Below are 56250 nucleotides of genomic sequence, written 5' to 3'. Positions count from 1 at the left end.
CCCCCCCCCCCCCCCCCCCCCCCCCCCCCCCCGGGGGGGGTCGCTTACTGGTGGGCGAGGTAGGCCTCGACCATCAGGACGGTCGGGCCGGCGCGGCGGATGATGTTCAGCCGGGTGGAGGCGCTGGCGACCTCTTCCAGCTGCTCGGTGACGAACCACTGGAGGAAGTTCTGGGCGATGTGGTTCCGCTCGGACTGGGCGAGATCGACGAGGTCGTTGATCTGCTTCGTCGTCGTGATCTCCGAGTCGTAGGCGAGCTGGGCGGCCTCGACGGGGGTGGCGAAGTCGTTGCGGGGCTCCGGGACGGCCGGGAACCGCGGCGACGCGCCGGCGTCGAGCAGGAACTTCACGAACTTCATCGCGTGATCGCGCTCCTCGACGGCCTGCTCCGTGTAGATCTTGGCCAGGCCGAAGAGGTCCTCCTTCTCGAAGTAGGCGGCGATCGCCATGTACTGGTGCGAGTTGCTCAGTTCGTGGCCGATCTGGGCGTTGAACGCGGCCTCGATCTTCTGGCTGATCAGCATGGGGACGGCCCCTCCATCGGGCGTCGTCGGGTCGAATAAGATGTGACGGGCGGCGCGAGACGCGCGAAGGGTCCTTGCGACCGCCGGTCGGCGGCCGGACGTCTCGGCACGGACAACGCATTTTATCCGAACGACCGGATCCCGGCGAGGCCGGTCAGGAATTGGCGTAGATCCGCCCGGCCCGCGTGCCGGTGGCCCACTTGGGGCGGCGGCGGAACCAGAACAGTTCCATCGCGTGGGCGTGGTAGGTCAGGCCCACCATCCGCATCACCACCATCCCGAAATAGAGCGTCATCACCCAGAAGCCCCAGAGGGCCACGGCCTCGATCCACATCCGCGGGACGTGGAAGAGCAGGCCGTAGACGCCCAGCGCGACGGCCGTCGCGGCGACGCCACCGACGACCGTCGGCAGCAGATAAGACCGGCCGACCCGGCGCATGGCGCCGACCACCGTCACCGGGTTCGCCGCCAGGATCGTGTCGTGCATCAGGGCCGCCGCCAGGGCCATCTGGCCGAACCCGACCCCCAGGAGGGCCAGGGCGCCCAGGACGAGCCCCGTCGGCCAGTCGACCGCGCCAAGGTTGTCCCAGTACGCCAGAGCCGGCGGGACGGCGACCCCCGCGCCCATCAGGAGCGCCCAGATCCAGCGGCCGATCCCCTCCGCGACGTCGTCCGGGGCCCACTCGGGCCAGCGCGGGTGGTCGTTCTCCCCCATCGCGCTGGCCACCAGGATGTGGCCCAGGAACAGCAGGACGTAGCCGGCGACCGCCGCGAAGCTCACCAGCATCGGGACGAAGATGGGGACCACCACCAGGCCGAGCGCCCACTCGCTCTTGGTCAGCGGCTGGAGCACGGCGATGAGGTCGTAGACCGGCAGCGACAGCACCCAGAGCATCGGCGGGAACAGGACCAGGAGACCCAGCCCCGGCCCGTCGGTGAGCGGGTACGTCAGGCACTCCACCAGCCCCGGGGGGGTGCGGGGATGACGCCAGCGCTCCAGCGAATAGGCGTCGTCCAGGCTCGACCGACGGACGACCCGGAGTGAGTCGGAAGCGTCGGCGTCATACCAGCGTTTCTGTCGCGACATGCGGCTCGGCTCCGCTGGGACCGCGCGTGCGGGTCGCCCCCGGTTCATCCCGGCCGGGGGCGCGACGCCGACATTTTACGCGACTGGCGCGCCGAAGCCAGCATCCCCGACGACTTTCGGGGAGCGGACGGGGGTCGGCCGGCGCGGTCAGCCCTTCTCGCGGGGGGCCTTCCGGTCGGTCATCTGGTCGAGGATCTCGCGGACCTGGGAGGCCTGCGAGGGGTCGAGCGGGTGCGACTTGAGCAGGTGCAGGACCAGGAGGCCCGGCTCCCCCTCGTACAGCTTGTCGACCAGGCTGTCGACCCGCTTCTGGCGGACCTCCTGCGAGCTGATCGTCGGCCTGTAGACGAACGCCAGCTCGCGGCGGTCGCTCTCGACCAGGCCCTTGGTCTCCAGGCGGTCGAGCAGGGTGGCGACGGTGGCGTAGGACCACTCGCGGCCGGCGGCCTTCAGGGTCTCCAGGGCCTCGCGGACCGTGGCCTGGCCTCGCTGCCAGAGGACCTTCAGGACGTCGAGCTCGGAGTCGGGGATGGTGGGGGGGCGTTTGGCCATCGCGGGTCGTCTCGGTTCCGGGGCGGTCGACGTCGAGCCCGGCCCGGCCGCGCGGGAGGGACGGCCCGACGGTCGAGGCGTCGGGACCGGGCTGACCATGCTCGACCGCGAACGTTAACGGGCCCATCCTAAGACAACTGTCTCAGCAGGTCAAGGGCGTCGAAAAAACCGGCGCGCGGAGTGCTAACACTCGGGGCCGGTCCGTCGTACTAGACTATGAGGCGGGCGGCGCGGTCCCCTTGGTGGGGAGGCCGCCCGGTCGGAATCGACGGGTCCGGATCCGGGCGGGCCGCCCGACGCGGACGCCGAGCAGGAGAACAGCAAGATGAAGCGTTACATGGGTTTGGCCTCTTCGTTCGGGCTGGCGGCGGCGATCGCCCTGGTCGGGTGCAGCGGCGAGCAGGCCGAGCGCGCCGTGGACGCGACCGGCCGGGGGATCTCGACCACCGGCGAGGCCATCGGCGGCGCCGGCGACAAGCTGGAGGCATCCTCCGAGGGGAGCAAGCTTGAGAAGGCCGGCGACGCGGTCGCCCACGGCCTCCAGTCGACCGGCGAGGCCGTCGACAAGCTGGGCGAGAAGGTCAGCGACTCGGCCGAGAAGGTCGGCGACAAGGTCGACGCGGCCGGTGCCAAGATCAAGGACGCCGCCGACGCCACCGTCGAGAAGGTCAAGGACGTCAAGGACGCCACCGTCGACAAGCTCAAGGAGCTGACCGGGAAGGCCGACGACGCGGCCCAGGACGCCGGCGCCAAGGTCGACCAGGCCGCCCAGGACGCCGCCGACAAGGCCGACGCCGCCGTGAAGGAGGGCGCCGAGGAGGTCAAGGAGGGCGCCGAGGCCGTCGAGAAGAAGGCCGACGAGGTCGTCAATCCCTGACCCCGGGCGACGGGGCGCGGCCTCGCGCCCCGATTTCGCTTGAACTCCGAACGGGCTCGGACATACTGATGGTCCGGGCCCGCGTCGGGCCGACACGTCTCGGGGGCGGGGGTCGTCGGCCATGCATCGCGTCCGGACGAAGCCCACGCCCGTCTTGACGTGCCCCGACTGCTCGGGCGAACTCCGGCCCGACCCCCGCCGCCCCGACGGCTCCCGCTACCTCTGCGTCGGATGCCGCGGCGCCTTCCGCGTCGAGCGGGTGGAACCTCCCCCCCCCCCCGACATCGAGCCCGCCGGCGAAGCCCCGGCGACGCCCGGGTTCGCCCCCGCGGGGTCGGTGAAGCTCTACTGGCGCGCCGTGATCCTGGGGATCCTGGAGGCGGCCTACTGGTCGATGACGGTCGCCATGACCGTCGCCATCCTCGCCGCCGGCGGCGGGTTCTGGATCCTGGCCGCGTGGGTCCGCGACGAGATCCGATCCTGGGGCGACGTCGTCGAATACCTCGGCGGCGCGTGGTTCCGCGTCGAGTCCAACAACCCCGACGCCGACCTCGGGCCGGTCCTCTCGCGGGTGGACGCCCCGCTGCTCTTCGACGCCGTCGACGTCGTCTCGCGCCGGCTGGGGGTCGCGCCGCCGGGGCAGGTGCGGCTCTCCTACCTCCCCTGCTGCGGCGTGGTCGCCTGGGGCCGCTCGCGGGCGCTGCTGGTCGGCCTGCCGCTGCTCCGCATCCTGACCCGGGCCGAGATGCGGGCGGTCCTCGCCCACGAGCTGGCCCACCTCGCCCGCGGCGACGCCACCCGCGCCGCCCGCCGGGCCCGGTTCGTCGAGGGGCTCGAACGGGCCGTCGAGCGCCGGGGGGGCCGGCTCCGGGGGCCCCTGGGCGCCTGGGCCCGATACTGCCTGCGGGAGGCCTCCTGGCTGATCCGGCCGGTCGCCTGGGGCCTGGAAGCCCGCGCCGACCGCTCCGCGGCGCTGGTCGCCGGCGGCGGCGCGGCGTGCTCGGCGCTGGTGAAGACCGCCATGGTCCAGCCCCTGTTCCGGGAGGTCCTGGCGTTCTACGACCCCGAAACGGTCGACGACAACCTCTACGCCTTCTTCCGGGCCTTCTGGTTCCGGCTCCCCGAGGAGATCCGGTCGGCGATGCGGCTGAAGGTCCTGGCCGGCGGCGGCCCCACCGACCCCGCCCACCCCCCGCTGGCCGACCGCCTCGCCCTGCTCCAGTCCTACCCCGATCACGTCCGGGGCCCCGGCGACGACCAGCCGGCCAACGCGTTCCTCGGCGACATGGAGATTTTCGAGCAGATGCTCCACCACCGCCTGTTCCCGGCCTGCTCGGCCGTCGAGCCCTCGGTGTTCCACCGCAGCCCCCGCTGAACACGCCATCGCGGGCGTCCTCCGGGCATTGCAATGGAGATCAACGTCCATTGCGCAACACCCGGGAAATCCCGCTTACGGGAGACCCCGGCCGTCAGGCCATGTCGCGGTCGCCCAGGGCGTCCTTGATGTAAAGCTCCTCCACCAGCGTCTGGACGGCGACGGCCAGCGGGGCGGCGACGATCAGCCCGATGGGGCCGAAGAGGACGCCGGCCAGGGCGATCGCGGAGAGGACGACCACCGGCGGCAGCGACGAGGTCCGGTGCTGGACCAGCGGGGTGATGATGTTCCCCTCCACCATCTGGGCCACGGTGTAGGCCGCCACCGTCCCGGCGACCACGGCGGGGCCCATCGTGAGGGCCACGAGGAGCCCCGGGATCGCGCCGATGATGGGCCCGAGGTACGGGATCACGTTCGTCGCGCCGACCACCAGGGCGAGCACGAAATACTGCGGGACGCCCGCCAGTTTCAGGCCGATCCCGGCGAGGATCCCGACGGCGAAGATGCCGACGAGCTGCCCGAGCATCCACCCCTTCAGCCGCTCGCCGACGGTCCCCAGGACCTCGCGAGCCCGGGGCCGGCCCCGGGGGGGGACCAGGCGGACCAGGCCGTCGACGTACATCCCCGGCGTGGCCGCCAGGTACAGCGTGAGGAAGACCACGACGACCACGTCGCCGATCACGCCGAAGGTCGTCGTGAAGAACGACGCCACGGGCGCCGCGGCGGCCCCGGGCCGGTCGGTCACGGCCTCGCGCGCCGCGGGGAGCCATCGCAGGACCTGCCGGCCCCAGGTCCGCCCCCCCAGATACTCGCGGACCCGCTCGACCGACTTGGGGACCTCCTCGGCCAGCTTCCCGAGCTGCTCGTCGGCCACCGCCCCCACGAAGTACACGGAGCCGGCCGCCGCGAGGGTGAGGGCGACCAGCATGACGCCGTAGCCCCAGTTCGGCCCGATGCCGGTCCACCGCCCCAGGGCGTCGGCCACCGTCCGCAGCAGGATCGCCAGCAGGATCGCGGCGAACCCGAGGAGCAGCACCGACGACGCCGCCGCGACGACGTAACCCAGGGCCGCGACCGCGACGGCCACCCCGGCGACGATCCAGACGCGCCTGGTGAACTCGACGCGAGGGAGGGGGGCGGGCGCGAGCGGGGGCGTCGGCGGGGGGGATGCGTCGTTCATGCGACTCGGGCTCGTCGAGGGTGGAGGGACCGCCGGCGATCGCCGCCGATCGGTGGTCGTCCCGACCCCTAGCAAACCCCGCGCCGGCCGCCGTCAAGACGCCGCGGCGGGCGGGCGGATCAGGCCCTCCAGGTAGCGGCCGAACTCGTCTTTCAGCGGGAGTTCCCGATGGACCGCGAGGCGGCGGCGGACCGCTCGCGCCGCGAGGCCGCGGAGGGGGTCGAACCCTTCCTTCTCGAATCGTTCCCAGGCGACGCCGGTGCCTCGGCGCTGCCAGGCGGGGAGGTCGTTGAAGTTGACGCCGCGTCGGAAAAGGAGGTCGTGCTTGAACGCCCTCGACCGGCCGTGGAGGATCCGCGCGGCCTCGCCGGCGGCCAGGCCTTCCTTGCGGAGCGACCAGTAGCACCAGCCGTTGAGGGCGCAGCGGCCGGCGTCGGCCTGACGCCATCGGAAATAGTCGACGACGTCCTCGTCGCGGGCCCCCACCCACGCCCGGGAGTCGAACCAGGCGACCTCGCCGCACGCCGTCGCGAACGCCGCGCTGGCCAGCCCGGCGGAGAGGCTCACGGCCTTCTCGACCTCGCGATCGAACATGTCCCAGTCGCGGGGCAGGAGGACCGAGACCTCGTCGCTCTCGGTGTAGGCGAAGACGCCCTGGAACCGCTCCAGGAGGGCCGTCGCCACGGCGACCATGTGGGCGTGGAACGTGGGGTCGAACGGCTTCCCGAAACGACGTTCGGTGAGCCGGCTGAATCCGTGGCCGTCGACGCGAAGGATGACCCAGGCGGCCGGCGGCAGCCGCTGGCCGTGGTAGCACTCGCCGGCCCGCATCCTCGCCTCGAAGCCCGACGAACCCTTCCGCGCCTTCATCGCGTCCCCTCCCCCGTCCACCCGACCCGCTCCAGGCGGTCGAACCCCTCGGCGAGCGTCGGCCGCCGCATCCGGGCGCTCGTGATCCAGACGGCCTTCTCCGGCACGCGGGCGCGGCCCTCGCGGGCGGCGTTGCGGCGGAGGCACTCGCCGATGGGCGTCCGGACGTCCACGCAGGCGACCGAGGCCCCCAGCGACCGCGCCAGGGCGAGGATCGCCGCGCGGTCCTCGACGGTCGCGTTGGTGTTGTCCACCACGACGGACTTCCCCTCGCGGAGGGCTTCCTCGATGAGTTGCATCTGCCGGCGCTGGGGCCGCCGGTTGTTCCGGAAGAGGTCCTTGCTCACCAGGACGTGCGTCGCCGCGTACCGCTCCCGACACAGCGTGCTATTTCCCGACCCCTGGAGCCCGACGAGGATCACGACTTCCACGGCCCCCCTCCTCGCCCCGCGAACCGGATACGCGCCGGGCCCGCGGGGTTCGGACCGAGGTCGCGGAAAGCGCCGGGGACGGACTCGACGCCCCGCGAGTTGGCTTCGTTCGCGCGCCGCCGTCCCCGCGGCCTTACGCTTAAGACTCTCAAAACACATGCCTTGCGTTCGAACCGACTTGGCTTCGTTCGTCGTTTTCGAAGTGATTTCTCCGCGGTGCCCCGGGGCGTGGCCTTCAACGGGCCTTTCATCCCGCGGGCCTCCCGTCCGCCGCGCCGACTCCACGAGGCCGACGGCCCCGGCCCCGGGCGATCATCCCGACCCTTGTGCTGACTGCTTCCGAGTTGTCAAGGAGCGCCGACATCGAACACGCGCATGATCCGCGGCGGGGTCGTCGGGATTTCAGGAATCTCGATTTTCTCTCGGGACGCCCGTCGCCCGACCGCCGGCGACGGAAGGGCCCGCTTGAAATCCGACTGGACCGGCGGCGGCGATGGGCATAAGATCCCGCGCGGCCCCGACTCGGCCCGAGCGCCCGGGACCGCCATAAGGATCGAGCGACGCACGGAAACCGCGACTATGGATGGGGTGCCAAATGCGTCTTTGCCTGGTCGAAGATCCCGGCGCGGTCGGGCTTGAGCCCCTGACGCTCACCCGGCCGGTTTACGACTTGCGGCTCGGCGGATCGACCCTGGGCGAGAAGATCGCCCGGGCGTTCGGCGTCGGCCCCGGCCCCCGGCGTCGCGGGGCCCTGATCCGGGGGCACCTGGCCGAGGTCCAGCGGCGTCGCGACCCCCGCGTCGTGGTCAATGACCGCGACTGGCTGGCCCGGGGGCCGCTGGTGGTCGCGCGTGGCCGATGGGCGCCCCCCGAGGGGTTCGATCCCCCGGCCGCCGGCCCCTGGGTCGGCCTCTGCGACGGCCGCCCCGCCTGCGCGTGGGTCGGGCCCGACGACGTGCTCGGCCTGGAGTGCAACGGCGTCGACGACTGGTTCGACGCCCTGCTCGCCCGCTACTCCGGCGACGAGGTCGGCGGCGAGTGGATCGACCGCCCGTGGGATCTCGTCGCCGCCAACGGCCGCCACGTCGAGCGCGACTTCGCCCGCGACGGCATGCCCGGCGTCACCAATCGCCACCTCGCCACCCTGGCCCTGGTCGGCCCCTCGGATCGCGTCCGCATCCACGAGACGGCCCGCGTCGACCCCTACGTCGTCTTCGACGTCACGAACGGCCCGATCACCGTCGGCCCCGGCGCCTGGATCCAGCCGTTCACCCGCGTCGAGGGCCCCTCCGTCATCGGCGCGGAGAGCCAGCTGTTCCGGGCCAACATCCGGGGGGCGGTGACGATCGGCCCGAACTGCCGGATCGGCGGCGAGGTGGAGGCGTCCATCGTCCACGGCTTCTCCAACAAGTACCACGAGGGCTTCCTCGGCCACGCCTACGTCGGCGAGTGGGTCAACCTCGGCGCCATCACCTCCAACAGCGACCTCCGCAACGACTACGGCGAGGTCATGGTCCCGCTCCAGGGGGACGCGATCCCCACCGGCATGGCCAAGGTCGGCTGCTACATCGGCGACCATTCCCGCAGCGGGATGGGCTCCATGCTCAACACCGGCACGTCGGTCGGCGTGATGTGCAACCTCCTTCCGGCCGGGATGCTCCTGCCGAAGCACGTGCCGTCGTTCGCCGCCGTCTTGCACGGCCAGGTCGCGCCCGGCCCGGCGATCGACGACCTGTTCGCCACCGCCCGGATCGTGACCGGCCGCCGGGGCCAGGCCTTCGACGAGGCCGACGAGCGGCTGTACCGCGGCCTCTTCGAACAGACCCGGCTCGAGCGCGAACGCGCCTTCCAGCGCCCCGGCCGCCCCCGCCGCGACGCCCGCCCGGCCCCCCAGGCCGGCCTCGGCTGACCGCGGCCCGACGCCAACCCTGACGGCGCGCGCCTTGCACCGGGGAGGCCGGCGGCCCGCCGCGCGGCGGGCGATCACGGGCCCTCGCGCGAGGCGACGGACGATGAGCGACGACCTGGCGAAATACCTGACCGACCACATGGCGGGCTCGGTCGCGGCCCTGGAGCTGCTGGAACGGCTCCGCGCCGCCAACGAAAACGGTCCGATCGCCGCGACGGCCGCCCGGCTGATCGACGAGATCCACGGCGAGCGCGAGGTCCTCGACGGCCTCGCCGAGAAGGCCGGCGCGACGATGACCCTCCCGCGCAAGGCGGCGTCGTGGGTCGCGGAGAAGGCGGTCCAGCTCAAGCTCCTGTACGACGACCCGACCGAGGGCTGCCTGCGGCTGCTGGAGTCGTTCGAGGCCCTGTCCCTGGGCGTCGAGGGGAAGCGCCTGCTGTGGCGGGCGCTCCGGGCCAACTCCGCCCATCGCCCCGAACTCGTCGGCCCCGACTACGACGGACTCATCGCCCTCGCCGAGAGCCAGCGCGAGCGCCTCGAAACCCACCGCCTCGCCGCCGCCGAAGAAGCCCTCGCCTCGCCCCCCGACGGGTCGTGACGGCCTGGCTCCGCGTGCTTTTCGCGACTCCCTCGCCCACTATCTCACTTTGAAGTCTCGTCGTGGGATCGCGGGGAGAGAGCCCCCATGTTCAAGACATCGATCGACGTGGCGGCCGAGCCGGGAGTCCTCTTCGAGTTGTCGCAGGACTATGGGCGGCGGCTGGAGTGGGATCCGTTCCTGAGGGAGGCCCGGCTGCTCGGGGGGCTTCGGGCGCGGGAGTCGGCGTCCGCGCCTGGCGCGCCGCGCGGTTCGGGCCGGGGGTGGAGACGCGTTACGACTCGTACAATCCGCCGGGCGCCCGCGCGGTCGAGATGACCCGCGGCCCGTGGTTCTTGCGGAGCTTCGCCGGGTCGTGGCGGTTCGAGCCGATCGCCCCCGGCCGCTCGCGGGTCGACTTCTCCTACAACCTCGTCGGCCGACCCCGGTTCCTGACGCCGCTGCTCCAGGCCGCCTTCGCCCGCGAATCGCGTCGACGGCTTCTTGCCTTCCGGCGGTTCGCGGAAAGTTGACGCGCTGTTCCCGGGCCTCATCCACGTCGACTCGCGGTAGTCCGAGCGTCCCCCGAACCTCGCCGGGGCCGTCGATGTCCGGCAGGGCGACGACAAGGCCGGCGCGGTCCTCGGCGCCGGGGAGCGGGGCCGACGGCGTCTCGCGACGATCGGCCTCGCGGGGGCTTGCTCGCGTCCCTAAGATGAAGGAATAGCAGGGATCGAGACGTCCGAGGGCGTGGGCGTCGCCGAAGCTCCGGGGGATCCGGGGCCGCCGTTGGGCATGAGAGAAAGAGAATCGGGGAGAAATGGGGACGCTCGCGTCGCGGTCGGAGTCGGTGACGGGGACGGGGATGGGCGCGATTCAGGAGACCCGCCGGCATGAGGCCACCGGAGCCGTCGCGACGGACGCCAGGACGCCAGACCTGCGCGCCTACGTCTACCTCGCGATCATGATCGTGCTGGGGTCGACGACCTCGCCGCTGGCGCAGGTGGCCGTGCGGCAGTTGCCCATCGGGATGGTCCCGCTGCTGCGGTTCGGGATCGCCGGGCTGTTCTTGGTGCCGTTCGTGGGGGGCTTCGCCACGGTCCGCGAGCTGATCCGGCGCGACTGGAAGCGGCTGCTGATGGTGGCCGCTTGCTGCGTGCCGATCAATCAGTTCTTCTTCCTCACCGCCGCGAAGCTGGGGACCAACGCCCACGTCGGGCTGTTCTACGCGACGGTGCCGCTGATCGTCTGGGCGCTGGCCTGGGCGATCGGCCAGGAGGCGCTCGACCTGGGGAGGCTGGGGGGCATCCTCATCAGCATCGCCGGCGTGCTGGTCATCGGCCTGGGGAACGTCCTGGGCGCCGACGCCGCGAGCACCCCGGCGGAGACCCGCGCGGTGCTCATCGCGGACCTCCTGCTGGTCTTCGCCGTCCTCTCCTGGGGCGCCTACGTCACGCTCAGCCGGCCGCTCATCATGCGACACGGGGCCCTGCCGACTCTCGCCGGGACGTTCCTCGTCGGCTGCCTGCTGCAAGTGCCGGTGTCGGCGCTGACCGTCCCGGGCTGGGGGGCGCAGATCCGCGCCGCGACGCCGAGCGCCTGGATCTGCCTGGCCGTGCTGGCGGGGGTGATGACCCCGATCAACCTGACCCTCCAGAACCTGGCGCTGCGGCGGCTGGACGCCAGCGCGGTCGCCACGTTCAGCAACGTGGCGCCGGTGCTGACGGTGGCCTGGGGCGTCTGGCTCTTCGGCGAGGCCCTGACCCCCGCCCTGGTGATCGGCGGCGCGCTGACGCTCCTGGGCGTCTTCTGGACCAGCCGCCCCGCCCCGAGGAAGGCGAAGGCGGCCCCCTGACGACGGCCGACCCGAGCCTACCGGCCCTGTTCGTACGAGCGGCCGGAGATCCGGTCGTTGACGAAGACGCCCGGCTCGAATCGCAGCGTGAAATCGGCGTCGGTCGCGTCGGGGTTGATCCGCCAGTCGCGGAACGTCAGGTCGTATCGCCAGGAGATCGGGAACGAGCGAGCCCCCTCCAGGGCGTCGTCCTTCTTCACGTTCCAGCTCTGGTAGACGCCGCGCGCCGGCAGGTGGATCCCCCGGCCGCGATCGGCCAGGTCGAACGACTCGGTCCGGGTGTACTCGAGCCAGTCGGGGGCCTCGGCGTATCGCAGCAGGGCCGACCGGCGGGCCACGGCGAAGCCCTTGTCGGGCAGGACCAGGTAGCGTTGCTTCCACTCGATGCCGTCGACCAGGTTCGGCCTCGTCTCCAGGACGAGCGCCGTCCCGCCGTCGACCGGCTCGTCGCCGACGATCTTGCCGTCGTATTCCCGGAGCCACCGGGCGACGGTCTTCCCCTGGTAATCGAGCACGAAGTTGCGGGGATCGAGCCGCATGGAGGAGTCGGTCGGCCGGGAGCTAACGAGGCCGTGCGCGAGCTTCTCGCTCCCTTCCATCTGCTTCAGGACGGCGCCGTCGTAGGCGGCCTCGATCCGGATCGGGTGGACCCGCCTGGGGGGCGACCAGTTGACCGTGGCGCCCCGCTCCGAGAACCGGAAGCGGCCCGAGCGGTCGAAGAGCAGCGAGACGCGCGCCTCCAGGTCGGCGTACTCACCCCGCGCGAGGGGCGACTCCATCTTGATCGCGATGTCGGCCTCGACGCGGAAGGCCGCGAGGGCGGCCTCGGCGTCGTCGAGCGCCCGGAGGACCTCGTCGACGGTCGCCGCCGGCGGGGCGGCTTCCGTCGCCCCACGCGCGGCCGTCAGCGCCAACAGCAGCGCGACGGCGAAGGATCGGCCATTCGGGATCATGACGGGCTCCCCCGATCATCCCGGCCCGCCGGGCCGCGGCGCGTCGGCGGACGATCGTGGGCCGAGCGTGCCGCGCCGGGGCGGGGCGCGTCAAGGGGGCGTCGGCGCGGACGGCCTCCCCCCGTCGGGGGAGGGAGGCCGTCCGTCAGTCGCCGGGCTCAGAACCCGGCGGCCTGGATCAGCTTGTTGGCGGCGGCGGGGTCGGCCTTGCACTCCAGCAGGGCGGAGAGGACCAGCGGGGCGACGATGGTGGCGTCGGACTCGATGACGAACATCGGGGTGTCCTCCGTCAGCTTGTCCCAGGTGATCTTCTCGTTCGGGGTCGCGCCGGAGTACGAGCCGTAGGAGGTGGTCGAGTCGGAGATCTGGCAGAAGTAGGCCCAGGGCTTGGCCTCCTGCTCCAGGTCGTACTTGATCGAGGGGACGACGCAGATCGGGAAGTCGCCGGCGATGCCGCCGCCGATCTGGAAGAAGCCGACGCCCGCGCCCTCGGCCAGCTCCTGGTAGCGGTCGTAGAAGTCGGTCATGTACTCGATGCCCGACTTGGCGATCGACGCCGAGCACTCGCCCAGCTTGACGTGCGAGGCGAAGATGTTGCCGAACGTCGAGTCCTCGTGCCCCGGCACGACGATCGGCAGGTTGGCCCTGGCCGCGGCGAGGAGCCAGCACTCCTCCGGGTCCCCCTCGTACTGCTCCGGGTCGACGGCCTGCACGATGTCGTAGAAGTACTCGTGCCAGAACCTGCGCGCGCCGGTCTCGTCGGCCTTCTTCCACATGGGGACGACGATCTTCTCGACGACGCGGAAGGCCTCGTCCTCGGGGATGCTGGTGTCGGTCACCCGGCGCATCCGGTCGTTGAGGATCCTGGTGTCGTCGGCCTTGGAGAAGTAGCGGTAGTCGGGGAAGTCCTTGTATTCCTTGTGGGCGACCAGGCGGAAGAGGGACTCCTCCAGGTTGGCGCCCGTCACCGACATGCCGTGGATCAGCCCGGCGCGGATGGCCGGAGCCAGGGTGATGCCCAGCTGCGCCGACGACATGGCGCCGGCGACCGCCCAGAACATCTTGCCGCCGGCCTCGACGTGCCGCCAGTAGGCGAGCGTGGCGTCGCGGGTGGCGCGGGCGTTGAAGTTCTTGTAGTTCTTGAGGATGAATTCCAGCGTCGTCATCGGTCGTTCTCGACTGGTGAGGGCGTTCCCGGACGTGCCGCGCCGGGGCGGATGACCGGCGGGGCGCGCCCCCGGTCGATGGGTCCAACTCAACACAAGGCCGGGCCGCGGACGCGTCCGCTAGTGCGGCGACACGAGCTTGAGGCCCACGATCCCCGCCACGATCAGGCCCGCGCAGGCGAGCCGGCGGATGTCGGCCGACTCGCCGAGGGCGGCCACGCCGACCACCACGGCGCCGACGGCGCCGATCCCGGTCCAGACCGCGTAGGCCGTCCCCAGGGGGAGCGACCGCATGGCGACCGCCAGCAGGTACACGCTGACGAACATGAAGGCGCCGAAGCCGACGGTGGGCCAGGGACGGGAGAACCCGTTCGAGGCCTTCAGGCAGAACGCCCAGCCGACTTCGAAAAGGCCGGCGACCAGGAGGACGAGCCAGGCCATAGCATCCTCTCCGATGCGAGAGAGCTACGGGGTCGTCCCCGTCTGCTTGGTCCGCGCGCGAGACATCCCCGCGACGGCGCGGGGTCGTCCCCGCGACCGATGATTATCGGGATAATCGCTCGATCCTGTCAAGATTCGCCTCGCCGGCCGACTGGCGTTGGGCTTGCCCGAATCTCTCCGCCGCCCACTTGTGTCGGCGCGGCGCGACTGCGTAGTATGCACGCCGGCCCGACGGTATTACGAATTCCGACAAAGTAACACCCGACGGTTCTTGACCGGTCGCGCCACATTTCACCCCGGGAAACACGACCATGCCGAGGCGAAGGGGCGGTTTCACGCTGATCGAGCTATTGGTGGTGATCGCGATCATCGCGGTCCTCATCGCGCTGCTGCTCCCCGCGGTCCAGGCGGCGCGGGAGGCGGCGCGGCGGTCGCAGTGCACGAACAACCTGAAGCAGGTGATGCTCGCGGTGATGAACTATGAGTCGGCGCACGGATGCTTCCCGACGGGGAAGGCCTCCTGGCCGAACTCCCTCGATCCGACCATCCCCAACGACCACATGGGATGGAGCGCCGGCGCGTTCGTCCAGCCGTTCATGGAAGGTTCGCCCGTGTTCAACGCGCTGAACTTCAACCTCGGCATCCTCGGCGGGCCGTCGCAGGGGTACACGTACTGGCCCGAGAACATGACCTGCTACACGACGAGCATCGGCTCGCTGCTGTGCCCCAGCGACGGCGCGCCGGAAGCGGTCCCGGGGCCCGGCTCGCGGCCGTTCAAGGCGACCAACTACCTGGCGATCAGCGGCGCGGGCGAGACGGTGGGCGGCGTCCGGGGGAACGGCGTGGGGGCGACGGGGGTCTTCTTCATCAACTCGTTCACCCGCCTGTCGGCCATCGTCGACGGGACGTCGAACACCGTGGGCTTCTCCGAGGGCCTCCGCGGGCCGGGCAGCGCGGGCGCTTACGAGGTGGCCGCCGGCACGTCCGACGACTACAAGCGGTTCCTGAACAACGCCGGCATGGGGTCGGGCTCCGGCGGCGACTGCAACGCCCCGATCGCTCAGAGCGCGATCAAGTTGGGGGCCTGGTTCGCCGGGAACTTCGAGGACGGGACGATGGGCAACGCCGCCCTGGCGCCCAACCCCAGGGTGATGGACTGCACGTTCCACAGCCCGGCCGCGGCGTGGAAGTCCGCCCGGAGCAACCACGCCGGCGGCGTGAACGTGGCGTTCGCCGACGGGCACGTCGGGTTCGTCAAGGACTCCATCGCCCTGATGACCTGGCACGCCCTCGCCACCCGCGCGGGCGGCGAGGTGATCTCGGCCGACGCCCAGTGAACGCGAGGAGCCGCGACATGGCCGGACGACGCGGTCGATTCGCCCCGCTTCGCGCCCTGGCGATCGCCCCGGCGCTCCTCCTGATCGGCTGCGGCGGCCCGTCGGCGGCGACGCCCGGCGGGCCGAACGTCGCCGCGCTGCCGAACCTGATCCGGGAGCTTAAGCTGAAGGACTCCAGGGCCCGGATCAACGCGGCCAGGGCGATCGGCGGCATGGGGCCCGAGGCGCGCGAGGCGGTCCCCGACCTGATCGCCGCGCTGAAGGATCGGGACCCGGGCGCGCGAGCCTCGGCCGCCTACGCGCTGGGGCGGATCGGCCCGGACGCCAGGGCCGCCCTCCCCCAGCTGGAAAGCCTGTCGAAGCAGGCCGCGACGAGGGAGGTGGCGACGGAGGCGATCCGGCGAATCGGCGGCTGAGGACGCGAGACGACTGGCGTTGCCCGGCGCGTGGAAATCGGGTGTGATGCGGGTGGACTCCGCCGGGCCGAGGGAACGGGCCGGGAGAGCGTCCATGGAGGGACCGCCCGTGTCGCTCGCCACGACGGATTTCGCCGGGCCGCGCCGATCGCCCTGGCGCGAGGCGCTTCTGATCGGCCTGCTCGCCCTGACGCTCAACCTGGTCGGCAACGCCCGGACGAGCCTCTGGGACCGCGACGAGCCCCGCTACGCCGGCGCCACCCGCGAGATGCGCGAGAGCGGCGACTGGGTCCGCCCCACGTTCAACGCCGAGCCCCGCTATCACAAGCCGGTCCTAATCTACTGGCTGATGCTGGCCGGCACCGCGATCGGCGGCGACAACCCCTTCGGCGCGCGGCTGGTCTCGGCCGTGATGGGGGTCGGCACGGTCCTGCTCACCTGGGGCTGGACCCGCCGCGCGATCGGCCCCAGGGCCGGGACGCTGGCCGGGCTGGTCCTGGCGACGATGCCGCTGATGATGGCCGAGTCCAAGCTCGGCACGACCGACGCGACGCTGACGTTCTTCTACGTCGGCTGCCAGATCGCGATCTGGGAGCTGGCGACGCGGCCCTCGCTCCGCGCGGCGATGGCGTTCTGGGGGCTGATGGGCCTGGCCGTGCTGACCAAGTCGCCGGCGGCGCCCGCGCTGATGGTCGCGTCGATCGGCGTGGGCTGGCTCTGCGGCGGGCCGAACCCGCTGACCCTGCTGAAACGGCTGCGATGGGCGTGGGGCCTGCCGCTGTTCCTGGCGATCGTCGTGCCGTGGAACGTCGCGATCCTGGTCCGCTCGGGCGGCGAGTACTTCAACGTGGCGGTGGGGTATCACATCGTCCAGCGGGCGACGCAGAAGCTGGAGGAGCACGGCGGGTTCCCCGGCTATTACGTCGCGGTGGGGATGGCGACCCTCCTCCCCTGGGCGGCCCTGTTCCCCGCCGCGCTGGCCTCGGCGTGGCGACGACGCCGCGAGACGGCCGCGGCCGGGTTCCTGATCGGCTGGGCGATCGGCCCGCTGATCTTCCTGGAATGCGTCCGCACGAAGCTGATCCACTACTACCTGCCGGCCGTCCCGGCGCTGGCGATCCTGACGGCCTGGTTGATCGACCGCCTCCTGGAATCGTCGGCCGAGGTCCGGATGCCTCGCCTGCTGGGGTTCGCGAGGCGGACGCTGCGAGGGGGCGCGGCGGTGGCGACGGTCGGGCTGGGCGCGGCCGTCTTCTGGCTCCCCCCCCCGATGCGGCTCCCGACGGCGACGCTCGCGGCGACCATCGGGATCGGCGGGCTGATGACCCTGCGCGCGGCGTCGACGGGGCGGCCTCGCCGGGCGGTCGCGTCGATGGTCGGGTTCACCGCGGCGATGGAGTTGGTCCTGGCCGGCTGGGTCGTCCCGACGGCCGAGCCGTATCGGTCGTCGTCGGTCGTCGGCGCGCGGCTGGCGGCGCTGGAGGGGGAGGTCGGCGCCACCCCCGCGCTCTGCACGTTCCGGCCGCCGGGCGTGGTGTACTCGCTGGGCCACCCCGCCCCGATCCTGCGCGATCGCGACGAGTTCATCGAGCAGGCCGACCGCCTGGGCCCCCTGCTGCTGCCCCTGACCCCCTACGAGCTGGAGCGGCTGCGCGACGACCCCGAGTTGGCCGTCGAGGTCCACGAGACCGTCGCGGGCCTGAGCATCGAGAAGTTCCGCGAGGAGGTCCTGCACCTCTCCACCGTCTCCCTCCGCCCCGCCGACGCCCCCCCGGCCGTCGCCCGGCCCGAAGGCGACGCGCGGACGAGGTGAGCCGGATAGGGCGGCCCCTTCTTACAGCGGCCCCCGTCGTTAGGCTTCCCGGACGTTGAAATGTGGCTACAATAGTAGCAGCGACCGAGAGCGGGCCGGCACTAGCTGACCCCAGGCCTAACGGCCCTCGGCCGCTCTTTCTATTTCCCTTCCCCACGCCACGCCTTGAGCCACTCCATCGCGTCCCAGAACTCCTCCGACCATCCCTCCAAAATCAACGGCTCCAGCAACTCCACGCCCACCCGGTCGATCTCCTTGAGCCCCAAGCCGAGTTTGCGGGCTTCGGCCAGCTTCCGGGCGTGCAGGGCGCACATGTCGCAGAGCTGGAGGATTCGGCTCTTGGCCGAATCGATGAAAAACCCCTTCTCCACGACGTTGGAGAGACGCAGGTGGCCGTCGGCGAGCCGCAGTTGGCGGATCAGCTTCTCCACATCCTTGACGATCTCCTTGTTCTCGTCCGAGATGAAGACGCCCAATTCCCCCTTCGCCTTGAGGTACTCGTTGACGGCGACCGCGATACGGTGGAACGCGACGATGTGGGGGTTGACGACCAAGGCTCCGGCGCCGAAAGTCTCGCCCAGCCACTTCTGATACTGCTTCTTGACCGTGACGCGGGCGATGAAGCGGAGCGGATGCGCCTGAGCAATGGAGAGCCATGCGTCGCGAAAGGCGACGCGTCGCGCGACGTCCACGCCTCGGAAGGCGTTCCGATTGCCGCGGAGGTCGCTCGAATGTACCTCGACCCCGTCCCGCGCCAGTTCGGGGAAGTGCTCCATGAGGGCCGCTTCGAGATCTGCCTCCAAAGCCTGCCAGCAAGACTCGGGGACCACGAGGGCCCCGAGCGCGAAGACGGGCTGCTCCGGGTCGTTGAGGTTGGTCCCCGAGTTGCCCGACTCGTCGAAATAGATCAGGTTCATGCGATCGTCCCAGGCCCGCGTGAGGGGGGCCGCCGATCCGCGGGCGTCCGCCTCCCGCGGGGATCTTACCAACTATGCATCCGTGCGCCTCACTTGTCCGGCCGTCGCCGTGGCGATAGCCTGGCCGCTCCTGAAATCGCGAGGAGGTCCGAGGATGGCGAGGCGGTCGGGCGCGCTGGTGGTGCACGTGACGAGCCACGGCTACGGGCACATGAACCGGGCGGTGGCGGTGGTGAACGAGGTGCCGGGGGACGTGCCGGTGATCATCCGGTCGTCGCCCGACCTGTTCCCGAACTGGCGCGAGCGGCTGACCCGGCCGGCGGAGCTGGACGCGCACGTCTCGGACGCGGGCGCGGTCAACCCGGCCGGCGGCAGCGGGACGACCGACGCGGCGGCGACGCTCGAACGGGCGATCCGGGTCCATCGCGAGGCCGCGACGCGCGTGGACGACGACGCGCGATGGCTCCGCGACGCCGGCGCCGCCGCGCTCCTGAGCGACGGCCCGCCGCTGCCGCTGGAGGCCGCCGCCCGCGCGGGGGTGCCGGGCTGGCTGCTCGCCAACTTCACCTGGCATGACATCTACGCCCCCTACGCCCGCCACGCCGGCCCCGAGGCGAAACGGCTGGTCGCCGAGTACAGGGCCGCCTACCGCCGCGCCGTCGGGACCTTCCGCGCCGAGCCCGCCCTGACGATGCCGTGGCTGCCGAACCAGGTAAACGTCGGCCTGGTCGCCAACCCCGGCCGCGACCGCTCCTCGGAGCTGCGGGCGCTCCTGGGGCTGGGGCGCGCGGAGAAGATCGTCTATTTCTACGTCGGTCGATACGGCCAGGATGACCTGGACTGGGGCCGGCTGGCGACGTTCGCCGATCGGGGCGTCCACTTCGTCGGCTACCACGCCGCGCCGGTGGGCGAGTTGCCGAACCTCCAACTGGTCTCGGCGGCGGAATGGTCGGGGGGGGACCTAATCGCGTCGGCCGACGCCGTGGTGGCGAAGGCGGGCTACGGGACGATGAGCGAGTCGATGGCCCACGGGCGGCCGATCCTCTACCCGCCCCGGTCCGGCTTCGCCGAGCATCGCGCGCTCGACCGCGCCGCGAGGGCCTGGGGGGGCGGCGTCCCGCTCTCCTCGCGCGACTTCGCCGCCATGCGGATCGGCCCGGCGCTGGACCGCGCCTTCGCCCTCGGCCGCCTACGCCCCCCCTACCCCGCCGACGGCGCCGCGCGGGTCGCAAACTCACTCGCCGAGACGTGCCGCGCCCCGCGTTGAGGCGGGCCGGGCTACGGGACGGCCGCGATGGCCTGGCGGCAGAGGTCGAGTCGGTCGACGACGCGCCGCCGGGCTTCGAGGTACGCCTCCCGATCGGGCCGCCGCGCGAGCAGGCGGTCGATCCCCCGGGCGGCGTCCTCGTAAGGCGCGACCGCCTCCGCGTGACGGCCTTGCTCCAGCAGGAAGCCCCCCAGCCCCAGCATGGCGTCGACGTACGCCTCGTCGGCGGTCCAGGAGATGCCGGGCAAGGCCTGGACGCGCTCGGCCGTGGCGCGGGCCCCTCGGAAGAGGCGCTCCTTCTCGGCGGGGTCCGTCGCCGCGACCGCCGCCGATTTCCGCGCGGCGCAGAGGGTGTTCAGCTTCACGAGGTCGGCCCCGGGGCCGGCGAGGGCGACGCTCCGCTCGGCCAGGCGGAGCGCCTCGTCGATCTCGCGGCGCGGGTCGGCGGGCCGGCCCAGATTCAGGAGCAGCGGCTCGCGGGCGAGCAGGTGGCGGGCCTCGGCCTCCAGGCGCGCGGGCTCGTCCGGGAACCGATCGACGAGGCCGCGGATGACCCGCAGCGCCTCGTCGGATGCGACGATGCCGGCGTCGGGCCGGCCGAGCTTGCCCAGGCATTCGGCCCGCAGGATGTGGACGCGGAACAGGTCGAACTCCGTCCAGGCCCGGGCCGCGGGGTCGTCGATCCGCGGCGGGAGGGGGCCGAGGAGGTCCATGGCGCGGTCGAGCAGCCGCAGGGACTCGGCCTCCTCGCCCCTGGCCAGGAACACCGTGGCGAGATGGCGATGCATCACGGCGACCTGGCGGTCCACCGCGGGGTCGGCGTCCAGGAGCCCCCGGTCGCGCGCGGCCTCGAAGGACCGCGAAAGCTCCTCGTGGAACGGCCGGACGGCCGGCTCGTCGGCGGCCAGATCCTCCACGAGCCGGGTCGACGCCGCCCAGAGCGACCGCGTCATGCCCCGCAGCGCGTCGCGATCATGGCGGAGCTGGCGGTTCCAGGCGGCCTGGAACCCGATCATGAGGACGAGGGCGGCGGCGAGGCTCGCCCCCCAGGCGAGCAGCGGGCGGAGACGCGGCGAGGCCCACCGCGCCAGCCGCTCGGCGGCGCCCGGCGGGCGGATGCCGAGCGGCTCGCCCGCGAGGTATCGCCGGAGCTGCTCGGCCATCTCGCCGGCGTCCTTGAAGCGGTCGCGGGGGTCGCGGGCCAGCGCCCTCGCCGCGATCGTCTCCAGGTCGCGAGGGGCCGACGGGGAGACCCGCCGCAGGGCGGGGGCGTCCTCGCGCACGGGCCGAGCGTGGGCCGTGACCGGCCCGTCGGCCTCGAACGGCGGGCGGCCGGCCAGCAGCCGGAAGAGGATCACGCCGAGCGAGTAGACGTCCACGCCCGGGTCGTCGCGGCCGGGGCCGCCGGTGATCCGCTCGGGGGCCATGTAGGCCGGGGTGCCCATCAGCAGCCCCGTGGCCGTCTGGGTGGCCGCCCAGTCGTCGGCCGTCGCCGCCGCGACGATCTTCGCCAGGCCGAAGTCCGTCAACCGGGGCCGCCCGTCCCTTCCCACCAGGATGTTCGAGGGCTTCAGGTCGCGATGCACCACGCCCCGGCGGTGCGCGAACGCCAGCGTCTCGGCCACGGAATGCACCAGCCGCGCGCGCTCCTCGACCGTCGCGTCGCGGGCCCGGCAATGCTCGTTCAGGTGCTCCCCGGCCACGTATTCCATCACCAGGTAGGGCGAGCCGTCGGCGTCGTCGCCGCCGTCCAGGAGCCGGACGATCCCCGGATGGACCAGCGCGGCGAGGCACCGGCGCTCGGCGTGGAACCGCGACATCAGGTAGCCGGGCAGGCCCGGGCGCATCACCTTGAGGGCCACGTCCGCCCGGTCCCCCTCGCCCCGCCGCGCGAGGTAGACGACCCCCATCCCTCCCCGGCCCAGGACGCGATCGACCCGGTACGGCCCCACCCACGCCCCGGGAGGCAGGGCGGCGACCGCGCGCGGGGCGTGCTCCGCGAGCCAGCCCTCGGTCCGCGCCGCGTCCCCCGCGGCCAGCAGCCTCTCCAGCTCCGCCCCGGCTTCCGGATCCTCCCGGAGGATCCGATCCAGCCGCGCGCGCAGCTCCTCCTCGCCCAGCTGGATCAGCTCCACCAGGCGCGACAGCCGACCCGTCGAGAGATCGGGATCCGTCGGATCCGGGACCATCGTCGTCCCCCTCTTCCGGCGGCCGCGCGTCGCGCGCCCTGCCCTCGGCCCGGCGATCGCCGCCCGGCCACGCACGCGGCCATCATACCGACGGGCGAATCCTCAAATCCAGGGATGTTATCGGTGTCCCGGCGAGGCCGACGACCCCGACCGGGGCCTTCGACCTCCCCCGTCGCGGCATGGTGGGATCGGCGCCGCCGGGAGGGTATCCTGAGGGTCGTCGTGACGATCGCGGAAATTAGGACGAGGGCGGGGCGAAGCCATGGGTTTGCGATGGGGCCTCCTGGGCTGCGCGAGGATCTGCCGGCGGGGGCTGATCCCGGGGATTCGGGCGTCGGAGTCGGGGGAGGTCGCGGCGATCGCCAGCCGGGACGTCGCCACCGCGCGGGCGTGGGCCGACGAGTTCGGCATCGCGACGGCTCGCGGGTCGTACGAGGCGCTCGTGGCGGACCCGGGCGTCGACGCCGTGTACATCCCGCTGCCGAACGAGCTGCACAAGCCCTGGGCGCTGAAGGCGGCCGACGCCGGCAAGCACGTCCTCTGCGAGAAGCCGCTGGCTCTCGACGTGGACGAGGCCCGCGCGATGGCCGCCCACTGCCGCGACCGCGGCGTGCTGCTGATGGAAGCCTTCATGTGGCGGCACCAGCCGCGGACGCTGGAGGTCAAGCGGATGGTCGACGCCGGCGCGATCGGCCGGCTCGGGCTGGTCCGCGCGTCGTTCTCGTTCCCGATCGACCCCGCCGACTGGCGGCTCGACCCGGCGCGGGGCGGCGGGCCGCTGTGGGACGTGGGCTGCTACGGCGTGAACGCCGCGCGGCTGTTCGCGGGGGCCGAGCCCGACCGGGTGGAGGCCGTCGGCCGGTTCGCCCCCAACGGCGTCGACCTGGGCGTCGCCGCGTCGCTGCGGTTCCCGAACGGCGTGCTGGCGACCGTCGACTGCGCCTTCGACCAGCCGTTCGTCTGCCGATATGAACTCGTCGGCACGACGGGATCCATCGTCGTCCCGGACGCCTTCCTCCCCCCCGCCTCCGGGCCGATCGCGACCCTGCGGACGATGGAGGTCGCCTCCGACGCCGGCGAGGGCGTCGACCGTTACGAGACCCTGACCTTCGACGCCGTCGACCAGTACGCCGCGATGGTCGACTCCTTCGCCCGCTCGGTCGCCGCCGGCTCGCTCGAAGCGCCCGCCGAGGACGGCGTCGCCCAGATGGACGTCCTCAACCGCATCCTCCGAGCCGCGCGGGGAGAGTGACGGCGCGAGGCATGGCAACGATCTTCCCCCCTCGCGGGGGAAGACAGACCGCGGAGCGGTCCGATGAGGGGGATGACGAGCACGCGCGCCATCGGGATTCGGAAGCTCGCCCGACCGGCCTTCGCGAATCCCGGCGGCCTTCTCGCTTGGCCTCCCCCTCACCCGGCACTTCGGGCCACCTTCCCCCGTCAGGGGGAAGGACGTAAGGATGGTTCGTCCCGATCCCGAGGAGACGCCTCATTCGGCCGTCACCGGAACATCTGGCCGCGGCCGGGGGGCTCGAAGGCGTCGGCGTAGTGCTCGACGGTCGGCGGGCCGTGGTCGTCGGGCCAGAGGACGGCGACGACGTCGAAGCGGCATCGGTGGTCGAGCAGGCGGTGGCGCTTGAGGAAGTGGAGCGCGGCGAGCGTCAGCCGGCGCTGCTTCTCGGTCGTGACGGCCTCGGCCGGGTCGCCGCGACGCCGGGCCTTGACCTCGACGAAGACGACGACGCCGCCGTCGCGGGCGATGACGTCGACCTCGCCGTGCTTCGTCCGGTAGTTGCGCCGGAGGATGCGCATCCCGCGCCGCTTCAGCAGCGCGACGGCCGCGCGCTCGCCCCGGTCGCCCAGGAGTCGGCCGAGCAGGGCTCGCAACACGGGGTTCATGGCGACGGGCTCACCTCACCTCACGCCCAGGCTGGACTCGATGTCGCGGGCCTGGTCGCTGAGGCCTCCCTTGAGGCGGTTGTTCTTGAAGAACGGGGCGTTCGAGGGGCGGCCGTCCGAGGTGACGGCCTCGATCCGGTCGGAGCCGTCCCCGTCGGCGGGCTCGACCGCCTCGTCGATCGGCGGCGGAGGCTCGCGCCGGGTGGAGGGCCTCAGCGTGTCGCAGCCGCCGGCCGCCAGCCCGGCGCAGAGCGCCAGCGCGCACGCCGGGCCGAAGATGGTTCGCCGCATGGCCGTTTCATCCTTGATATGCGAAGTGCGGTTCGGGCCCCGACGCCGGTCGTTCGCCGACGGGGCCTCGGTCCTTGATCGGGCGATCGCCCGCGCGGGGAGCCCCCGCGGAGATGCGGCGACACGATGCCACGGGCCGGCCGATCCGTCCAGGCCAGATCGGCGGGATTTCGAAAAGCGAAGGGGCGGCCGGATCCGCCGGACGCCCCCCCATCCCTTTGTACGATCGCGATCCGATGCGGCCGGCCGGGCTCAGTCGTCGATGCCGAGGCGGTAGAGCAGCTCGTCGAACTGGTCGCGGTGCTCGTCGTCGGTCGAGTGGAGGTGCTCGGCCTCGGAGATGAACTTGAGGGTGTCGTCGCGCCTCAGGCCGTAGCCCTTGAGGATCTCCTCGAAGGGGTCGAGGTCGTGGGCGTAGACGAACAGGAGCTTGTGCTCGTCGAACTGGACCTCCATCGGCCCGCCGGGGTTGAGGGCGGCCAGGCCGGTGCAGCCGTCGTTCATCAGGAGCGACTCGTAGTCGTAGAGCGTGCTCTTGAGGATGACGGTGTCCATGTGCTCGCGGTAGAGGTCGGAGTGCGAGCCGGGCTCGGAGTCGTGGCTGGACTCCATCACCACGTCGACGACCTCGCCGAGCGGGTCGAGCAGGTCCATGAAGACGTCGAACAGCCGGTCGGCCGAGACGCTGGCGGCCAGGACCGGCATGGTGTTGCCGCTCTCCGGGTCGCAGTAGACGTCGCGGCGGTAGCCCTCGCGGGGGACCACGTCCAGCTCGATCGACGGCCGGACCGCGTCGGTCAGCGAGAAGCTCCCGTAGCGGCCGACGCGGAGGTGGGCGTCGAGTTGCTCCTGGCTCAGGTCGTCGAAGCTGGTGCGCGGCATCCGCGTGGGGTTGTTGCGGAGCACACGCTCGAGGAAGCGTTGAATGAAGCTCATTGGAAAGGATCCCCCTCCTAAACTGTCACATACAAAGGGATTGTTTCGCTGATCGTCCTCGGCTGCCGCGTCAAGCGGTCTCGGGGCCAGCCCGAGTCGAACCCTCCCAGGAATCCGCTTGACACCGCGCCCAAGGGAGCCGAAACCCACCCCGGGGACGGTCGCCTTTCCGTTGGCAACGCCTCACTCGCCGCTCGTCACGACTATACCACGCGAGCCGCCCGCTTTACCCATGTCGTTGATTCCACGGAAGTCCATCCAAGGTTGCGATCGAATCACGCCGACGAAGCGCCACATCCTCCCTGATCGTACCTGGAACCCCGAACTTTTCGGCGGACGACCCCCTGTTGCATTTCGGATGCCAGACGTTCCCGCCGGGCCCCGCAAGTCTCGTTGCGGCACCGGCCCGCGAAAACTTGAGTCGACTTCCGGAAAAATATGGACCCTGTCGCGGACAAGTCAACCGTACAAGGAACCGGCCTCCATTTTGTAATCCTTGCCAGGCCCCCGGCAAGCCCGAGGCCGAGAAGCCACGTCCGTCCATGCGGGATCCAACGGCCGACCCGGGGCGACGTGACCGCGCGTCGCGTCATTGCGTCGCGGCGGCGCGGCGTGGCGACGCGGCGTGGCGCCGTGATAGACTGTCGGCTCGGCCGATCGGGGCCGTCGGGGCGGGGTGACGAGAGGGGGGGAGGCGGCATGAGCCTGGACCGGATCGACGCTTATCTCGAATCGCACGCGCGGGACTTCGAGGAGCAGCTCAAGGATCTCCTGCGGATCCCCAGCGTCTCCGCGCAGCCCGACCACGATGCCGACACCCGCCGCGCCGCCCAGTTCATCCATGACGACCTCGCCGCGATGGGCCTGAAGGCCGAGATCATCCAGACCAAGCGCCATCCGATCGTCTACGCCGAACGCCTGGCCGCGCCCGGCAAGCCGACGGTGCTCATCTATGGACATTACGACGTCCAGCCGCCGGAACCACTCGAACCCTGGAATTCTCCCCCGTTCGAGCCCACCGTCCGCGACGGCAACATCTACGCCCGCGGCGCGACCGACGACAAGGGCCAGATGTTCACCCACGTCAAGGCCGTCGAGGCCTGGCTGAAGACGGTCGGCGACCCGCCGGTGAACGTCAAGTTCCTGATCGAGGGCGAGGAGGAGATCGGCGGCGCCAACCTGGAGGAGTACGTCGCGGCCAACCCCGAGAAACTCGCCTGCGACTACGCCGTCATCTCCGACACCAGCCAGTTCGCCCCCGGCAAGCCGGCGATCACCTACGGCCTGAAGGGCCTCGCCTACTTCGAGATCAACATCCAGGGCGCGAATCGCGACCTGCACTCCGGAACCTACGGCGGCGCGGTCGCCAACCCGCTGAACGCCCTGGCCGCCATCCTGGACTCGCTCAAGGGCCCGGACGGCCGCGTCCGGGTTGAAGGCTTCTACGACTCCGTCCGCCCGCTGGAGGGCTGGGAGCGCAAGGCGTTCGCCGACCTCCCCTTCTCCGAGGAGGAGTTCCGGGCCGACCTGGGCGTGGCCGAGACCTTCGGCGAGGAAGGCTATACGACGCTCGAGCGCAAGGGCGCCCGGCCGACCTGCGACGTCCACGGCGTCTGGGGTGGCTACTCGGGCCCCGGCCCCAAGACGGTCCTGCCCTGCAAGGCGGGCGCGAAGTTCAGCTTCCGGCTGGTCCCCGACCAGGACCCGGCGGAAATCGAGCGGCTGGTCCGGGCCCACGTCCAGGCGCATACCCCGCCGGGGGTGACGGTGGAGTTCATCGCCCACCAGGGCTCCCCCGCCGTGCTGGTGGACGTGGACAGCCCCGGCTTCCGCGCGGCGGTCAAGGCGATCGAGGCCAGCTTCGGCGTCCCCCCGCTGTTCGTCCGCGAGGGGGGCTCCATCCCGGTCGTCGGCCTGCTCAAGAAGCACCTGAAGGTGGACACCCTCCTGCTGGGCTGGGGCCAGAACGACGACAACCTGCACGGCCCCAACGAGAAGTTCTCCCTGGCCGACTTCCACCGCGGCACCAAGGCGAGCGCCCACCTGCTCGACGAGCTGTCGCGGGCCACCTGACCCCAGGCATCCATCCGGATCGACGAATCATCGGACGACCAGGCCCGCGCCGCGGCGGCCGCGGCGCGTGGGGAGTCCCCCGGTCGGACACGCCGGCCGGGGCGCGATCGAGGAATCCCGTCATGCTCGACCTCAAGTACATCATCGCCAACATCGACGCCGTCCGCGACAACTGCCGCAACCGCGCCGTCCCCGCCGACGTCCTGGAAGACCTGGACCGGATCGTCGACCTGGAGGCCGACCGCAGGCGCGTCCTGGGGACCGTCGAGGATGTCCGCCGTCGCCAGAACGAGGTCGCCCAGTCGACCGGCAAGGAGAAGGACCCCGCGCGCCGGGCCGAGCTGATCGAGGCCGGCAAGCGGCTGAAGTCCGACGTCGCCGAGCACGAGGAGCAGCTCCGGCACCTCGACGACGAGATCAAGCAGCGCCTCCGCCAGATCCCCAACCTCACGCACCCCGACGCCCCCGTCGGCCGGACCGAGGCCGACAGCAAGGAGCTGCGGAAGGTGGGCACGCCCCGGACGTTCGACTTCCCGGTCAAGGACCACGTCGCGCTCGGGAAGGATCTCGACCTGATCGACTTCGAGACCGGGGCGAAGGTCGCCGGCTCGGGCTTCTACTTCCTCAAGAACGACGCCGTGCTGCTGGACCTGGCGCTCCAGCAGTTCGCGCTGCGGAAGCTGATCGGCCGGGGCTTCGTCCCGATCACCACGCCGGACCTCGCCCGCAACAGCATATTGGAGGGGATCGGCTTCACCCCCCGCGGCGAGGAGACCCAGGTCTACTCGGTGGAGGACACCGACCTGAGCCTCGTCGGCACCGCCGAGATCACCCTGGGGGGCATGCTGGCCGACGAGTTGCTGGACGAAGCCGCGCTGCCGATCCGGTTCGTCGGCCTCTCGCACTGCTTCCGCACCGAGGCCGGCGCGGCGGGCCGGGCGAGCCGGGGGTTGTATCGCGTCCACCAGTTCACCAAGGTCGAGATGTTCGCCTTCTCCACGCCCGAGCAGTCGGGCGCGATCCACCAGGAGATGCTGGAGATCGAGGAGGAGATCTTCGGCGAGCTGGGCATCCCGTACCTCGTGCTGGACATCGCCACCGGCGACCTGGGCGGCCCGGCCTACCGCAAATTCGACCTGGAGGCCTGGATGCCCGGCCGCGGCGAATCGGGCGAGTACGGCGAGGTCACCAGCACGTCCGACTGCACCGACTACCAGGCGCGCCGGCTCAACATCCGCTACCGCCCGACGGGCCAGAAGGGGACGCGGTTCGTCCACACCCTCAACGGCACCGCCGTCGCGGTCAGCCGGGCCATCATCGCCGTGATGGAGAACTACCAGCGCGCCGACGGCAAGATCGACGTCCCGGAGGTGCTCAGGCCATACATCGGCAAGGACGTGATCGGGTGAGCCGAGACGCGGAGCCGGCGATGGACGGGCGACCGGACGCGGGGCGTGGATTCGCCTGGTATGTGAAGCCCTTCCTCGCCGTCGGTTGCATCCTTGTTTTCCTGACGACCCCGATCTGGCTGCCGCTCGTCCCCCTGATCGCCAGGCTCCAGGCGGCCGGGGAGAGGCGATTCCTCCAACGCATGAAGGCCCGCGGTCGTTTCAAGACATGGGAGGAACTACGGCCGGCGCTGGAGGCGGGCGAGGGGACCTTGATCATCGAGCAGGGCTATAAGCTCCCGGTCCGCGTCTGGTGGACGGCGGACGACCTGCTTTCGTCGGCCCCCTGCCCGCCCCCGAGCGACGACGAGATCCAAGCCCTCGTCGTCGTGCCGCGACCTCACGAGTTCGTCGCCTGGTGCCATCGTCGGTATACCGCCGAGGAGGCGGGGACGGCGATGCTCACGCTCCCCGCGGACATGCCCGACGGATACATCCTCGCTCCGGACTTCCGCGAACGATTCCCCGGCCTGACGACAATCGACACCGTCCACGACCTCGCCCGCCGCGAGCGCGCCGACTGAAGACACCACCCGCCCCCGGCCGCCTCGGACGCCGCGAGGGCCGAGAGCCCCGCGACGGACCCACCCCGGAGGAAGGCCGATGATGCGAAACCCGCTGCTGGTGCCCGACCTCCGCGAGCTGATCCAGGGGGGGGAGGAGGATGTGCTCCGGGAGTTCCTGGAGGACCAGCACCCCGGGCGCGTGGCCGAGTTCATCGAGGATCTCCCCGACGGCGACGGCGACGCCGTCTTCCGCGTGCTGGCGCCCCGCGAGCGCGCCGAGGTCCTCAGCTACTTCGGCGCCGACGAGCAGAGCCGGCTCGTCGAGGCGATGCCCCCCAAGGAGGCCGCCGAGCTGCTCCGCGTGATGTCGCACGACGACCGCGCCGACCTGGTCAACCGGCTCGACGAGGACTTCGTCGACGAGGTGCTGCCGAACCTCGCCCAGGCCGAGCGCGAGGACATCGCCCGCCTGGCCGCGTATGAGCCCGGCACCGCCGGCGCGGTGATGACGACCGACTACGTCACCCTGCCGGCCCACATCACCGTCCGCGACGCGCTGGAGCGCCTCCGCCACGAGGCGCCCGACCGCGAGACCATCTATTATTGCTACGTCGTCGACCACAACCGGCGGCTCATCGGCTTCATCTCCCTGAAGACCCTGATCCTCGCCCGCCGCTCGGCGGTGATCGAGGAGATCATGCAGCTCGACGTGATCCAGGCGAAGGTGGACGACGACCAGGAGGAGGTCGCCCGGACGATCGACAAGTACGACCTCATCGCCCTGCCGATCGTCGACGCCGACTCCAAGCTCGTCGGCATCGTCACCCACGACGACGCCCTGGACATCCTCCGCCGCGAGCAGACCGAGGACATCCTCAAGTTCGGCGGCGTCTCCCCGGACCCGGAGGCCGACGACCTCCCCTACTGGCAGAGCCCGGTCGTCTCGGTGGTCCGCCGCCGGATCAAGTGGCTGATGCTGCTGTTCCTGGCCGAGAACCTCACCACGCCGGTCAACGAGCACTTCCAGTGGACCCTGGACGAGGGCCAGGCCCCCGCCCTGTTCTTCTTCATGGCCCTGCTGACCGGCACCGGCGGCAACGCCGGCAGCCAGACCGTCGGCACCGTGATCCGCGGCATGGCGCTGGGCGAGATCAAGCTGTCGCACACGCTCCGGGTCGTCCTGCGCGAGTGGCTCACCGGCACGTGCCTGGGGATCCTGCTGGGCACCGCCGGCTTCTTCTACATCCACTACTGGCGCGGCCAGCCGTGGGACGTCAGCGCCGTGGTCGGGCTGTCGCTGTTCGGCGTCTGCATGTGGTCGAACGTCATCGGCGCGGTCGTCCCGCTGGTCGCCCGCCGCGTCGGCATCGACCCCGCCGTCGTCTCCGCGCCGTTCATCAGCACCCTCGTCGACGCCACCGGGCTGATCATCTACTTCACGATCGCCATCAACGTCCTGGGGCTGGCGAAGTAGCCGCCCCGTCGGCGTCCTCCCCCACTTCGCCCGGAGGCGATTTGGCCGGGACGAGCGATCGGAGGGCGCGGACGTAGCGGGAGTCGGCGTCGGAGCGGTCGGCGGCCTCGGCCAGGCCCGCGACGGCGCCGTGGTGGATCAGCTCGGCCTGCCGGCGAAGCGCGGCGATCATCTCGGGGTTCCGGGCGCGGCGGCCGACCGATGCGATGCACTCCAGGAGCCGCAGGCTCACGGCCGCGTCCTCCCTGGTGGCCTGGCGGATCTGGTTGAACGCCGCGTCGACGATCCCGGCCGCCGTGGACCGGTCGGCGATCAGGCGCAGCCTCCCCTCCCCGTCGTGGCGGTACGGCGAGGGCATCCGCCGCGCCGCCAGCCGGCAGAGCCCGGCGCCGATGCGGTCGATGCAGTTGATGACCGTGAACGGGTCGTTGGGCGCGGCCCGCAGGGCGACCTCGACGAGCTGGTCGATGGCGAACTCGACGTCCTGCGTCGGGCTCCGCCGCGCGCCCAGGTAGAACGCGGCGCGGATCGCGTCGGCGTCGCCGTCGCGCAGGCGCCCGGGGGGCCAGGCCAGGGCCAGCTCGCCCCCCTCGAAGACGAACTTCCCGGGCCGCGAGGGGATGGAGATGATCAGGTCCCGCTCGACGGCCAACGCCATCAGCCCGTCGAGGTCGACGGCCTGGAGGTAGTCGCTGGAGCGGGACGCCACCGGCTCGGCCTCGCGGTCGAACGCCTCGGGGACGTCGCGCCCGCCGTCGCGCGGATCCTCCGCCTCGTCGCCCGTCCCCTCGGGATACAGGCGGTCGATCGCCCGGTCCAGCTCGCGGCTCACCGACGAGATGATGTTCTCGGCCTGGATCGAGGCCGCCGCGTGGTGGATGAAGAAGATGAAGACGCCCAGGCTCGCCAGCGCCAGGCCGAGGCCCACCGTGACCGACGTGTTCGGGACGAACCGCTCCCCCTCCGCGCCGTTGACCGTCCGCAGGATCAGCAGGCAGTAGGTGAACGTCGCCAGGAAGGTCCCGAGCGCCGCCTGGCTGCCGCGGTCGCGCATGAAGTTCCGCAGCAGCCGCGGGCCGAACTGCGACGAGGCGAGCTGCAACGCCACGATCATGATCGAGAACGTGACGCTCGTGATCCCCATCATCGACCCGACCACCGCCGCGAGGACCGCCCGCGAGCCCTCCGGCCCCTGCGCGAACGTCCATCCCATGGCCGCCAGCGGGCTATAATCGGGGGTCGCCCGGTCCAACCGCAGGGTGAACAGCGACAGCGCCATCGCCCCGGCGACCATGACGGTCGGCAGGAACCAGAAGCTCCCGCGCAAACTCTCCCACCGGCTCACGAACCAGAGCTTCATCAGGCGCCCCCCGGGAGGCCGTCCGTCGGACGGTCGGAGAAGACCGTCCGTTTCGAGGATCTTACCATGAAAATCGTCATCCACCCGCCCGTCGACGCCGACCGCCTGGCCCTCTTCCGCGCCGCCGCGCCGGGGGCCGAGATCGTCAACGCCGCGACCCCCGACGAGGCCGAGGCCGCCGTGCCCGGCACCGTCGCGTTCCTGGGCAAGATCACCCCCGCGATGCTCGCCAGGGCCGACCGCCTGCGATGGGTGCAGACCTTCACGGCCAGTCTGGAGCACTACCTGTTCCCGGAACTCGTCGACCACCCCTGCACTCTGACCAACACCCGAGGGCTGTTCGGCGACGTCATCGCCGACCAGGTGATGGGCTACGTCCTCTGCTTCGCTCGCAACCTCCACGTCTACGCTCGGCGACAGCTCGAACGCCGGTACGAGCCGGAAGGCGGGGGGTCGGCGCGGGTCGACTTCGCCTCGGGGCCGGGGGTCGTCAACGCGATGGACCGGGCCACCATCTACCTCCCGCGCGCCACGATGGGGGTCGTCGGCATGGGGGGGATCGGCCTGGAGGTCGCGCGGCGGGCCTCGGCGTTCGGCATGACGATCCGGGGCGTGGATCGACATCCCGACCGGATCGAGACGCCCGACTTCGTCGACCGGATCGAGGGCGTCGACCGGCTCGACGACCTCCTGGCCTGGTCCGACTTCGTCGTCATCGCCGCGCCCCACACGCCGGAGACCGAACGCCTGTTCGACGCCGACCGCCTGGCGAAAATGCGCCCGACGAGCTACCTGATCAACATCGGCCGTGGCGCGATCGTCGTCCTGGACGACCTGGTCGCGGCCTTGCGGGGGGGCAAGCTCGCCGGCGCGGCGCTCGACGTGTACGAGGTCGAGCCCCTGCCGGAAGACCACCCGCTCTGGGACTTCCCGAACGTCATCCTCACGCCCCACACGGCGGGCTATTCGCCGATCATCGCCGAGCGCCACCGCGCCCTGCTCGCGGACAACCTCGGCCGCTTCTCCCGCGGCGAGCCCTTGCGCAACGTGGTGGATAAGAGGCTCTGGTTCTGACCCCCGGGCGGACATAGGATGAGACGGGGCGGGCGATCATGAACTCCCTTCCCCCCTGGTGGGGGAAGGTGGCCCGAAGGGCCGGATGAGGGGGGGACGAGCGAGACAACCTCCGAAGTTCGAAGGGGCATTCCGCGGCCGTCGGCCCACGCGAGGAGTCGCGAAATCCGAGGTCTCGCGGGCAAGCACCCCCTCATCTGACCGCTTCGCGGTCTGTCTTCCCCCACCAGGGGGGAAGGCCGTTAGGGCCGGGCGATGGAGCCGGAACAACGCCCCCCCCGAGGAGGCCACGCCATGCGACGCCGCGGGTTCACGCTGATCGAGCTGCTGGTGGTGGTCGTGATCATCGGGATCGTGATCGCCCTGCTGATGCCGGCGGTGCAGTTCTCGCGCGCGAGCGCCTGGCGGGTTCAGTGCATGAACAACCTGCGGCAGATCGGCCTGGCGGCCAACGCCTACCTCGCCGAGCGCAACGTCTTCCCCATGAGCAGCACGGCCGGCGCGGGGAGGGGCGTGGGCCATTCGTGGCTGGCGATGATCCTCCCCGAGCTGGACCAGCGCCCGCTGTTCAACGCCTACAACTTCCGACTGGAGAACCACGCGCCGGCCAATCGGACGGTCGTCGGGACGACGATCTCGACCTACCTCTGCCCGTCGAACCCGCTGTCGACCGCCCCGCTGGCGTCGGGGCGGATCATCCGTGCCGACGGCTCGGCGTACCCCGACGGTTCGGCTTTCGCCCGCAACCACTACGCGGCCAACTGGGGCGGCGGGCTGTCGGCGGCGGGCCAGGACTTCGCCCGGGAGAAGGGGAACTATCGGGGCGTCATGATGACCGTGCGCCTCGTCACCCCGCGCGGCCCGACGTTCTGCGTGCGTCCCCAGGACATCCGCGACGGCCTGTCGGGCACGCTGCTCGCGGGCGAGAAGCGCGACGGCCAGGGCTGGTCCGTCGGCGGCTACGGCGGCGCCGACTTCGACGCCGCGCCCGCCCCCCTCGCGGCCGACGTCCCCGCCCTCCGCACGCTGATTACCGGCTCGTTCCACTCAGCCGTGGCCAACTTCGTCTACTGCGACGGCAGCGTCCGCGGCCTGAAGCCGACCCTCAACCCCAAGGTCTGGTACGCCATCCTCACCCGCGACGGCCGCGAGCCCGTCGGGAACGACAACTATTAGATGAAGCCTGGAGGATCGCCATGGACCGTCGCGCCGGGCTAACCCTCACCGATACGCTGGTGATCCTCGCCATCGTCGCCGTCGGCCTTGGCTTCGTGCTGCCGATGCTCCAGTCGCCCCGGATGATCGTCTGTCGGGTGTACTGCGACAACAACCTGAAGAACATCGCGCTGGGCGTGAATCAGTATTGCCTGCGCGAAGGATCCTTCCCGGTGAACACCACGGCCACGCCGACGAGCGGGCTGGCGCATTCCTGGATGGCGCTGGTCATGGCCGACGTGGACGAGGCGGGCATCTACAACAACTACAACTTCGCCGTCCCCCACGACTTCGACGCCGCCGCGTCCGGCGCCACGCCCAATTCCGACCTGGCCTCGACGGGCATAAGAATCTTCCGATGCCCGGAAAACCGCCTGGGGTCTCGGATCGACCGGGCCTTCGCCCCCAGCGACTACGGGGCCAACTGGGGCGGCGGCCGGCTGCCGAGCCTCGGCGACGACTTCGCGAGGACCCGGGGGAACAATCGCGGCGTGATGATCCCCGTCGGCTTTCCCTGCCCGCGCGGACTGACGGCCGCCGTCCGACCGCGCGACGTGACCGACGGCCTGGCGACCACGGTGCTCCTAGCGGAGAAGCGCGACGGCCGGGGCTGGGCCGTCCCCGGCCTCGGCGGCGGCGACTTCGACGTCGCGACCTCCCCCGCCCCGCCGGATCGGCCCGAGGGCCGCGCCGTCGTCTCCGGCTCCTTCCACGGCTCCGACGGCGAGTTCATCAACGCCGCCTTCGCCGACGGCTCGGTCCGCCCCCTCCGCCGCTCGACGGCCCGCGCGGTCTGGTACGCCCTCGTCACCCGAGACGGCGGCGAGCCCGTCGGGAGCGATGCCTACTGATGAAGGCGGAATGGTCTCCATCACCCCTGTTCACCGGTGGCCATTCGTGTGGTAGAGTTCCGGGCGGCCCCAGACCATGTGGCGACCCGCCGTCGCCGGGCCGGGACGGGAGGGGCGAGGCCGAAGCGAAGCCGACGAAACCGGGGATGCGAGCGTGGCCGGGCCTGATCGCCAGCGCAAGGTGATTCACGTCGACATGGACGCCTTCTATGCGTCCGTCGAGCAGCGCGACGACCCCGACCTGCGCGGGAAGCCCATCGCGGTCGGGGGCTCGCGGGAGCGGGGCGTCGTGGCGGCCGCGAGCTACGAGGCCCGTCGGTTCGGCGTCCGCTCCGCCATGCCGTCGGTCACCGCCAAGCGGAAGTGCGCCGAGCTGATCTTCGTGAAGCCGCGGTTCGACGTCTACCGGGCGGTGTCGCGCCAGATCCGCGCCATCTTCGCCGAATACACGCCGCTCATCGAGCCGCTCTCGCTCGACGAGGCCTATCTCGACGTCACCGAGAACCTGAAGGCCGTGGCCTCGGCGACCGACGTCGCCGAGCAAATCCGGGCCAGGATCCGAGCCGAGACGGGCCTGACCGCCTCCGCCGGGGTCTCCTACAACAAGTTCCTGGCGAAGATGGCCTCCGACGAGAACAAGCCCGACGGCCTGTTCGTCATCACGCCGAGGATGGGCCCCGCCTATGTCGAGGCCCTGCCGGTGGGGAAGTTCCACGGGATCGGCCCCGCGACCCGGGCCAGGATGGAAGGGCTCGGGATCTTCACCGGCACCGACCTGAAAGCCAGGACGCTCGACTTCCTGCGGGAGCATTTCGGCAAGGCGGGCCTGTATTACTACTGGCTGGCCCGGGGCGTCGACGAGCGTCGCGTCTCGCCCGACCGCGTCCGCAAGTCGGTCGGCGCGGAGACGACGTTCAGCGCCGACCTCTTCACGCCCGAGGAGGCCCGCGCGGCCCTCGATCCGCTGATCACCAAGGTCTGGACCTACTGCGAGGACGCGAGCATCCGGGGGCGGACGGCGACGCTCAAGGCCAAGTACGCCGACTTCCAGCAGATCACCCGCAGCCGGACGGTCGACGAACCGGTCGAGTCGCGGGCCATGCTCGAAGAGATGGTCATCGCGCTCGCCGAGCCGCTCTTCCCCGTCAGCAAGGGCATCCGGCTGCTCGGCGTGACCATCTCCTCGCTGGATGTCGAGTCGACGCCACGCCCCGGGCAGCAGCTCCGCCTGCCGTTCCAGGGGTCGTGACCGCAACGGGTCCTCCTTCGCCGGGCGGCCGCCGTCCACCAGCTCCGCGAGGAAGAAAACCAGAATCCTGAAATCGCCGATCCCTCGCCGCGGATCATGGGGGGGATTGCGTGTCCCGCTCTTTCACAATCCGGGATCGGTCCAGGGGGGCAAGGGCGACCCTCGCGAGAAGAAATGTCGAGAACCTGCTCTGTAGAAAACATCGCCAGAGAGGCGTGCCCCCCCTTCTCCCCTCGTGGGAGAAGGTGCCCCGAAGGGGCGGATGAGGGGGGCGCGACCGGCGGCCTGGGTCTTCCCCCTCATCCGGCCTTCGGCCACCTTCTCCCACGAGGGGAGAAGGGATTCTTGTCGTTGCCCATCTCAAGGTTTTCTACAGAGCATCGAAAACCCGAAATCCTCGATCCCCCGCGACGAACCATACGAGTGATCGACGGCCCCGCTCTTTCACAATCCGGTATCGGTCCAAAGGGTCGCGGAGAGGCCGCCAGGGCCCACCCGCCACGCCGATCATGACGCGGCCCGCGATCGGCCGCGTCGTCGGGGCGTCATGTCCGCTCCGGCGCGACGCATCACGCCGACCGCCGGCGACGGTCGAAAAGTGCATTCGAAAACGACGAACGAAGCCAACCGATTTTCGCCGCAAGCCATTGCCCTCATCCACATTACACCCAACACACGGCAAGCGCCGGCGCGCGAACGAAGCCAACCGCGGGGGAGGCCGGGTCGACGCCGTCGGGGGGTCGAGTCCCCGGAATCCGTATCGATGGAGCGGGTCCTGCCTCCTTTCGGGGGGCCCGCGCGAGGGATAGGATGTGGCTTTCGCGCGGCCGTCTCGTCGCGCGTCTCCACAGGCTCCGCGAGGGCAGATCGCCATGAGCAAATCCCTCTCCGCCCCGTCGAAGGTCGCGCTCGCGACCGCCTGCGTCGTCGCGATGGCGGCGCTGGCCGCCGCCCCGGCCCGCGCGCAGACGATCGTCGTCCCCGCGAGGTCCGGCGGCCTGGTCCCGACCATGCGGGCGGACGACCTGGTCGCGTCGCCGGCCCCGCATCAGGTCTTCCAGCGCGGGGCCGACGGCACCGCCGACATCCCCGTGACGCTCGGCGACACGCTCAAGGGCGCGCAGAACGTGGCCGTCGTCCTGACCGCCATGGGGCCGGTCGCCATCCCCCCCCCGCCGGGCCCGATCGCGCTGGTCGACGGCAAGCTCCTCGGCGTGCCGACCGGCGGCCCGTACAACGTCCGCGTGCTGTACCAGGACGCCGCCGGCGCGCCCCAGAACGTCGAGGTCGGCCCGATCTACGTCGGCGACCTCTGGGTCCTGGCCGGCCAGTCGAACATGGAAGGCGTCGGCGACCTGGTCGACGTCACCCCGCCCGACCCGAGGGTCTCCGCGCTGGGGATGGACGGCAAGTGGGTCCAGGCCGCCGAGCCCCTGCACTGGCTCGTCGACTCCCCCGACCCGGTCCACTCCGGCGACCCCGCCACCCGCGAGCAGCGCTCGGCCGACCAGCACAAGAACCGCACCAAGGGTGCCGGCCTGGGGCTGCCGTTCGCCGCGCGGATGGTCGAGGCCACCGGCGTCCCCGTCGGCCTGGTGACGGCCGCGCACGGCGGCACCAGCATGGGCCAGTGGGACCCCGCGAAGAAGGGCGAGGGGGGCGACAGCCTGTACGGCTCCATGCTGCGGCAGGTCCAGCTCGCCGGCGGCCGGGTCAAGGGCGTGCTCTGGTATCAGGGCGAGAGCGACTCGTCCCCCGAGGCCTCCCCCAACTTCGAACGGGCCTTCACCGACTTCATCGCCGCCGTCCGCGCCGACCTCGGCCAGGCCGACCTCCCCTTCTACTACGTCCAGATCGGCCGCTTCGCCATCGCCGGCGACTCCGCCGGCTGGAACCGCGTGCAGGAGGCCCAGCGCGTCATCCCCGAGCGCGTGGCGAACACCGCGGTGATCTCGGTGATCGACCTGGAGCTTGACGACGCGATCCACGTCGGCACCCAGGGCCTGAAGCGCGCCGGGGCGAGGCTGGCCAAGATCGCCCAGCGGCAGCTCTACGGCATGATCGGGGCCACCACGCCCACGTTCGACCGCGTGGGCCTCGGCCCGAACAATACGCTGGAGGTCCGGTTCCGGGGCGTCAACGTGTCCGTCCCGCGGCCGGGCGAGGTCGTCCCCGGCGGCGTGATCGTCCCCGTCGCGTCGACCGGCCTCAGGCCGGAACTGCACATCGGCGGCTTCTCGATCCGCGACGCCCAGGGGAACCTGCTGCCGCTGATCTACGAGGCGAAGGTCGGCCGGGGGCGCGACACGGTCGTCCTGAAGCTGTCGGGCGCGGTGCCGCCGGGCTCGTCCCTCTGGTACGGCCACGGCTACGACCCGTACTGCAACCTGACCGACGCCGCCGACATGGCCGTCCCGGTCTTCGGCCCGATCGCGCTCGACCCGATCCTGCCCCCCCCTCCCCCCGCCGCCAAGCCCGAGGAGGAGAAGGCCGAGGCCGCCCCCGCGCCCGTCAAGGCCCTCATCATCACCGGCGACGAGGTCGGCGCCCACGACTGGAAGGCGACCGCCCCGGCGCTCAAGGCCATCCTGTCGGAAGGGGGCAAGATCGCCGTCGACATCACCGAGACCCCGGCGAAGGACCTCACCGACGAGAACCTGGCGAAGTACGAAGTCTTCGTCCTGAACTACCGCGACACCGACAAGGGGGGCCCGGACACCAAGTGGTCCGACGCCAACAAGGAAGCCCTCATGAAGGCCGTGCGCGAGGGGAAGGGCCTGGTCTCCTACCACTTCGCCTCCAGCGCCTTCACCAACCCCAACTGGGAAGAGTATGAGAAGGCGCTCGGCGGCTGGCGGAAGCAGGGCTTCCACGGCCCGCCGCACGCCTTCAAGGTGAAGAAGACCGACGCCGACCACCCCGTCTCCGCCGGCCTCGACGCCGAGTTCGACCACGTCGTCGACGAGCTGTACCAGAACTCGGTGATGCCCGAGGGCGCCGTCGTCCTGGCGACCGCCTTCTCCGACCCGGAGAAGCCCCGCGGCACCGGCAAGGACGAGGCCGTGATCTGGGTCAACCCCCACGGGAAGGGCCGCGTCTTCACCTGCGTCCTGGGCCACACCGTCGAGGCCCTCAACGACCCCAACGTCGCCCCCTGGCTCCGCCGCGGGACCATCTGGGCCGCGGGCGGCCAGCTCGACTGAGCGGGCCGGGACACGCGAAGGAGAGAGAAACCATGAAGGCATTTCGATTCGTCGCGGCCCTGCTCGCGGCCGGCGCGCTCGTCGCGCCGGCCCTGGCCGAGGGCCCCAGGGAACGCCGGCTGTCGCGCGAGGAGTATCGCGACAAGATGAAGGGGGGATGGATCGGCCAGATGGCGGGCGTCGGCGTCGGGGCGCCGACGGAGTTCCGCTGGCAGGGGGCGATCGTCCCGGCCGACCAGGTCCCGGCGTGGACGCCCGAGACCATCAACCAGTTCGACCAGGACGACCTCTACGTCGAGATGACGTTCCTCCGCACCCTCCAGACCCATGGACTGGACGCCTCGACGCGCCAGGCGGGCATCGACTTCGCCAACAGCAAGTACCCCCTCTGGCACGCGAACAAAGAGGGGCGGAGCCGGCTCCGCGAGGGGATCGCCCCGCCCGACAGCGGCCACCCCGCGTTCAACGAGCACGCCGACGACATCGACTACCAGATCGAGGCCGACTTCTCCGGCCTCATCGCCCCCGGCCTCCCCAACACGGCGATCCAGCTCGGCGAGACCTTCGGCCGGCTGATGAACCACGGCGACGGCCTCTACGGCGGCCAGTTCGTCGGCGCCATGTACTCCGAGGCGTTCTTCGAGACCGACCCGGAGAAGATCGTCCGCGCCGGGCTCGCCGCCATCCCGAAAGAGAGCCAGTACCACGAGTGCGTCTCCGACGTGATCGAGTGGCACCGCGAGCATCCCGACGACTGGGAGGCCGCCTGGCGGAAGATCGAGGACAAGTACCAGAAGAACCCCGGCTACAGGCGCTTCTCGTGCAGCAAGGACGAGAAGGAGCCCTACAAGTTCAACATCGACGCCAAGATCAACGGCGCGTACATCGTGATGGGCCTGCTCTACGGCGGGGGCGACCCCTGGAAGACCATCGTGATCTCCACCCGCTGCGGGCAGGACTCCGACTGCAACCCCTCCAACGCCGCCGGCATCCTGTTCACGGCCATGGGCGCGTCGAAGCTGCCCCCGGAGTACACCAGCGCCCTCGACACCAAGACCAAGTTCAACTCCACCGACTACTCGTTCGCCGACCTGATCGCCGTGTGCGACGACCTCGCCGCGCAGGCCGTGACGAAGGCCGGCGGGAAGGTCGAGAAGTCGGCCGACGGCGCCGAGACGTTCGTGATCCCCATCCTGACGCCCCGCCCCTCCGCCCTCGAATCGTGCTGGGAGCCCGGCCCCAAGGCCGGGAGCCGCTTCACCGCCGAGGAGATGGCCCAGATCCGGGAGAAGGACGAATGAGCACGCGAACCCTCCTGGCCCGCGTCGCCCTCGTCGCCGCCCTCGCCGCCCCCGCGGGGGCGGCCGAGCCGACGAAGATCGACCTGATGACCAGGGCCGGCTGCGACTCGGTGAAGGCCGAGTGGCGCTGGCACGACGTGACGCTGGTGCCGGTCGAGGGCAAGAACCCCGACGGCTCCGCGAACAAGACGTACAACTACGAGCCCCGCGCCATGGCCGCGGACTACGACGACTCGGCCTGGGAGGTGATCGCCCCGGAGACGCTGAAGGACCGCCGCTCCACCGGCCAGATCTGCTTCTGCTGGTACCGCGTGAAGGTGACGCTGCCGCCGGGCGTGGAGGGCAAGCGCGTCTTCTTCCAGACCACCGTGGACGACTACGGCGAGGTCTGGGTCGACGGCGAGCTGCCCTTCAAGGTGGGCCAGGCCGGCGGGAACGTGGCCGCCGGCTTCAACGTCCCGAACCGCGTCGAGCTGGCCGACCCCGCGCCGGGCAAGACGTACTCGCTGGCCGTCTTCGGCATCAACGGCCCCATCTCCGCGACCCCCACCAACTGGATCTTCCTCGGCCCGACGTTCCTGGAGATCGTCGACAAGGACGCCAAGTGAGGAGCGGCCGGCGGTCCCCCCCTCGGGGGGGACGACGCCCATGCGCCAGAACATGAGCCATGGCGACACATCACCGACCGCCCCCGTGGCCGCGTCCGCGCGCGTGGCCTCGGTGGACGCGATGCGGGGGCTGACGATCCTGCTGATGGTGTTCGTCAACGACCTGGGCCCGTCCGCGCCCCGGTGGCTGGGCCACATCCAGCCGCCGGACGCCGACGGGATGACGGTCGCCGACCTGGTCTTCCCCTGGTTCCTGTTCATCGTCGGCGTCTCGATCCCGCTGGCTTCCGAACGCGCCTCCGCCCGCGGCGCGACGACGGCGGGGCAGTTCGGCCACGTCCTGGCCCGCTCCGTCGGCCTGATGGTCCTCGGCGTGATCTCCAACAACTCGGGCGCCGACCGCTCGCTGGGTGGAGGGTCGTGGGGGCCGCTCGCCTTCATCGCGATCCTGCTCGCCTGGTCGGTCCCGCCGGATGGGCCGGCGGGGAGGCGCGCGGCGTTCCTGGCCTTGAAGGGGGCCGGCGCGTTGGGGCTGCTGGCCTTGCTGGCGACCTACCGCCGCGAGCCGGTCGACACGTCGTTGTTCCTCGTCGGGCCGGTCGAGGGCTGGGCCTGGCTGCGGACGGGGTGGTGGGGGATCCTCGGCCTGATCGGCTGGTCGTACCTCGTCGCCGCGACGTTGACGCTCTGGCTCGGCCGGCGTCGCGAATGGCTGGCCGGCGCGACGGGCGTGCTGATCCTCGTCCACCTGGCGATGCGGAACGGCGGCCCGTTCGGCCGGGTGGCGTCGAAGCCATGGCTGGGGCCGATCCGGCCGCTGATCGACCGCCTGGAATCGGCGACGGACGCGATCGGCGCCTACGTGAATCTCGGCGAGGTGGCGGGCTCGCTGGCGGCGGTGGTCATGGCGGGCTGCCTGCTCGGCTCGACCCTCCGGCGCGACTCCGACGCGCGCTCGCCCCGCGAGCGGGCGGGCTGGGCGCTGACGTTCGCGCTCGGCCTGTTCGTCGCGGGGCTGGTCGCGGACACGTTCGAGGGGATCAACAAGATCGCCGCCACGCCGACGTGGTGCCTGTGGAGCGCGGGCCTCGCCGTCTTGCTCTGGCTGTCGTTGTACCTCATCATCGACGTCGCCGGCCGTCGCGGCTGGACGGCCGTCGTCCGGCCGGCCGGCGCGAATCCGCTGATCGCCTTCTTCCTCCACCCGATCGTCCTCGCGGGCCTGTCGATGGCCGGCCCGTCGCGCGCGGTCCTGGGCTACAAGCTCTCGGCGAGCCCCGGCGTGGTCGTCGCCGGCTCGCTCGTCATGGCTCTCTCCGTCTGCGCCCTGACCGGCCTGCTCGCGCGGGCGGGGCTGCGGGTTCGACTCTGATCGCGAGCGAACATGGTCATGCGATGCTCCGTCACACCGCCCTCCGGTCGGCCCTCCTGCTGGCCCCCCTCCTCCTGATCCCCGCCGCGCGGGGCGACTCTCCGCTGCCCGTCGGGCCGGCCCCCGCCGCCCTGCCGACGCCCCACTTCCCCGACCGCCTGCACGCCTTCGTCTGGCGGAACTGGGAGCTCGTGCCCGCGGCGAAGCTGGCCGAGGTGGTCGGGACCGAGCCCGATCGGATCGAGGCCGTCGCCGCGTCGATGGGCCTCCCCCCCGCGCCCGGGCTGGACGACGAGGCTCGCTCGCGCGTCTACATCACGATCCTCAGGCGCAACTGGCACCTGCTGCCGTATGAGCAACTTCTGACGCTCCTGGACATGACGCCGGAGCGGCTGGCGTTCGCGCTGCGCGAGGACGACTTCCTGTTCATCAAGCTCGGCAACCTCAAGCCGGCCTGCGAGCCGCTGCGCTACTCCGAGCCGTCCCCCGAGGCCGCGGCGCGGGCGGCGGCGATCAAGGCGCTGGTCTCCGAGCGGTTCGGCGCCGCCCTCGCCGAGCCGGGCGAGCCGCCGATGGCGTTCGCCCGCCGGTGGGAGGAGGCCACGCCGCGCGAGCGTCCCGAGCGGCCCGCGACGGACGCCGAGCCCCGCATCGTCTCGTCGTACTTCGCGACCTTCGGCGACGGCCTGGCCGAGCCCGGCGGCGACGGCTTCCCCGACGGCCTCCTCGCCGAGCTGGCCGACCAGGGCGTCAACGGCGTCTGGTTGCACGTCGTCCTTCGCACCCTCGCGCCGGGCGGGCCGGACTTCCCCGAGTTCGGCGAAGGGTGGGAGAACCGCCTGGCCAACCTGCGGGCGCTCGTCGACCGCGCGAAGAGGCACGGCATCAAGGTCTACCTGTATCTGAACGAGCCCCGCGCGATGCCGCTGGCGTTCTACGACGACCGGCCCGAGATGCGCGGGGTCCGCGACGGCGAGCACGCGACGATGTGCACGTCCGACCCGCGCGTCCGGTCGTGGCTGAAGTCGTCCGTCGAGCACGTCACGCGCGAGGTCCCCGGCCTCGGCGGCGTCATCACCATCACGGCGTCCGAGAACTACACCAGCTGCGCGTCGCACGGCCGGATCGCGGAGTGCCCGCGATGCTCCAAGCGGACCGCGGCCGAGGTGATCGCCGAGGTGAACGGGATCATCGACGAGGGGCTCCGCGCCGGCGACCCGTCGACCCGGCTGATCGCCTGGGACTGGGGATGGCTCGACCCGGCGCAGGCCGCGGCTACCATCGCCGCCCTGCCCCGCGGCGCTTACCTCCAGACGGTCTCCGAGTGGGACCTGCCGATCGATCGCGGCGGCGTGAAGTCGAAGGTCGGCGAATACTCGCTGTCGGCGGTCGGCCCGGGCGAGCGGGCCAAGCTGCGATGGGGGCTGGCGAAGGAGGCGGGGCTGAAGACCTCGGCGAAGCTCCAGCTCAACGTGACGTGGGAACTGGCGTCGGTCCCGTCGATCCCGGCGTATGACAACGTCGCGGAGCTGTTCCGGAACCTGTCCGCCGCCGAGGTCGATTCGATGATGCTGGGCTGGTCGCTGGGGGGCTACCCCTCGCCGCAGATCCGCGTGGCCCAGGAGTTCTCGCGGGATCCGTCCGCGACCCCCGACGCCGTGCTCGACCGCGTCGCCGCCGAGCGCTACGGCCCCGAGGCCGTCGCCGACGTCCGCCGCGCGTGGTCGGCGTTCAGCCGGGCGTTCCGCGAGTACCCCTACGGCGGCGTCGTCTACACCGGCCCGCAGCACGTGGGCCCGGCGAACATCCCGTTCGCCGAGCCGACCGGCTACCGCGCCACGATGGTCTGCTTCCCCTACGACGCCATCGACGACTGGCGCGGGCCGTACCCCGCCGAGGTCTTCGCCGACCAGTTCGGCAAGGTCGCGAGCGGCTGGGCCGAGGGGCTCCCCGCGCTCCGCGACGCGGTCGCCAAGGCGCCGGCCGAACTCCGCGCGACGGCCGAGCTGGACCTGGGCGTCGCCGAGGCCGCCGGCCTGCACTTCGAGAGCGTCGCGAACCAGGCCCGGTTCGTCATGGCCCGCGAGGCCGGCGACCGCGAGGCCATGGCCCGGCTGCTCGACGCCGACGCCCGCGCCGCCGTGGCGCTGTACTCGCTCGCCCGTCGCGATTCCAGGCTGGGGTTCGAGGCGTCGAACCACTACTTCTACCGGCCGCTGGACCTGGTGGAGAAGGTCATCGCCTGCGAGGACGTCAAGTCTCGCGTGGCGGCCGATCGCTGACGCGTCGACCGCGCGGGTCGGGCTCGCCCCGCCCCGCGCGGCGCCCTCAGGAGGCGGCGCGGGCTGAGGCGTTGAGCTTGCGGATGGCCCGGAGTTCCAGCTTGCGGACCCATTCGCGGGTGACGCCCAGGCGCTCGCCGATCTCCTTGAGGGTGAGCGGCGTGACGCCCCGGAGGCCGTAGCGATAGGTCAGCACCATCCGCTCGCGCTCGTCCAGGATGCTCATGCGGCGGACCATCTCGGCGCAGGCGTCGCCGGTCTCCAGGCCGGAGGTCGGACCGTCGCCCGGGTCGACGGAATCGTCGGGCGACCAGTAGTCGTCCTCGTCGGCGGCCGAGCCCTCCAGCTTGAGCTGGTTGGCCCGCTTGGCCTTCGCCACCAGCGAGCGCTGGAGTTCCGAGAGGCCCAGGCTGTCGGCGATCTCCTCGAACAGCGGCGGGCGGCCCAGGTCGCGGGTCAGCGAGCGTTCGGCGCGGCGCCACTTGGTCAGCAGGCCGACCATGTGGGCCGGGATCCGGATGGTGGTCGCGGTGTTGATCAGGGCGAAGCGGATCGACTGCTTGATCCAGTAGCCGGCGTAGGTGCTGAAGCGGACGCCGAAGGCGGGGTCGAACTCCTGGACGGCGCGGATGAGGCCGAGGTTCCCCTCGCCGATCAGGTCGTCCAGCATCATCCCCCGGCCCTGGTAGTCGCGGGCGATCCGCACGACCAGGCGGAGGTTGGCCCGGATCATCTGGCTCTTGGCGTCGGCGTCGCCCAGGGCGATCCGCCGGGCCAGCACGCGCTCCTCCTCGGCCGACAGCAGGGGGGTCTCGTTGATGTCGTGGAAGTAGGTCTGGAGGTCGTGCGAGGCGCCGTCCGTCGCGGTGAAGCGAGACATGAGCGTACTCCCGGCCCTGGTGCCGTCTCGTGGGTTCAGCCTTGAAGTCGGCCCGCTCGATGCTCGGCGGGCCCTCCCGCGGGGTGGGGCGGGACTCGTCGTCGTCCCGCGTCGGCCTCTCGGCCGGCGTCCATCGCCTCCACCCTTGGGGCAACACATGGCTAGTTGCGGCCGGATGAAAAAAGCGGACATGGTCCCGGGAAATTTTCGGCCGGGTCCCGAGGACGGCGTCGATACGCCCGCGCGCGTTACGACGTGGGCCCGGATCCCCGCACTCGGGCCGGCCGGATGGGCCGCGCGTCCCCCCCGGAAGACCGTCGCGACCGGCCCGAACGCTTTTTTCAACATGGGGCTGGATATTCTCGACCTCCGAGCGTTTAATTAACAGGAACGCGGAGGCCGCCTCCATGCACGTACCGGGGCCACGGAGGCGGCCCATCTCCCTCGGTTCCCGCGCGACGGTCCCCGGACGGGGCCCGGCCGGCGCGGGGGCGTCGTGGCCCCCGACGATGGCCCGGCCGACACTTTCCAGGGCGGGGGACGTCCGATGGCGGAAGCGCAAGCGCGGATGGAAGGCGCGGACGAGGGCGAGTCGCGCGACGTCGCGGATCTGGTCGCGCGGGCCCGCGCGGGGGACCAGGAGGCGATACGGGCGTTCGTCCTCCGCTACGAGGACGAGCTGCGCCAGATGGCGCGGGGCCGCCTGCCCCGCCGGCTGCGCGGCCAGCTCGAGTCGATGGACATCGTCCAGGCCGTCTGGCAGAGCTTCTTCACCGAGGCGGGGGCGGGCCCGAAGGACTTCGAGAACTCGCGCCACCTCCGCGGGTTCCTCGCCGGGATGGTCCGCAACAAGGTGTACGAGCAGGACCGCCGGCTCACCCGCACGGAGAAGTACGCCATCGCGCGCGAGGAGCCGCTGTACGTCCGCCGGGGCGACCGCGAGGTCGCGCGGGAGGTGCCGGCGCACGACCCCACCCCCAGCCAGAACGTCCAGGCGCGCGACCGGCTGGCGCTGCTGACCGCGGGCCGGCCGGAGCGCGAGGCCGAGATCCTCCGGCTCCGCCGCGACGGCATGACGGTCGACGACATCGCGGCGCGGCTGGGCGTCAACGAGAAGACCGTGCGCCGGGCCATCGAGGCGGCGAGGGTCCGCATGGAGGCCCGGGGATGGTCGTGAAGGCGGGCGGATCGGCCGCCGGGATCGGCTCGTGGGATCGCCCCTCGGCCGTCCCGCGGTCGGATCCCTCCGACCTCTTCTCCGCCGCGATCGACGACCTGACCGGCCGCTGGGCGCGGGGCGAGCCCGTCCGCGCCGAGACCTACCTGTCCGCCGGCCGCGGCTGGCCGGCCGAGCGCGCCGTGGAGCTGGTCTACCGCGAGTACCGCATGGCGGCCGAGGCCGGGCTCGAGCCCTCGATGTCGGCCTACCTGGAGCGGTTCCCCGAACATCGCGGGGCGCTGGAGCGGCTGCTGACGCTCGACGCCGCCTGCCCCGATTCGCTCCTGGGCCGGCTCGGGGCGCTCGACGGCGACGACGACCCCCTGCCGATCGCCGGCGACGCGATCGGCCCCTATGTCCTGGAGCGTGAGCTGGGCGAGGGGGCGTTCGCGCGGGTCTTCCTCGCGCGCCAGGCCGACCTGGCCGACCGCCCGGTCGTGGTGAAGATCACGACCCGGCCGACCCGCGAGCCCTGGCTGCTGGCCCGAGCGCGGCACCCGAACATCGTCGAGGTGCTGACCCACGCCGAGGTCGACGACGGGGCGTTGCAGCTCATCGCCATGCCGTTCCTGGGGGGCGCGTCGCTGGCGGCCGTGCTGGCCCGGCGGCGGTCGCGGGCCGCCGGGGGGCGGGCGTCGCGGTTCCTGGAAGACCTGGACGCCGCGGCGGCGCCGGAATTCCGCCACGTGGGCGCGCCGGGGCCCTCGCGGGCGATCCTGCGGGCGACGGGCGACGCCGGGGCCTTCGCCTGGATCGCCGCCCGGCTCGCCGAGGCGCTCGACCACGCCTCAAGGCGGGGCGTGGCCCACGGCGACGTCAAGCCGTCGAACGTCCTGGTCGCGGCCGACGGCGCGCCGATGCTCCTGGACTTCAACCTGGCGCAGGACTGGACGGGCGACGACGGGGCGGACGTCGGCGGGACGATGGCCTACATGGCCCCGGAGCGGCTGCTCGCCCTGGCCGGCGAGGGCCCGTCGGCCGTCGACGACGAGCGGGCCCACCGGGCCGACGTCTACTCCCTGGGCGTGGTCCTGCTGGAATCGCTGACCGGCTGGCTCCCGTCCGACGGCGTCGCCCCCGGTCGCGGGGCGGGCCGGGAGGAGCTGATCTCCGCCGCCCGCGCCATGACCGAGGCGCGGCGACGCCCCGCCTGGCTGATCCGCCGCGCCGAGGCCCACGCCGGCCGGTCGCTGCCGGCGGGGCTGCGGGCGATCCTGCGGCACTGCCTGGCGCCCGACCCCTCCGGGCGGTACGCGCGGGGGCTGGAGCTGGCCGAGGACCTCGACCGCTGGCGCGTCGACCGCCCGCTGGCCTTCGCCCCCGAGCCCTCGCGGCTGCACGCCGTCGGCCGCTGGGCCCGGCGTCGCCGCCGCCCCCTGGCCTCGGCCGCCGCCGTCCTGCTGGCCGTCGGCCTCGTCGCCTGGTTCGCGCTCGGCAACCGATCCGCCCAGGCCAACCTCGACCGGGCCGCCGCGCACAAGTACGACCAGCTCGTGAACCTGCCGGACTCCCGCGCCCTGCATTACGAGCACCCGGGCGAGGACTTCCGCCGCCGTCGCCCCGCCGTCATCGTGGCCGACGCCCTCCGCGCGCTGGGCCTGTACGGCGTCGCGGACGACCCCGCCTGGCGGACCCGCGACGACTTCGCCCGCCTCCCCCGCCACGACCGCGACGACCTGGAGGCGTGGCTGCTGGAGCAGGCCCTGCGCTACGGCCGCGCCCTCGCCCGCCGCGACGACTCCCCCGAGGACTGGCTCCGCGCCCGGCACGTGCTGGACAACGCCGCCGGCGACGCCCCCCCCGCCGCGATGGCCGAACTCCGCCGGCGGCTGACCCGCCGCATCGGCGACGGCGACGCCCCCCCCGCCCCGGCCCGGCCCGTCGACCCGGCACTCGACGCCTACCTCCGGGGCGTCTCCGCGGAGATCGACGACGACGAGGCCCCGGGGGACGTGGACGTCGGAGCCCGCCGCGCGGCCGGCTTCCACGCCGAGATGCTGGCGATCCGCCCCAGGTCGTTCTGGGGCCGGTACCGCGCGGCCGTCGTCGCCTACTCGCTGTCCCGCTGGGACGAGGCCGCGGACGGCCTCCGCGCCTGCCTGGAGCTGCGCCCGGAGAACCCCGTCCTCCACGGCCTCTACGCCTCCTGCCTGGAGAGGCTGGGGCGCGCGGAGGAGGCCCTGGAGTGGTGCGACCGCGGCGTCGCCCTGGCCCCCGACCACGCCGAGCTGGTGCAGGTCCGCGCCTTCGTCCGCGCCTCCGGCCCGTCGCTGGACGCCCTGAAGGGGGACATCCTCCGCTACGAGCGGCTCCGCGCCGCGCTGCCGGACCACTTCCTCCGCGAGCCCGACGCCGACGGCCTCCCCTCCATCGGCCGCGACCTCCCAATGGGCCCTCGCCGCGACGGGGCCCCTTCCCAGGCCATCGGCGAGGGGGTCGGCCCGTGGGAGCTGGGCGCCCGCGCCGTGCTCGCCTCGCGGATCCTCGCCGGCAAGCCGCTCGACCCCGACCGCCCCCCGACGCGGTCGGAGGCCCCGGACCCGCGCCGGCTCGCCCTGGCGGCCCAGGAGGTGGAGAAGGTGCTGGCGCTGGACCCCTCCAACTTCCCCGCCCGCGTCGAGCGCATGTGCGTGGCCGTCCGGCGCGGCCGCCCCGCCTCGGCCCACCGCGACCTGGGGATCATCCTGGACGACCCCCGCCTCCGCGAGTACGCCCGCGACGAACCCGAGCGCATCCGGGCGCTGCACTACGCCGCCAGCCTCTTCGCCCACGAGCGGGACTTCGTCGCCGCGCTCCGCCTGGCCCGCAAGCTCGTGGACCTGTCGCTGGAGTACCGCGAGCCCCACGCCCGCGCCCTCTACACGCTGGCCGCCGTCGAGGGCTACGGCGCCGGATACAATCCCAAGTGGGTCTCGATCGCCGCCGCGCACCTGGAGCAGGCGACCAGGAACAACCCCAAGTACGAGGCGTGGTTCCGCAACGACACCCTCTTCGACCGGGCTCGCCCCCAGGTCAAGGCGGCCGTCGACGCGATCCGCGCCGCCAGGTCCGCCCCTCCCCCCGCCTGAGCGGCCGGCCGATCACGCGCCGGGCCGATTCCCCGCGCGCATGGCCGCGACGCCGCACGACGAGCAGCCGGAGCCCGTGCCGCACCCGCCGCCCGCCTTGGCCTTCGCCTTCGGCGGCTCGGGGGCGGGATCGGGCGCCGGATCGTCCCCCAGGGCCTCGACGTGGACGTCGAAGTCGCCCGAGACCCGGAACCGCGCCCGGACCATGGCCGGGTCGTACTCGTCCCAGGAGAGGACGTGCAGGACGGTGGAGAGGTCCAGCAGGGGCTCGACGTCCACCAGCTCCAGCGGCCAGCCCTCCTCGTCGACGACGCGGCGGCAGAGGTCGAACCGGGCGTCGCGGAGCCGCTCGGCCTCGCGGGCCAGCTCCAGGTCGGCCGGCGTCGCGGCGCGGAGCACGCGGAAGACGCCGATCGAGTCCTCCCCCGCGCGGGCCCTGGAGGGCTCGGCCTTCAGCACCTCGCCCAGCTCGATCCCGCGCGACGTGCGCAGGACGACGGCCTCGCCACGCGTCGGCGCGGGGGCGTCGGCCGCGAACCAGCCGACCCGCCCCGCCAGCCCGTGGCGGACCAGGCACTCGACGCCCGTCCCGGTTTCGATGACCGCGTCCATGTGTCGCCTCGGTCCTCCGGCCGCCGGCGGCGCTCCCCTGAACGCCGCCGGGACTATACCGTATCATAATCACGGGAGCGCGCCGCGTCCGGTCGTTTCGGGGCGGGCTTCGGTCAGGACGGCGAGGTTGGCCATGAGTCGATCGCGATGTACGTTGAACGTCCGCGGCCTGGACTGCGAGACGGAGGCGGGCCAGATCCGCGCCGCGCTGAAGGGCGCGCCCGGGGTCGAGACGCTGGGCTTCGACCTCATCAACGGCCTGCTCACCGTCGACTACGACGACGAGCGGACCGGCCCGAAGCGCCTGGTCGCGCGCCTGGCCGAGCGAGCCGGCCTGCAGGCCGCCGTCGTCGGCGAGCCCGAGGCCGAGGCGCCCCCTTCCTGGTGGTCGCGCCGCGGGCTCCTGGCGTCGACCGTGGCGTCGGGCCTGGCGCTGGGCGTCGGGCTGCTGCTTCACCACCTCGGCGCGCGGCTGGGAGCGCCCGAGGGGGCCTCGACGGGCTTCCTCGTCCTGGCGATCGTCGCGGGGGGGGTCTGGCTGATCCCCCGGGCGTGGCGGTCGTTGCGCGCCGGCCGGATGGACATCGACGTGCTGATGAGCCTGGCGATCCTGGGGGCCTCGGCGCTTGGCCAGTGGGACGAGGCGGCGACGGTGGCGTTCCTGTTCGGCGTGTCGGAGTCGCTGGAGGCCCTGAGCGTGGCGCGGGCGCGGCGGGCGATCCGGCGGCTCCTGGAGGTCTCCCCGGCCACGGCCGAGCGGATCGGCCCGGACGGCGTGGAGACCGTGCCCGTCGCCGACGTCGCCCGGGGCGACCGCCTGCTCGTCCGCGCCGGCGACCAGATCCCGGTCGACGGCGTGGTCGTGGAGGGGCGTTCGGGCGTCGACCAGAAGTCGATCACCGGCGAGTCCACGCCCGTCGAGCGCGGGGTCGGCGACCCGGTGTACGGCGGCACGATCGTCGGCGACGGCACCATCGAGGTCGAGGCGACCCACCCCATCGACGAGTCGCTGATCTCGCGGATCATCGACCAGGTGCGCGCCGCGCAGGCCGGCCGGGCGCCGGTGGAGCGGCGGATCTCGCGATTCGCGCGGTGGTACACGCCGATGGTGGTGGCCGTGGCCCTCGCGTCCGTCCTGACGCCGACGGCGTACGCCTGGGCGACGGGGGGGCCGGCCTGGGAGACGTTCCTGGCGTGGTTCGCCAAGGGCCTGGTGGTCCTGGTCATCGCCTGCCCGTGCGCCCTGGTGATCGCGACCCCCGTGGCGGTCGTCAGCGGCCTGGCCGCGGCGGCGCGTCGCGGGGTGCTCATCAAGGGGGGCGAGTTCCTGGAGGCCGTCGGCAGGCTGCGGGTCCTGGCGTTCGACAAGACCGGCACGCTGACCCTGGGCCGGCCCGACGTGGTGGAGGTGGTCTCCTCCGGCCCCGGCGGCGAGGCGGAGGTCCTGCGCGTCGCCGCGGCGCTGGGGGACCGCGGCGGGCACGTGCTGGGCAAGGCGATCGCCCGCCACGCGCGGGACCTGCGGATCGACGTCCCCCCCGCCGACGACTACACGGCCGTCCCGGGCAAGGGCGCGCACGGGCGCATCGACGCCGAGCGCTACCACACGGGGAGCCACCGCTACATCGACGAGGCGGGCCTCTGCGCCCCCGAGTTCCACGCCGACATCGCCCGCGCCGAGGACCATCCCGGCACCGAGGTCGCCGTGACGGGCGAGGCCGGGCCGCTGGGCTGGATCCGCCTGGCCGACCGCCCCCGCCCCGAGGCCGCCGCAGTGGTCGCGCGGCTGCACGGCCTGGGCCTGCGGACCGTCATGCTCACCGGCGACAACCCCCGCGCCGCCGCCGCCGTCGCCGCCGAGCTGGGCGTCGACGACCAGCGGGCCGAGCTGCTGCCGGCCGACAAGGTGAGGGCGATCGACGAGTACACGGCCGCCCACGGCCCGACCGGCATGATCGGCGACGGCGTCAACGACGCCCCCGCCCTGGCCGCCGCCCGCGTGAGCATCGCCCTGGGGGGCGTCTCCAGCGGCGCGGCCCTGGAGACGGCCGACGTCGTCTTCATGGCCGACGACCTCCGCCCCCTCCCCTGGCTGGTCGGCCACGGCCGGGCGACGCTCCGCATGATCCACCAGAACATCGCGCTGGCCGTCGGCGTGAAGGCCGTCGTCCTGCTGCTGGCCCTCCTCGGCCTGGCGAACATGTGGATGGCCATCCTCGCCGACGTCGGCACCACCCTGATCGTCGTCGCCAACGCCCTCCGCCTCCTCCGCGCCACCGACCCGACGGCGGCGGCCGTCGGGTGAGCGTGGAGGCCGATGCGATGACTCCGATCCGGCGGTTCGAAGCCATGGTCGCGGAGACGGGCGGGACGCTCGACGCCTTGACGCCACGGGCCGGGCTCAACTTGTTGCTACGCTTCGCCATCGAGGAAGCCGGCGGGGCAAGGATTCGGCTCGAGTGGGGCAATGTCGCGCGGCATGACGACGAGAGCCCCGGCTTCACCTTCCACTGCGAGATGGGGGGAGGATACCCGGAGTGGTTCTCGCTCCTGTTTCGGTTCAATCGGGGCGTGAAGGTCGAACGAGGAGGCCAACCCGAGCCCGCTTGGTGCATCGGGGCCAGCGAGGCCGCCGCGTTCCGAGCCGCGACTGACGCCTGGGGACCTTACCGGGCCCTGGCGGACGCCAAGCCCGCCGGCGCGACGCTAGAGCGACCTTCGGAGACGAGCAATCGACCTTACGACTGCTGGGGAGCGCGAGATCCGGGCTGGCCCGTCGTCTCCATGACGCCGGAGGAGTGGGACCGCGGCGAGGACGTCGCGGCGATGTCGCGTTGGTTCGTCGAATTCGGCCCCGGCGAGCATGACGAACGTGTCCGGCTCATCCACCGCTATCTCCTGGCCTGCTGCCGCCGCCTCTGGCCCATCCTCCCCGCCGGCGGCGACCTTCGGAGGAGCGTGGAGACCGCCGAGCGGTGGCTCGACGGCGAGGCGACTCTTAAGGAGGTCGGCGAGGCGAGCTGGTCGGCCGAGGGAGAATTCATATTCATGACCACGGAACCCGATGACCCGGAGGTCGCTCGATGGGCCCGGGCCGTGGCGTGGCGTTCCGCCGAGGAGATCGACGAAGTCCTCGACCCTGTCCCGCCGGAGCTCGCCCCGCTCCCATACAGACGGCTCCTATCGGCCGCGTATCTCGTCCACGTCGTCGTATTTCCGGGCAACGAGTCGAGGGCCTGGACTTCCGGTCGGAGTCGGCGGCTTCCGGCTTCGCTGCTGCGGGCGGTGGTCGGCGATCCATTCGGTCGTCGACGGTGATTGCGCCCCATTTGCCAGCGATCGGCCCCCTTTTCAATCCAGCATCGCGCGGACCTCGTCCAGCAGCTCGCGGGGGATGAGGACGCCCTCGCGATCGGCGCGGCGGCGGGCGGCGTAGCGGCGGAGGGAGGGGAGGCGGGCCCCCTGGGAGACGACGCCTTCGAAGATCGCCTCGGCGCGGGCGAGGTGGGCGGGGGCGGCTTCGCCGAGCAGGCGGGCCGGGTCGATCGCCAGCAGCAACTCGCCGCCGCGCGGGGCCCCCTTCGCGCCGTCGTCGAAGGCGAGGGAGTCGACGCTGGTCATGTCGCCGACGAGCGGCCCGGCGATCAGCTCGACCATCAGCGACAGGGCCGACCCCTTGTGGCCGCCGAAGGGGAGCATCGCGCCGGCCATGATCGCGGCGGCGTCGGTGGTGGGCGAGCCGTGGGAGTCGACGCCCCATCCCGGCGGCGTGGGGCGGCCCTCGCGGCGATGCAGCTCGATCTCGCCCCGGGCCGCCGCGCTGGTGGCGAAGTCGAAGACGAACGGGTCGCCCCCGGGCCGGGGCCAGCCGAAGGCGATGGGGTTCGTCCCCAGCAAGGGCCGCGAGCCCCCCGCGGGCGCGACCCACGCGTGGCTGGGCGTGAACGCGAACCCGACCAGGCCCCCGCGCGCGATCGCCTCCACCTCCGGGAAGAGCGCCGCGAAGTGGCAACAATCGGTGACGGCCAACGCCGCCACGCCGCACGCGCGGGCCTTCTCCGCCAGCATCGGCAGCCCGCGGCGGAACGCCAGCGGCGCGAACGCCCCGCCGGCGTCGACCCGCGCCAGCCCCGGCGCGACGTCCTTTACGACCGGCTCCGCGTCGAGCGCCACCTTCCCCGACCGGATCGAGTTCATGGCCATCAGCAGCCGGAAGAGGCCGTGCGAACCGCCGCCGTCGCGCTCGCCCATCGCCATCACGTCCGCGCAAGCCTCGGCGTGCGCCGGGGCCAGCCCGTGACGGGTCAGCACCCTCGCCGCCAGGTCGCGGACCTCGTCGATCGTCAGCCGCTCGCGGTCGTCCATCGTGTTCCCCCCGGGGCCGGGACATCCCCGTCCATGATATCCCTCCGCCGCGCGCACGCCGACGGAGGACCGGACGCCTCGCGACTTCGGGGTCGGGACGATCGGGGGCTTTTCCTCGAATGTCGAGGCGTCGTTGTGGTCGCCCGTCCATGGGGCGTGACGCCCCATTCCCTCGGGACGTACAATGGACCGTGGGCGCGAGGCGGGCCGGGGCATTCCCGGCGGCGAACGGGCCGGCGACGCGGCTGTGGTCCGCGAAGGATGGATGGGGCGATGGGTTACGAGTATTCGAAGGTCGAGGACGCGATCCAGGCGCTCAGGGACGGGCGGATCATCATCGTCGTGGACGACGAGGACCGCGAGGACGAGGGCGACTTCATCGTCGCCGCCGAGCGCGCCACGCCCGAGGTGATCGAATTCATGATCACCCATGGCCGCGGCCTGGTCTGCATGCCGATCACCGCCGAGACCGCCGACCGCCTCCGCCTGGGGCCGATGGTCGACCGCAACACGTCGGCCCACGAGACGCCGTACACCATCCCCGTCGACCACGCCTCCTGCCGCACCGGCGTCAGCGCGGCCGAGCGCGCCACCACCATCGCCGCCATCATCGACCCGGCCACCAAGCCGTCCGACCTCCTCCGCCCCGGGCACCTGTTCCCGCTGGTCGCCAAGGAGGGGGGCGTCCTCCGCCGCGCCGGGCACACCGAGGCGACGGTCGACCTCATGAAGCTCGCCGGGCTGAAGCCGGCCGGCGTGCTGTGCGAGATCACCCACGGCGTCGGCATGGCCCGGGGCGAGCGGCTCCAGGCCGTCGCCCGCGAGCACGACCTGCCGATCATCTCGATCGAGGCCCTGATCCGCTACCGCCGCGTCCGCGAGAAGCTCGTGGTCCGCGTCGCCGAGTCCGACCTGCCGTCGAAGTACGGGCGCGGGCGGATCGTCGGCTATCGCGTCCAGCACGAGCCCGGCAACGAGCCCGTCGCCTTCGTCATGGGCGACCTCCAGTCCGCCGAGGCCCCCCTGGTCCGGCTCCACTCCTCCTGCTTCACCGGCGACCTGCTCGACTCCCTCCGCTGCGACTGCGGCGACCAGCTCCACATGGCCCTGGAGATGATCGGCGCCGAGGAGGTCGGGGCGCTGATCTACCTGCCGCAGGAAGGCCGCGGGATCGGCCTGATCGAGAAGATCCGGGCCTACAACCTCCAGGACAAGGGGATGGACACCG

General features: G+C 72.1%; 47 protein-coding genes (1 of these 47 only partly in view). 29 read left to right on the top strand and 18 right to left on the bottom strand.

All coding sequences use genetic code 11. The features are described from left to right. Positions 1-44: 44 nt before the first annotated feature. The 3 genes from WG209_RS14830 to WG209_RS14820 form a co-directional block, all read right to left on the bottom strand. A complete protein-coding gene (locus WG209_RS14830; RefSeq protein WP_337175838.1) occupies positions 45-524 on the bottom strand; it encodes a ferritin in 480 nt (159 codons plus the stop codon). 154 nt (positions 525-678) lie between these two features. Beyond that, positions 679-1611: a hypothetical protein gene (locus WG209_RS14825; RefSeq protein WP_337175837.1), complete on the bottom strand. Its 933-nt coding sequence runs from the start codon at positions 1609-1611 to the stop codon at positions 679-681. Between the two features lie 147 nt (positions 1612-1758). Further along, positions 1759-2163, bottom strand: coding sequence for a BlaI/MecI/CopY family transcriptional regulator (locus WG209_RS14820; protein WP_337175836.1), 405 nt, complete (start codon positions 2161-2163; stop codon positions 1759-1761). A gap of 325 nt (positions 2164-2488) precedes the next feature. On the opposite strand from WG209_RS14820, the gene WG209_RS14815 reads away from it, so the two are divergent. Both WG209_RS14815 and WG209_RS14810 read left to right on the top strand, forming a co-directional pair. Further along, on the top strand, positions 2489-3040 hold the full coding sequence (locus tag WG209_RS14815; RefSeq protein WP_337175835.1) for a hypothetical protein: 552 nt from the start codon (positions 2489-2491) through the stop codon (positions 3038-3040). A 121-nt stretch (positions 3041-3161) separates the two neighbouring features. Next, positions 3162-4415: a M48 family metallopeptidase gene (locus tag WG209_RS14810; protein WP_337175834.1), complete on the top strand. Its 1254-nt coding sequence runs from the start codon at positions 3162-3164 to the stop codon at positions 4413-4415. A gap of 94 nt (positions 4416-4509) precedes the next feature. Here WG209_RS14810 and WG209_RS14805 read toward each other — a convergent pair whose 3' ends face one another. The 3 genes from WG209_RS14805 to WG209_RS14795 all read right to left on the bottom strand — a co-directional run bounded on the left by WG209_RS14805 (position 4510) and on the right by WG209_RS14795 (position 6896). Further along, positions 4510-5595: an AI-2E family transporter gene (locus WG209_RS14805; protein ID WP_337175833.1), complete on the bottom strand. Its 1086-nt coding sequence runs from the start codon at positions 5593-5595 to the stop codon at positions 4510-4512. A gap of 93 nt (positions 5596-5688) precedes the next feature. Beyond that, positions 5689-6465, bottom strand: a complete 777-nt coding sequence (locus WG209_RS14800) for a tRNA(His) guanylyltransferase Thg1 family protein (protein ID WP_337175832.1) — start codon at positions 6463-6465, stop codon at positions 5689-5691. Next, positions 6462-6896 (bottom strand): ATP-binding protein, encoded by a 435-nt coding sequence (locus WG209_RS14795; RefSeq protein WP_337175831.1) that lies wholly within the window; start codon positions 6894-6896, stop codon positions 6462-6464. Before WG209_RS14795 ends, WG209_RS14800 begins: the two co-directional genes overlap by 4 nt. A gap of 595 nt (positions 6897-7491) precedes the next feature. On the opposite strand from WG209_RS14795, the gene WG209_RS14790 reads away from it, so the two are divergent. The 4 genes from WG209_RS14790 (at position 7492) to WG209_RS14775 (ending at position 11237) form a co-directional block, all read left to right on the top strand. Then, positions 7492-8805, top strand: a complete 1314-nt coding sequence (locus WG209_RS14790; RefSeq protein ID WP_337175830.1) for a putative sugar nucleotidyl transferase — start codon at positions 7492-7494, stop codon at positions 8803-8805. 103 nt (positions 8806-8908) lie between these two features. Next, positions 8909-9403, top strand: a complete 495-nt coding sequence (locus tag WG209_RS14785) for a hypothetical protein (RefSeq protein ID WP_337175829.1) — start codon at positions 8909-8911, stop codon at positions 9401-9403. A 62-nt stretch (positions 9404-9465) separates the two neighbouring features. Then, complete coding sequence (locus tag WG209_RS14780) at positions 9466-9915, top strand: SRPBCC family protein (RefSeq protein ID WP_337175828.1); 450 nt, start codon at positions 9466-9468, stop codon at positions 9913-9915. Positions 9916-10247: 332 nt separating this feature from the next. After that, positions 10248-11237, top strand: coding sequence for a DMT family transporter (locus tag WG209_RS14775; protein ID WP_337175827.1), 990 nt, complete (start codon positions 10248-10250; stop codon positions 11235-11237). Between the two features lie 17 nt (positions 11238-11254). Here WG209_RS14775 and WG209_RS14770 read toward each other — a convergent pair whose 3' ends face one another. The 3 genes from WG209_RS14770 to WG209_RS14760 all read right to left on the bottom strand — a co-directional run bounded on the left by WG209_RS14770 (position 11255) and on the right by WG209_RS14760 (position 13797). Next, positions 11255-12190: a hypothetical protein gene (locus WG209_RS14770; protein ID WP_337175826.1), complete on the bottom strand. Its 936-nt coding sequence runs from the start codon at positions 12188-12190 to the stop codon at positions 11255-11257. A gap of 158 nt (positions 12191-12348) precedes the next feature. Next, positions 12349-13356: a deoxyhypusine synthase family protein gene (locus tag WG209_RS14765; protein WP_337175825.1), complete on the bottom strand. Its 1008-nt coding sequence runs from the start codon at positions 13354-13356 to the stop codon at positions 12349-12351. Positions 13357-13476: 120 nt separating this feature from the next. Next, complete coding sequence (locus tag WG209_RS14760) at positions 13477-13797, bottom strand: multidrug efflux SMR transporter (RefSeq protein WP_337175824.1); 321 nt, start codon at positions 13795-13797, stop codon at positions 13477-13479. Between the two features lie 311 nt (positions 13798-14108). Here WG209_RS14760 and WG209_RS14755 point away from each other — a divergent pair, with 311 nt between their 5' ends. The 3 genes from WG209_RS14755 (at position 14109) to WG209_RS14745 (ending at position 17363) form a co-directional block, all read left to right on the top strand. Continuing rightward, positions 14109-15134 (top strand): DUF1559 domain-containing protein, encoded by a 1026-nt coding sequence (locus WG209_RS14755; protein ID WP_337175823.1) that lies wholly within the window; start codon positions 14109-14111, stop codon positions 15132-15134. A 17-nt stretch (positions 15135-15151) separates the two neighbouring features. Then, complete coding sequence (locus WG209_RS14750) at positions 15152-15550, top strand: HEAT repeat domain-containing protein (RefSeq protein ID WP_337175822.1); 399 nt, start codon at positions 15152-15154, stop codon at positions 15548-15550. Between the two features lie 94 nt (positions 15551-15644). Then, a complete protein-coding gene (locus tag WG209_RS14745; protein ID WP_337175821.1) occupies positions 15645-17363 on the top strand; it encodes a glycosyltransferase family 39 protein in 1719 nt (572 codons plus the stop codon). A 140-nt stretch (positions 17364-17503) separates the two neighbouring features. Here the strand turns inward: WG209_RS14745 and WG209_RS14740 are convergent, their stop codons facing one another. Continuing rightward, positions 17504-18280, bottom strand: a complete 777-nt coding sequence (locus WG209_RS14740) for a DUF3800 domain-containing protein (protein ID WP_337175820.1) — start codon at positions 18278-18280, stop codon at positions 17504-17506. Between the two features lie 154 nt (positions 18281-18434). Here WG209_RS14740 and WG209_RS14735 point away from each other — a divergent pair, with 154 nt between their 5' ends. Next, on the top strand, positions 18435-19547 hold the full coding sequence (locus WG209_RS14735) for a hypothetical protein (protein ID WP_337175819.1): 1113 nt from the start codon (positions 18435-18437) through the stop codon (positions 19545-19547). Positions 19548-19558: 11 nt separating this feature from the next. On the opposite strand, the gene WG209_RS14730 is transcribed toward WG209_RS14735, so the two are convergent. Then, positions 19559-21736 (bottom strand): serine/threonine-protein kinase, encoded by a 2178-nt coding sequence (locus WG209_RS14730; protein WP_337175818.1) that lies wholly within the window; start codon positions 21734-21736, stop codon positions 19559-19561. Between the two features lie 262 nt (positions 21737-21998). Between WG209_RS14730 and WG209_RS14725 the strand changes: the two genes are divergently transcribed. Next, on the top strand, positions 21999-22988 hold the full coding sequence (locus WG209_RS14725) for a Gfo/Idh/MocA family oxidoreductase (RefSeq protein WP_337175817.1): 990 nt from the start codon (positions 21999-22001) through the stop codon (positions 22986-22988). A gap of 248 nt (positions 22989-23236) precedes the next feature. Here WG209_RS14725 and WG209_RS14720 read toward each other — a convergent pair whose 3' ends face one another. The 3 genes from WG209_RS14720 to WG209_RS14710 all read right to left on the bottom strand — a co-directional run bounded on the left by WG209_RS14720 (position 23237) and on the right by WG209_RS14710 (position 24862). Further along, positions 23237-23635, bottom strand: a complete 399-nt coding sequence (locus WG209_RS14720; protein ID WP_337175816.1) for a YraN family protein — start codon at positions 23633-23635, stop codon at positions 23237-23239. 15 nt (positions 23636-23650) lie between these two features. Further along, complete coding sequence (locus WG209_RS14715; RefSeq protein WP_337175815.1) at positions 23651-23926, bottom strand: hypothetical protein; 276 nt, start codon at positions 23924-23926, stop codon at positions 23651-23653. A gap of 252 nt (positions 23927-24178) precedes the next feature. After that, on the bottom strand, positions 24179-24862 hold the full coding sequence (locus tag WG209_RS14710) for a hypothetical protein (RefSeq protein WP_337175814.1): 684 nt from the start codon (positions 24860-24862) through the stop codon (positions 24179-24181). Between the two features lie 699 nt (positions 24863-25561). Here WG209_RS14710 and WG209_RS14705 point away from each other — a divergent pair. The 4 genes from WG209_RS14705 to mgtE all read left to right on the top strand — a co-directional run bounded on the left by WG209_RS14705 (position 25562) and on the right by mgtE (position 30363). Next, positions 25562-26935, top strand: coding sequence for a dipeptidase (locus WG209_RS14705; RefSeq protein WP_337175813.1), 1374 nt, complete (start codon positions 25562-25564; stop codon positions 26933-26935). Between the two features lie 122 nt (positions 26936-27057). Then, entirely contained in the window at positions 27058-28344 is a 1287-nt protein-coding gene (serS, locus tag WG209_RS14700) for a serine--tRNA ligase (RefSeq protein WP_337175812.1), read from the top strand. A gap of 20 nt (positions 28345-28364) precedes the next feature. Beyond that, the gene (locus WG209_RS14695; RefSeq protein WP_337175811.1) at positions 28365-28907 is read left to right on the top strand and encodes a hypothetical protein; all 543 of its coding nucleotides are present in this window, start codon (positions 28365-28367) and stop codon (positions 28905-28907) included. Positions 28908-28986: 79 nt separating this feature from the next. Further along, positions 28987-30363: a magnesium transporter gene (gene mgtE, locus WG209_RS14690; protein ID WP_337175810.1), complete on the top strand. Its 1377-nt coding sequence runs from the start codon at positions 28987-28989 to the stop codon at positions 30361-30363. On the opposite strand, the gene WG209_RS14685 is transcribed toward mgtE, so the two are convergent. After that, positions 30338-31723, bottom strand: coding sequence for a DUF2254 domain-containing protein (locus WG209_RS14685; protein ID WP_337175809.1), 1386 nt, complete (start codon positions 31721-31723; stop codon positions 30338-30340). The genes mgtE and WG209_RS14685 overlap by 26 nt on opposite strands. A gap of 66 nt (positions 31724-31789) precedes the next feature. On the opposite strand from WG209_RS14685, the gene WG209_RS14680 reads away from it, so the two are divergent. From WG209_RS14680 to WG209_RS14640, 9 genes are all read left to right on the top strand, one after another. Beyond that, entirely contained in the window at positions 31790-32797 is a 1008-nt protein-coding gene (locus tag WG209_RS14680) for a D-2-hydroxyacid dehydrogenase (RefSeq protein ID WP_337175808.1), read from the top strand. A 294-nt stretch (positions 32798-33091) separates the two neighbouring features. Continuing rightward, positions 33092-33973, top strand: a complete 882-nt coding sequence (locus WG209_RS14675; RefSeq protein ID WP_337175807.1) for a DUF1559 domain-containing protein — start codon at positions 33092-33094, stop codon at positions 33971-33973. A 20-nt stretch (positions 33974-33993) separates the two neighbouring features. After that, entirely contained in the window at positions 33994-34863 is an 870-nt protein-coding gene (locus WG209_RS14670; RefSeq protein WP_337175806.1) for a DUF1559 domain-containing protein, read from the top strand. 154 nt (positions 34864-35017) lie between these two features. Beyond that, positions 35018-36112: a DNA polymerase IV gene (gene dinB / locus WG209_RS14665; RefSeq protein ID WP_337175805.1), complete on the top strand. Its 1095-nt coding sequence runs from the start codon at positions 35018-35020 to the stop codon at positions 36110-36112. Positions 36113-36984: 872 nt separating this feature from the next. Beyond that, positions 36985-39315: a sialate O-acetylesterase gene (locus WG209_RS14660; protein ID WP_337175804.1), complete on the top strand. Its 2331-nt coding sequence runs from the start codon at positions 36985-36987 to the stop codon at positions 39313-39315. 32 nt (positions 39316-39347) lie between these two features. Further along, positions 39348-40616, top strand: a complete 1269-nt coding sequence (locus tag WG209_RS14655; RefSeq protein WP_337175803.1) for an ADP-ribosylglycohydrolase family protein — start codon at positions 39348-39350, stop codon at positions 40614-40616. Then, a complete protein-coding gene (locus WG209_RS14650) occupies positions 40613-41224 on the top strand; it encodes a hypothetical protein (protein WP_337175802.1) in 612 nt (203 codons plus the stop codon). The genes WG209_RS14655 and WG209_RS14650 overlap by 4 nt, the downstream gene beginning before the upstream one ends. Positions 41225-41264: 40 nt before the next feature. Then, positions 41265-42596, top strand: coding sequence for a DUF5009 domain-containing protein (locus WG209_RS14645; RefSeq protein WP_337175801.1), 1332 nt, complete (start codon positions 41265-41267; stop codon positions 42594-42596). Between the two features lie 23 nt (positions 42597-42619). Beyond that, the gene (locus WG209_RS14640) at positions 42620-44878 is read left to right on the top strand and encodes a hypothetical protein (protein ID WP_337175800.1); all 2259 of its coding nucleotides are present in this window, start codon (positions 42620-42622) and stop codon (positions 44876-44878) included. Positions 44879-44924: 46 nt separating this feature from the next. Here WG209_RS14640 and WG209_RS14635 read toward each other — a convergent pair whose 3' ends face one another. Then, positions 44925-45758, bottom strand: coding sequence for an RNA polymerase sigma factor RpoD/SigA (locus tag WG209_RS14635; protein WP_337175799.1), 834 nt, complete (start codon positions 45756-45758; stop codon positions 44925-44927). Between the two features lie 547 nt (positions 45759-46305). On the opposite strand from WG209_RS14635, the gene WG209_RS14630 reads away from it, so the two are divergent. Both WG209_RS14630 and WG209_RS14625 read left to right on the top strand, forming a co-directional pair. Beyond that, positions 46306-46935 carry a sigma-70 family RNA polymerase sigma factor gene (locus WG209_RS14630; RefSeq protein ID WP_337175798.1) on the top strand — a complete coding sequence of 210 codons (630 nt, stop codon included), beginning with the start codon at positions 46306-46308 and terminating at the stop codon, positions 46933-46935. Beyond that, a complete protein-coding gene (locus WG209_RS14625; RefSeq protein ID WP_337175797.1) occupies positions 46926-50045 on the top strand; it encodes a protein kinase in 3120 nt (1039 codons plus the stop codon). The genes WG209_RS14630 and WG209_RS14625 overlap by 10 nt, the downstream gene beginning before the upstream one ends. Positions 50046-50057: 12 nt before the next feature. Here the strand turns inward: WG209_RS14625 and WG209_RS14620 are convergent, their stop codons facing one another. Further along, the gene (locus tag WG209_RS14620) at positions 50058-50657 is read right to left on the bottom strand and encodes a PSP1 C-terminal domain-containing protein (RefSeq protein WP_337175796.1); all 600 of its coding nucleotides are present in this window, start codon (positions 50655-50657) and stop codon (positions 50058-50060) included. Positions 50658-50790: 133 nt separating this feature from the next. Between WG209_RS14620 and WG209_RS14615 the strand changes: the two genes are divergently transcribed. Both WG209_RS14615 and WG209_RS14610 read left to right on the top strand, forming a co-directional pair. Beyond that, on the top strand, positions 50791-52962 hold the full coding sequence (locus WG209_RS14615; RefSeq protein ID WP_337175795.1) for a cation-translocating P-type ATPase: 2172 nt from the start codon (positions 50791-50793) through the stop codon (positions 52960-52962). A gap of 17 nt (positions 52963-52979) precedes the next feature. Next, complete coding sequence (locus tag WG209_RS14610; protein WP_337175794.1) at positions 52980-53975, top strand: hypothetical protein; 996 nt, start codon at positions 52980-52982, stop codon at positions 53973-53975. 33 nt (positions 53976-54008) lie between these two features. Here WG209_RS14610 and WG209_RS14605 read toward each other — a convergent pair whose 3' ends face one another. Then, complete coding sequence (locus WG209_RS14605; RefSeq protein ID WP_337175793.1) at positions 54009-55022, bottom strand: Ldh family oxidoreductase; 1014 nt, start codon at positions 55020-55022, stop codon at positions 54009-54011. 273 nt (positions 55023-55295) lie between these two features. Here WG209_RS14605 and ribB point away from each other — a divergent pair, with 273 nt between their 5' ends. Beyond that, on the top strand, positions 55296-56250 hold the 5' portion of the coding sequence (gene ribB / locus WG209_RS14600; RefSeq protein WP_337175792.1) for a 3,4-dihydroxy-2-butanone-4-phosphate synthase. The gene runs 335 nt beyond the window's last position; only the first 955 of its 1290 coding nucleotides appear in the window; the start codon lies at positions 55296-55298; the stop codon falls past the right edge of the window.

The sequence above is a fragment of the Paludisphaera sp. genome (assembly GCF_037189885.1).
Classification (GTDB): domain Bacteria; phylum Planctomycetota; class Planctomycetia; order Isosphaerales; family Isosphaeraceae; genus Paludisphaera.
The sequence above is the reverse complement of the archived record's forward strand: the minus strand, read 5'-3'. Positions and strand labels throughout refer to the sequence as shown.

What these genes read in the sequence shown, in the direction of transcription:
- WG209_RS14830 (WP_337175838.1), bottom strand. Translation starts at nt 524, where the DNA reads ATGCTGATCAGCCAGAAGATCGAGGCCGCGTTCAACGCCCAGATCGGC.
- WG209_RS14825 (WP_337175837.1), bottom strand. Translation starts at nt 1,611, where the DNA reads ATGTCGCGACAGAAACGCTGGTATGACGCCGACGCTTCCGACTCACTC.
- WG209_RS14820 (WP_337175836.1), bottom strand. Translation starts at nt 2,163, where the DNA reads ATGGCCAAACGCCCCCCCACCATCCCCGACTCCGAGCTCGACGTCCTG.
- WG209_RS14815 (WP_337175835.1), top strand. Translation starts at nt 2,489, where the DNA reads ATGAAGCGTTACATGGGTTTGGCCTCTTCGTTCGGGCTGGCGGCGGCG.
- WG209_RS14810 (WP_337175834.1), top strand. Translation starts at nt 3,162, where the DNA reads ATGCATCGCGTCCGGACGAAGCCCACGCCCGTCTTGACGTGCCCCGAC.
- WG209_RS14805 (WP_337175833.1), bottom strand. Translation starts at nt 5,595, where the DNA reads ATGAACGACGCATCCCCCCCGCCGACGCCCCCGCTCGCGCCCGCCCCC.
- WG209_RS14800 (WP_337175832.1), bottom strand. Translation starts at nt 6,465, where the DNA reads ATGAAGGCGCGGAAGGGTTCGTCGGGCTTCGAGGCGAGGATGCGGGCC.
- WG209_RS14790 (WP_337175830.1), top strand. Translation starts at nt 7,492, where the DNA reads ATGCGTCTTTGCCTGGTCGAAGATCCCGGCGCGGTCGGGCTTGAGCCC.
- WG209_RS14785 (WP_337175829.1), top strand. Translation starts at nt 8,909, where the DNA reads ATGAGCGACGACCTGGCGAAATACCTGACCGACCACATGGCGGGCTCG.
- WG209_RS14775 (WP_337175827.1), top strand. Translation starts at nt 10,248, where the DNA reads ATGGGCGCGATTCAGGAGACCCGCCGGCATGAGGCCACCGGAGCCGTC.
- WG209_RS14770 (WP_337175826.1), bottom strand. Translation starts at nt 12,190, where the DNA reads ATGATCCCGAATGGCCGATCCTTCGCCGTCGCGCTGCTGTTGGCGCTG.
- WG209_RS14765 (WP_337175825.1), bottom strand. Translation starts at nt 13,356, where the DNA reads ATGACGACGCTGGAATTCATCCTCAAGAACTACAAGAACTTCAACGCC.
- WG209_RS14760 (WP_337175824.1), bottom strand. Translation starts at nt 13,797, where the DNA reads ATGGCCTGGCTCGTCCTCCTGGTCGCCGGCCTTTTCGAAGTCGGCTGG.
- WG209_RS14755 (WP_337175823.1), top strand. Translation starts at nt 14,109, where the DNA reads ATGCCGAGGCGAAGGGGCGGTTTCACGCTGATCGAGCTATTGGTGGTG.
- WG209_RS14750 (WP_337175822.1), top strand. Translation starts at nt 15,152, where the DNA reads ATGGCCGGACGACGCGGTCGATTCGCCCCGCTTCGCGCCCTGGCGATC.
- WG209_RS14745 (WP_337175821.1), top strand. Translation starts at nt 15,645, where the DNA reads ATGGAGGGACCGCCCGTGTCGCTCGCCACGACGGATTTCGCCGGGCCG.
- WG209_RS14740 (WP_337175820.1), bottom strand. Translation starts at nt 18,280, where the DNA reads ATGAACCTGATCTATTTCGACGAGTCGGGCAACTCGGGGACCAACCTC.
- WG209_RS14735 (WP_337175819.1), top strand. Translation starts at nt 18,435, where the DNA reads ATGGCGAGGCGGTCGGGCGCGCTGGTGGTGCACGTGACGAGCCACGGC.
- WG209_RS14730 (WP_337175818.1), bottom strand. Translation starts at nt 21,736, where the DNA reads ATGGTCCCGGATCCGACGGATCCCGATCTCTCGACGGGTCGGCTGTCG.
- WG209_RS14725 (WP_337175817.1), top strand. Translation starts at nt 21,999, where the DNA reads ATGGGTTTGCGATGGGGCCTCCTGGGCTGCGCGAGGATCTGCCGGCGG.
- WG209_RS14720 (WP_337175816.1), bottom strand. Translation starts at nt 23,635, where the DNA reads ATGAACCCCGTGTTGCGAGCCCTGCTCGGCCGACTCCTGGGCGACCGG.
- WG209_RS14715 (WP_337175815.1), bottom strand. Translation starts at nt 23,926, where the DNA reads ATGCGGCGAACCATCTTCGGCCCGGCGTGCGCGCTGGCGCTCTGCGCC.
- WG209_RS14710 (WP_337175814.1), bottom strand. Translation starts at nt 24,862, where the DNA reads ATGAGCTTCATTCAACGCTTCCTCGAGCGTGTGCTCCGCAACAACCCC.
- WG209_RS14705 (WP_337175813.1), top strand. Translation starts at nt 25,562, where the DNA reads ATGAGCCTGGACCGGATCGACGCTTATCTCGAATCGCACGCGCGGGAC.
- serS (WP_337175812.1), top strand. Translation starts at nt 27,058, where the DNA reads ATGCTCGACCTCAAGTACATCATCGCCAACATCGACGCCGTCCGCGAC.
- WG209_RS14695 (WP_337175811.1), top strand. Translation starts at nt 28,365, where the DNA reads ATGGACGGGCGACCGGACGCGGGGCGTGGATTCGCCTGGTATGTGAAG.
- mgtE (WP_337175810.1), top strand. Translation starts at nt 28,987, where the DNA reads ATGATGCGAAACCCGCTGCTGGTGCCCGACCTCCGCGAGCTGATCCAG.
- WG209_RS14685 (WP_337175809.1), bottom strand. Translation starts at nt 31,723, where the DNA reads ATGAAGCTCTGGTTCGTGAGCCGGTGGGAGAGTTTGCGCGGGAGCTTC.
- WG209_RS14680 (WP_337175808.1), top strand. Translation starts at nt 31,790, where the DNA reads ATGAAAATCGTCATCCACCCGCCCGTCGACGCCGACCGCCTGGCCCTC.
- WG209_RS14675 (WP_337175807.1), top strand. Translation starts at nt 33,092, where the DNA reads ATGCGACGCCGCGGGTTCACGCTGATCGAGCTGCTGGTGGTGGTCGTG.
- WG209_RS14670 (WP_337175806.1), top strand. Translation starts at nt 33,994, where the DNA reads ATGGACCGTCGCGCCGGGCTAACCCTCACCGATACGCTGGTGATCCTC.
- WG209_RS14660 (WP_337175804.1), top strand. Translation starts at nt 36,985, where the DNA reads ATGAGCAAATCCCTCTCCGCCCCGTCGAAGGTCGCGCTCGCGACCGCC.
- WG209_RS14655 (WP_337175803.1), top strand. Translation starts at nt 39,348, where the DNA reads ATGAAGGCATTTCGATTCGTCGCGGCCCTGCTCGCGGCCGGCGCGCTC.
- WG209_RS14650 (WP_337175802.1), top strand. Translation starts at nt 40,613, where the DNA reads ATGAGCACGCGAACCCTCCTGGCCCGCGTCGCCCTCGTCGCCGCCCTC.
- WG209_RS14645 (WP_337175801.1), top strand. Translation starts at nt 41,265, where the DNA reads ATGCGCCAGAACATGAGCCATGGCGACACATCACCGACCGCCCCCGTG.
- WG209_RS14640 (WP_337175800.1), top strand. Translation starts at nt 42,620, where the DNA reads ATGCTCCGTCACACCGCCCTCCGGTCGGCCCTCCTGCTGGCCCCCCTC.
- WG209_RS14635 (WP_337175799.1), bottom strand. Translation starts at nt 45,758, where the DNA reads ATGTCTCGCTTCACCGCGACGGACGGCGCCTCGCACGACCTCCAGACC.
- WG209_RS14630 (WP_337175798.1), top strand. Translation starts at nt 46,306, where the DNA reads ATGGCGGAAGCGCAAGCGCGGATGGAAGGCGCGGACGAGGGCGAGTCG.
- WG209_RS14625 (WP_337175797.1), top strand. Translation starts at nt 46,926, where the DNA reads ATGGTCGTGAAGGCGGGCGGATCGGCCGCCGGGATCGGCTCGTGGGAT.
- WG209_RS14620 (WP_337175796.1), bottom strand. Translation starts at nt 50,657, where the DNA reads ATGGACGCGGTCATCGAAACCGGGACGGGCGTCGAGTGCCTGGTCCGC.
- WG209_RS14615 (WP_337175795.1), top strand. Translation starts at nt 50,791, where the DNA reads ATGAGTCGATCGCGATGTACGTTGAACGTCCGCGGCCTGGACTGCGAG.
- WG209_RS14610 (WP_337175794.1), top strand. Translation starts at nt 52,980, where the DNA reads ATGACTCCGATCCGGCGGTTCGAAGCCATGGTCGCGGAGACGGGCGGG.
- WG209_RS14605 (WP_337175793.1), bottom strand. Translation starts at nt 55,022, where the DNA reads ATGGACGACCGCGAGCGGCTGACGATCGACGAGGTCCGCGACCTGGCG.